The sequence below is a fragment of the Corynebacterium gallinarum genome, from assembly GCF_014837045.1.
Taxonomy (GTDB): Bacteria; Actinomycetota; Actinomycetes; order Mycobacteriales; family Mycobacteriaceae; genus Corynebacterium; species Corynebacterium gallinarum.
Genome location: NZ_JACSPR010000013.1, coordinates 1 through 57,671 on the forward strand (window position 1 = coordinate 1; position 57,671 = coordinate 57,671).

The window sequence follows — 57,671 nt, forward strand, 5'->3', positions numbered from 1 at the left end:
CTAAGCCTGGTTACGCTGATGGTACTGCACTCGGGAGGGTGTGGGAGAGTAGGTGACCGCCGACCAACAACTTAAAAGAGATAAAGAGAGAGTGTGGTTCAATGGTTGAGGAGAATTAAATCCTCCCATTGAACCACACTCTCTTTTTCGTTATACAATAGAGTTTTTTGAATCGTTCTCAGATGAAGGAACAGCATGGCAGACAACTACGATCGCAACCGTGATAATGACCGCACCGGCAATGGTGACCGTGCGCCCAGGGGTGGGCGTGACGGATACCGTGGCGATCGTAACGGCGACCGTAACAATGACCGGGGCGGATACCGGGGTGGATCTTCCGACTCACGGCAGGGCGGTCGAGACGGTGGTCGTGACAGCCGGGGTTCCTACGGACAGCGTCACAGTGACGGTACTCGTGGGGGTCAGAGTAGGGATGATCGCGGTGGCCGAAGTTTCGATCGGGGCGAGCGGAACGACCGCGGCGGTTACCGCAGTGATCGTGGTGACCGCACCGAGGATCGTCGTGGCGGTGACCGTTCCTATGGTCGCAGTGGGGGAACCGCCGGCGGCCGCGGTGGCGAAGGCGGGGAGCGTCGTTACGCAAAGCGTGATGACCGCGGCCGCGACGACCGTGGTGGCCGCCCCGGTGCCCCCTCACGTTCGCACGCCAACCGTGCCGGCGCTGGCCGGGATCAGGAGCGCGACAACCTCAACCCGCAGCGCGCTGGTTTCCGTGAGGAACGCCTGAACACCCGTCTCAATGAGCCGGATCTGCCGGGTGATCTTGACATCAAGGATCTCGACCCGATGGTGCTGCAGGACCTGCGGGTGCTGTCGAAGGACAATGCAGACGCCGTCGCAAAGCACATGATCATGGCTGCCACCTGGTTGGCCGATGATCCCAAACTCGCCCTGCGCCACGCACGGGCCGCGAAGGATCGTGCCGGTCGCATCTCCGTTGTCCGCGAGACCTGTGGCATCGCCGCCTACCATGCCGGTGAATGGAAGGAAGCTCTCTCCGAGCTGCGCGCTGCTCGTCGTATGTCCGGAGGTCCGGGACTCATCGCCGTCATGGCCGACTGTGAACGCGGTCTCGGGCGCCCGGAGAAGGCCATTGACCTGGCACGCACCGAGAATCTCAGTGATCTGGATGAGGATTCCCGGATCGAGCTCGCCATCGTTGTCGCCGGTGCCCGTCATGACCTCGGCCAGCATGAGTCCGCTGTCATTGAGCTCCAGCGCGTGAACCCGGATCAGAAGTCCACCGGTCTGACCGCCTCCCGTCTGTCCTACGCGTATGCGGACGCCCTCGTTCTCGCAGGTCGCGCGGATGAGGCCCGGGAATGGTTCCAGCATGCGGCCAGCATCGATGAGGACGGGTTCCTCGACGCTGAGGAGCGCCTCGCCCAGCTGGATGAGGGAACCAACTAGACTCATATTCCATGAGCATGATCACGGAGTACGACAGCCTCCTACTTGACCTGGACGGAACCATCTGGGAAGGGGGACGTGCCATTGATGATGCCGTGGATGCCATCATCGGCGCCGGCCTTCCCGTAGTGTATGTGACCAACAATGCGTCACGCGCACCCGGGGCGGTGGCTGAGCAACTCCGGGGAATAGGACTGGACTCCGCCACCTCGGGTGATGTGATGACCTCCGCCCAGGCTGCGGTCATCATGGCCTCGGAGAAGATCCCGGCCGGATCCCCGGTTTACATCCTCGGCACCGACTCCTTCCGTGATCTGGCCCGCGACGCGGGTTTCCAGGTCGCGGACTCCGCTGACGACCGTCCCGTTGCCGTCCTGCACGGTCACAACCCGGCCACCGGATGGGCTCAGCTGAGTGAGGCTGCGCTCTCCATCCACAATGGTGCCCTGTACTTCGCCTCCAATCTGGATACCACCCTGCCGATGGAACGCGGCCTGCATGTGGGTAACGGATCAATGGTGGCCGCCGTGGTCAGTGCCACCGGTGTCACACCCGAGGCCGCGGGTAAACCCGGCCCGGCCATGTTCTTCAAAGCTGCCGAGCAGCTCGCATCCGCCCGGCCCCTGGTGGTGGGGGATCGCCTCGACACCGATATCGCCGGTGGCAATGCCGCCGGGATGGACACCTTCCAGGTGCTCACCGGGGTCAGCGGACACTACGCCCTGCTCACAGCCGTCGCCGGCCAGCGCCCGGACTTCATCGCCGATACCCTGGCTGATCTCACCGCCGACCCTGATGCGCTCCGACCGGGACCACAGGGTGGGTTCACCGCCCAGGTGGAGGGTGAAGAGGTGGTTCTCGAGGGGGGAGATGATTCCTCAACCCCCACCCAGGCACTGCGCACCGTGTTGGCTGCCGCCTGGGCGGTGGAGGAAAGCGCGGTAACCGTCACACGCGTCCGGGCAGCATCCATGGCCGCAACCACCGCTCTGGAGGCCTGGTGGTGACCGACGGTTCCGCACCGATACCCCGTGACCCGCGGAATCCCCGGCCAGGAGAGACCGCACCTCCCGTCCCCGAGGCCATTGAGGCCCGCCTGCAGGAGATCCTCTCCCGCCACCCGGTAACCCTGGCGGAGGAGGCGGGCATCCTGGAGGAGGCCCACCGCCTGCTCCACGACGCACTGGCCTGAGTAGGCTTATCCTTTCTAGCTTCGTTTACATACCCCGTTTTACTCCCAGGACAACAGGAAAGAAGATCTCCATCCGATGGTCGCTCGCAGAAGGCTGGACGCGGAACTCGTTCGTCGTAAAATCGCCCGTTCACGTGAACACGCCGTGGAGATGATTCGTGACAGGCGGGTGTTCGTCCAGGGCATGCTCGCCCTCAAGCCTGCCACCGTTGTCGAACCGGAGGTGTCCATCCGGGTGGAGGATTCCGTCACCGAGGACTGGGCATCGCGTGGTGCGCACAAACTCATCGGCGCGCTGGAGGCCTTCGAACCCCGGGGGCTGGATGTCACGGGGCGTCGTGCACTGGATGCCGGTGCCTCCACGGGTGGTTTCACCGATGTGCTGCTGCGTCGTGGCGCTGCCGAAGTGGTGGCGGTCGACGTCGGTTACGGCCAGTTGATCTGGCGACTGCAAAACGATGACCGCGTGCGTGTGGTGGACCGCACCAATATCCGGTACATGACCCTGGAGGATACCGGTGGGCCATGCGATCTCATGGTCGGTGATCTGTCCTTCATCTCCCTGAAGCTGACCCTGCCCGCCATCGTGGCGTGTCTGAGCGAGGGGGCTGATCTGTTGCCGATGGTGAAACCCCAGTTCGAGGTGGGCAAGGACCGTCTGGGCAGTGGAGGTGTGGTTCGCTCGCCGGAGCTGCGGGCCGAGGTTACCCGGGAGGTCGCGGAATTCGCCCACACCCTGGGGCTGAGCCTGAAGGGTGTGGTCGCATCCCCGCTCCCGGGCCCATCCGGCAACGTAGAATATTTCTTATGGCTGGTCAAGGATCAGGGCGCATCAATGCCCGATCATGATGAGCTGGTGGCCATGGTCAACAAGGCAGTGGAGGAAGGTCCGCAACAATGACGGAGACAACCGAACGTATCGTCCTGCTGGTGCCGCACACGGGGCGTTCCTCCAATGTTGAATCAGCCGTCCTGGCGGCGGAACACCTCGACCAGGCCGGTATCACCGTGCGGGTTCTGGTCAATGAAGAGGATGATCCGATCAAGACCCACCCCGTGCTGGGCAGGTTTGAGCACGTCATCCACTCCCGGACCGCCGCCGAGGGGGCGGAGCTGGTGCTCGTGCTCGGTGGTGACGGCACGTTCCTGCGGGCTGCGGACCTGGCCCACGCCGTTGATCTTCCCGTGCTGGGCATCAACCTCGGCCATGTCGGTTTCCTCGCGGAGTGGGAGTCGGATTCCCTGGAGGACGCCGTCAAACGCGTCATCGACTGTGACTACCGGGTCGAGGACCGCATGACCCTCGATGTCATCGTCCGCGACAGCGACCTGGAGGTCATCGGCCGCGGATGGGCCCTCAACGAGGTCAGTGTGGAAAACCTCAACCGCCGTGGTGTGCTGGATGCCACCCTCGAGGTGGATTTCCGACCCGTCGCCTCCTTCGGGTGTGACGGGGTGCTGATCTCCACGCCGACGGGGTCCACCGCCTACGCCTTCTCGGCCGGCGGTCCGGTGTTGTGGCCTGAGCTCGACGCCATCCTCGTGGTACCCAATAACGCCCATGCATTGTTCACCAAACCCCTGGTGGTCAGCCCCAGATCCACGGTGGCCGTGGAATCCATGTCTGGTACCTCGCCGGCGATGGCCGTGATGGATGGTTTCCGGCCAATCCCGATGCCGCCGGGCTCCCGCGTGGAGATCGTCCGTGGTGAGCGCCCCGTGCGCTGGGTGCGCCTGGATTCCCTGCCGTTCACCGACCGGCTCGTGCACAAGCTGCGCCTGCCGGTGGTGGGATGGCGCGGGCCGGACAAGCAGAAAGAGCTTCTCGACGCCGAAACCCCCGACCAGCCCTGACACCCCCCGGTATAAGGTGTTTTCGAACAGACACGCCGCTTCGGATGTGTGTGCGAAACGCAAAGTTGCCTGGTCAGCAAAATGATTCGAAAATGTAGTAGAGAATTAGCAAAACTGTTCGCATGAAAACGGGGTTCCTGATGTAGAGTGACTGTCATGCTCGCAGACATCACCATCGAGAACCTCGGAGTCATCCCTACCGCCTCCGCGGAATTCAGTTCCGGTCTCACCGTCCTCACGGGTGAGACGGGTGCCGGAAAAACCATGGTCGTGACCGGTTTACGTCTTCTCTCCGGCGGTCGCGCCGACGCCTCCCGTGTGCGCAGCGGTGCACGCCAGGCTGTCGTGGAGGGCCGGTTCGTCACCGAGACCGCCCCATGCGACATCGTCGAACGTGCAACCGGAATCGTATCGAACGCCGGTGGGTGTGCCGATGAGAACGGGGAGTTCCTCGCTGTTCGATCGGTCAGTGCCAACGGGCGTTCGAAGGCCCACCTGGGGGGTCGCTCGGTCCCCGCGGCCACCCTCTCGGAATTCTCCGGGGAGCTCCTGACCATCCACGGTCAGAACGACCAGCTGCGTCTACTCTCCCCGGAACGCCAGCTCGATGCCCTCGACCGGTTCCTGCCCACCCTGTCCGGGTTGCGGAAGACCTACGGGGAGAAGTACACCACCTGGAAGGAGCTGTCCCGCGACCTGAAACAGCGGGTCTCCTCGCGCCGTGAGCTCGCCCAGGAGGTCGACCGACTCCAGTTCGCCATCAATGAGATCGATGCCGTGGATCCCACCCCGGGTGAGGATGTGGAGCTGCTCGCCCAAATCCGCCGTCTGCAGGATGTGGACACCCTGCGGGAGCAGGCCGCAACCGCCCTGGCCGCCATCGACGGGGCCGGTGCCCTCAACGAATCCATGGGAGGTGCGGCGGGTTTCGATGAGGAGCAGCATTCAGCCTCCGACCAGCTGGGCCAGGCGGAATCCGCCCTCAGTGGCAGCGAGGACCCCAAACTGCGTGAGGTCTCCGGCCTGCTCTCCGAGATCACCTCACTGCTCGGGGAGGTCTCCGCGGAACTGGGGGGTTTCCTCGCCGACCTGCCCGCCGATCCCCAGGCGCTCGATGAGATGCTCACCCGCCAGCAGCAACTGAAACTGCTGACCCGCAAATACGCCGGTGATATCAACGGTGTGCTGGACTGGCGTCGGAAGGCGCAGATCCGCCTGGAGAGCATCGACATCTCCTCCGAGGCGATCAACAAGCTCAAGGAGCAGGTACGCAAGGCCGAGGCCGGCATGATGCGTGCGGCCCGGAAACTGTCCAGCGCCCGCGCGGAGGCCGCCAAGGCCCTCTCTGCCACGGTTACCGAGGAGCTGCAGGGGTTGGCCATGCAGAAGGCCCGTTTCGTCGTGTCGCTCACCACCGTCGAGCCCGGCCCTGCCGGCATTGACGCGGTGGAGTTCCAGCTCGCGGCCAACGCGCTTGCGCAGCCGCGCCCACTGGCGTCCTCGGCCTCCGGTGGTGAACTCTCCCGCGTCATGCTCGCCCTGGAGGTCATCCTCGCGGCCGGCACCACCGGCACCACCCTGGTCTTCGACGAGGTCGATGCCGGTGTCGGTGGCCGCGCCGCCGTCGAGATCGGGCGTCGCCTGGCACGCCTGGCCAATGACAACCAGGTCATCGTGGTCACCCACCTGCCACAGGTCGCGGCCTATGCCGACACCCACCTGCACGTGGCCAAGGACGTCGGGGAGGGGGCGGTGACCTCGGGCGTGGAGAACCTCAGCCACGACCGTCGCATCGAGGAGCTGTCCCGGATGCTCGCCGGACTGGACGATACCGAGACCGGCCGCGCCCACGCCACGGAACTACTCGAGCGCGCCCAGCGCGAATGTGAGGATATCCGGATGGAACGTTCAGGTGAGCGCCTCGCGGTCAGCGCCTGACTGGGCCCTGCTCTCAACCTTACGAACGGTTTTTTGGCGCGTCTCCACCAAAGGTTGAGACTTTTGTTTCACAATAGGCCTCATGACTCTGTTCAACCGCAAAACTGACCTCCCTGGTCTGGTTGGGGCAACCCGGGCCTGCACGCCCCAGGGTAAGGGCATGAAGCGACTGTCCCAGGGGGATCTGGCCATCATCGATGCGCCGGATCTCGACCGGGCCTTCGCGCAACGCCTCCTCACCGCCCGCCCCGCCGCGGTCCTCAACGTGGCCCGGTTCACCACCGGTTCTGTGCCCAACTTCGGCCCCCAGCTGCTTCTCGACGCTGGTGTCACCCTCGTGGAGGGTTTCGACTCCGAGCTTCTGACCTCCATCAAAGAGGGCAAGAAGGGTCGTCTCACCGACGATGGCAAGCTGTTCTACGGGGAGCGTCTCATCGGTTCCGGAACGCCGGTGGCTGCCCAGGAGGCGGAACAGGCCTTCACCGAGGCGCAGCAGTCCCTGGTGGATCACATGGAGGCGTATTTCGGCAACACCATCCAGTTCATCCACTCCGAGGCCCCACTGCTCATCGACGGCATCGGTATCCCCAACCCGGGGACAGACCTCCAGGGCCGCAAGGTGCTTGTGGCCAGTCCCAGCAACAATCACCGCACCAAGCTGAAGGAACTGCGCAATTTCATCCGGGAGTACGATCCGGTTCTCATCGGTGTCGATGGGGCGGCCGACACGCTGGTGGAGCTGGGGTATAAACCCGCGCTCATCGTGGGGAATCCCACCGGCATCGGGGCTGATGCCCTGCGCAGTGGTGCCCATGTCATCCTGCCGGCCGAACCGGATGGGCATGCCGAGGGCCTGGAACGCATCCAGGATCTGGGCATCGGGGCCATGACCTTCCCGGCTGCGATCTCCTCGGCGACGGATCTCGCCCTGCTGCTCGCGGATTACCACCGCGCGGAGATGATCATCAATGTCGGTGCACCACTGGATCTCGATGCCGTGTTCGCCCGCGCGGACAACTCCGGTCCCGCCTCGCTGCTCACCCGCATGAAGGCGGGCACCAGGCTTGTCGACGCCGAGGTCATCACCAACCTCTACACCGTGCGGACCACCGGGGGACTCGCCTGGTTGTGGGCACTGCTGGGCATCCTGGTGGCGGCAGCCGTTGTCATCCTCATCGCCGGTACCTCGGGTGATGGTTCCTTCACCGATAATCTCATCGACACCTGGAACAGCTTCGCGCTGACGGTCCAGGGTTGGTTCAACTAGGAAGGGCGATCGCTCACCATGGCTCAATCACGTGGCAGAGGTGCCCTGTTCATCGCCGGCATCGCATTCGGTGTGGCGGCGGGTACCGCCTTCGGCACCTACGTCCTGGCCCCGAACCTCCCGGAGAACTCCGATCCCAATGCTCCGAGTTCAGCTGATCTCGCGGCCGCTGAGGAGACCGCTGCCGTCAACGGGGTCCAGGCGGAACAGGCGGATAGTATCATCGGGCACATCGTCGAGGATCTGGTGGCCGGACAGCTGCAGGACCGGCCCGTCCTGCTCATGCACACCACTGACGCGGAGCAGACCGACATCGACGATGTGGCCTGGCTGTTGCAACGTGCCGGTGCGGTCAATGCCGGCCGTATCCAGCTGGAAGAGGAGTTCTTCAACCAGGACAACGCGGATCAGCTCAAATCCATTGTGACCAACACGCTGCCCGCCGGTGCGCAGCTCTCGGAGACCCAGCTGGACCCGGGTACCCACGCGGGTGAGGCGCTGGGGTCCGGTCTCATGCTCAATCCGGAGTCCGGGGAGCCGCAGGCCTCCACGGCGGAGCGGGCGCTGCTGCTCGGTGCTCTGCGCGATACCGGGTACATCAGCTATGAGGACGGCACGATCCTGCCCGGTCAGGTGGTTGTCCTGGTCACCGGTGACAGTGATGGCACGGGGGAGTCCTCCTACGCTGCCGAGAGTCAGTCCCTGTTCGCCCGTGCACTTGACTCCCGTGGCTCCGGTGTGGTGGTGGCCGGCCGTATCCACGCCGCGGCTGACACCGGTGTGATCGGTCGCCTGCGTGCCAATCCGGATGCGGCGGCCAATGTCTCGACCGTGGATTCGGTGGGGCGCACGTGGGGCAAGATGGCCACGGTGCTGTCTGTCCGCGATGAGCTGGCGGGGCAGTCGGGTGCCTATGGTTCTGCGGCGTCCGCGGAGGCCGCCTCCCCGAAGCTCGACGGGGTCACCCCACCGCGGGTGGAGGACGAGGCCCCGGCCGAATAGGGCACGGCCCCCACCAACAGGCACACCGCCCATCCCCACCTTCGGGGGATGGGCGGTTTTCCTGCCTTGACATAGAATCTGTCAATCAATAGGCAGAAACCCGCGAAAACAACCTCTGAGCTGCGTATATATGAGTTTTTTGTTCCTGTGTTATGCTGTAAATCCGTAGGTTTGAAAAGCCGGAAACAGCGATACCGCCCTCCCCGTGACCTCCCTGCGGTACCCGTCCGCGCGCCGGCGATTTGAACATCCACACCCCGTTCAAGTTCACCAACCGGAAGGTCCACAGACCATGTCCACCTCGCGCACCACCAGCAACCAGCGGCACACCAAACACGTGTTTGTCACCGGGGGAGTCGTCTCCTCCCTGGGCAAGGGCCTGACCGCGGCCAGTCTCGGGCAGCTGCTCATCGCCCGCGGGCTCAACGTCACCATGCAGAAGCTGGATCCGTATCTCAATGTGGATCCCGGCACCATGAACCCCTTCGAACACGGAGAAGTGTTCGTCACCGAGGACGGCGCGGAAACCGACCTGGATCTGGGTCACTATGAACGCTTCCTCAACCGCAACCTCACCGCCAATGCCAATGTGACCACGGGCAAGGTTTACTCCACGGTCATCGCCCGGGAACGCCGGGGCGAGTACCTGGGGCGCACCGTGCAGGTCATCCCGCACATCACTGATGAGATTAAGGCGCGCATCCTCGCGATGGGCGAACCCGATCAGCACGGGGTGATTCCCGATGTGGTGATATCCGAGGTCGGTGGCACCGTGGGTGACATCGAATCCCAGCCGTTTCTCGAGGCCGCCCGCCAGGTCCGCCAGGAGATCGGACGGGAGAACTGCTTCTTCATCCACTGCTCGCTGGTGCCGTACCTGGCCACCTCGGGTGAGTTGAAGACAAAACCCACCCAGCACTCGGTTGCCGAGCTGCGTTCCATCGGCATCCTTCCCGATGCGCTCGTGCTGCGCTGTGACCGCGAGGTGCCGGAGGCCCTCAAGACCAAGATCGCCCTGATGTGTGATGTGGACACCGACGGCGTGGTGTCCTGCCCGGATTCCGAATCCATCTACACCATCCCCGAGACGCTCTACAACGAACACCTGGACACCTTCCTCATCCGTCGCCTCGACCTGCCGTTTAGGGATGTGGACTGGACCGGGTGGCGCGATCTGCTGGACCGCGTCCACCACCCGGAGGGGGAGATCACCGTCGGCATCGTCGGCAAGTACGTCGACCTGCCGGATGCCTACCTGTCGGTGGTGGAGGCCATCCGGGCGGCGGGGTATGCCCACCGCACCCGCACCAGGATCACGTGGATCACCTCGGATGACTGCACCACAACCAAGGGCGCGGCCACGGCACTGGGCGGGCTGGATGCCATCGTCATCCCCGGCGGGTTCGGCGCCCGCGGCATCGAGGGCAAGATCGCGGCGGTGACCTACGCACGTGAACACCGCATCCCGCTGCTGGGCCTGTGCCTGGGGCTACAGTGCGTGGTCATCGAGGCTGCCCGCCAGGCCGGGCTGGAGCAGGCCACCTCCACCGAGTTTGATCCCGGCGCGGCTCAGCCGGTCATCTCCACGATGGCTGAACAGCAGGCGGCGGTGTCCGGGCAGGCGGATCTGGGTGGCACCATGCGTCTGGGGGCCTACCCGGCGACCCTGGAGCAGGGGTCACTGGTCGCGGAGCTCTACGGCACCACGGACGTCTCCGAGCGCCACCGTCACCGCTATGAGGTCAACAATGCCTACCGCGCGCAGATCGGGGAGCGCTCCCCGTTGATCTTCTCCGGAACCTCACCGGACGGGCACCTGGTGGAGTTCGTCGAATATGACCGCGCGGTCCACCCGTTCCTGGTGGCCACCCAGGCGCACCCCGAGTACAAATCCCGGCCGACCCAGGCGCACCCGCTGTTCTCCGGACTGGTGGCCGCCGCCATCGCCGCCACCATCAACGCCGCCTGACCCCCTCGTGTCCACCCCTGCCTCTACAATGTGGGAACTATGACTACCGCAGGTACCCACGAGTTCACCGTCACCGATTCCGAGTTGCTCATCGAGTCCCCGATCCTGGCGGTCCGCAAGGACACGCTCATCATGCCGGGGGGCACCTCCTCCACCCGGGAGATCGTCGAGCATTTCGGCGCGGTGGCGGTCGTCGCCTTCGACGGTGAGAGGATTGCCCTGGTGCGTCAGTACCGCCACTGCGTGCAGGAGCGCCTGTGGGAACTGCCCGCGGGTCTGCTCGACATCGCCGATGAGGACGCACTCGTCGGTGCCCAACGTGAACTGCTCGAGGAGGCCGGCCTGGAGGCGGGGCAGTGGTCGGTGCTCACCGACCTGATCACCTCACCCGGGTTCTGTGATGAGGCGGTGCGCGTCTACCTCGCCCGTGACCTGACGCAGAGCGAGCGCCCGGAGGCCCAGGGCAATGAGGAGGCGGACATGACCATGGAATGGTTCCCGCTGACCCAGGCACGGGACATGATCTTTAACGGCGAGATCGCCAACTCGATCGCCATCGCCGGGATCCTGGCCGCCGATGCCGTCATCGCCGGACGCGTTGAGGCGCGGGGGACTAACGCACCGTTCCGGTACCGGCCGACGGCGCTGGCGGAGCGTCGCAAAGCAGACGGGATCGTGCCGGACATGAAGAAGCTGTGAGGGTCCGGGACCTCGCGCGCACCTGGTTGACGCATCTGGCGGTGGAACGCGGTCTGTCCAGCAACACGCTGAGCAGTTACCGCCGTGACATCGAGCGTTACTGCGACTGGCTGGAGGCCGCGCGCATCGGGGATATCTCCGAGATCGCCACCGCCACCGTCGAGGCGTATGTGATGGACCTGCGCCGTGGTGTCGATGGCCGCGCCCCGCTGTCGGCCTCCTCCGCCGGGCGCGCGCTCATCGTCGTGCGCGGACTGCACAAATTCGCCCTCGCCGAGGGGCTGGTGCGTGTCGACGTCGCCGCCGACGTCTCCCCACCGTCGACCGGCCGCCACCTGCCGGACACCCTCAGCGTCCACGAGGTGGAAACGCTTATCGACGCCATCCCCACCTCCGACATCGCCACGCCCGTCGACATCCGTGACCGCGCACTGCTCGAGGTCCTCTACGGCACCGGCGCGCGCATCTCGGAGGCGGTCGGCCTCATGGTCGATGATGTCACCCACACCCCGGAGGTCCTGCGGATCACGGGTAAGGGCTCGAAACAACGGATGGTGCCTTACGGGTCCATGGCGCGCGCCGCGGTGGATGACTACCTCGTGCGGGCACGACCTGCCCTGAGCAAGGGCAGAACCCCCGCGCTGTTTCTCAACCAACGCGGTGGACCGCTGTCGCGGCAGTCCGCCTGGGCAGCGCTGAAGAAGGCCGCCGGGCGCGCCGGGATAGCCAAGGACATCTCGCCACACACCCTGCGGCATTCCTTCGCCACCCATCTGCTGGAGGGCGGTGCCGATGTGCGGGTGGTGCAGGAGCTGCTGGGGCATTCCTCGGTGACCACCACACAGATCTACACCCATGTCACCGCGGAGAACCTCCGTCAGGTGTGGAGGTCGGCGCACCCCAGGGCCTGAGGTGTCGGTCAAGGGTGGGGTGCTGACTGCAGTGGCGCCACAAACAAGGAAACCGACAGCGCTCCCGGGTGGAGGGCTCGGACGGGCAGCCACTAGACATGAAGGGTCAAGTCTTAACTCTTGACATCTCCCCGATGTGTGACGGCTTCGGCGTGTGGGGTGCGGGGATCACGAAAGGGGCGATATCGTGCATGTAAGGTGGTCACCATGGTTAATGACAGGGTGGTGATTCGCCACCTGTCAGCACTGGAGAGGCCGGATATGATGCGGCGTGGGCCAGAGGTAGGGCACAGTAGTCAAGGAAGAAGGTTTGACTGTGAGTGATTCGGGGATGAATGGTGCTTCTGAGGGTGCAGTGGGCCTGACCGGTCGGCCCATACGTGAACTGCCCGAGCCCGCCCCCCTGGACAGGCACGGCCCGGCGACGATCATCGCCATGGCCAATCAGAAGGGTGGGGTGGGCAAGACCACCTCCACCATCAACCTGGGCGCCTGCCTCGCCGAGGCCGGCCGCAAGGTGCTGCTGGTCGACCTCGACCCCCAGGGTGCGCTCACCGCCGGCATTGGCGTGCACTATGAGGACGTGGATCTGACCATCTACGACGTGATGATAGACAACAACATCACCGTCCACCAGGCCATCCACCACACCGGTGTGCCGGGCCTGGATGTCATCCCCGCGAACATTGATCTCTCCGCCGCCGAGATCCAGCTGGTCAACGAGGTCGGTCGCGAACAGGTGCTCGCCCGTGCGCTGCGTCCGGTGATGAAGGACTATGACTTCATCATCCTCGACTGCCAGCCCTCCCTCGGACTGCTCACCGTCAATGCGCTCGCCTGCGCCCACGGCGTGCTCATCCCCATGGAATGCGAATACTTCTCCCTGCGTGGTCTGGCCCTGCTCAACGACACCGTGGAGAAGGTCGCCGACCGGCTCAACTTCGACCTGGAGATCCTCGGGATCCTGGTCACCATGTTCGACCGGCGCACCTCACATGCCCGCGAGGTGATGTCGCGCGTAGTGGAGGTCTTCGATGACAAGGTCTTCGACACCGTGATCACCCGCACCGTCCGCTTCCCGGAAACCTCCGTGGCCGGCGAGCCGATCATCACCTGGGCACCGTCCTCCCAGGGCGCTCAGCAGTACCGCAACCTGGCCAAGGAAGTCATTGCCCGCACCGCCAACCGATAACACTGAGGACGGTGGGGAAGGCAGTGGTTTCCGCGTCCGACTGTCCAACTTCGAGGGACCCTTCGATCTGCTGCTGCAGCTGATCACCAGGAAGAAACTCGATGTCACCGAGGTAGCACTGTCCGAGGTGACCGATGAGTTCATCGCCTACACCCGCACACTCGACCACGGCAGGGACCTGGATGAGGTCACCGAGTTCCTGGTGGTGGCCGCGACCCTGTTGGATCTCAAGACCGCGCGACTGCTGCCCCGGGGCCAGGTCACCGATGACGAGGACCTCGACCTGCTGGAGGTCCGCGACCTGCTGTTCGCGCGCCTGCTGCAGTACCGCGCCTACAAACAGGTCGCGGAGTTGTTCGCCCGGTGGCAGCGCGAGGCACGGAGGCGGTACCCACGGGCGGTGGCCCTGGAACCGCAGTTCGCCGACCTGCTGCCACCGGTCACCCTCGGTCACACCGCGGAGAGTTTCGGGGACCTGGCCGCGGTGGTGTTCAGGCCCCGGCCACCGAAGACGGTGTCCACCGACCACATCCACCAGGTGGCGGTCTCCGTCCCGGAGCAGGCGGGCCGGATCCTGGACACCCTCAGGCTCGCCGGTGTGGACCAGTTCCTGTCCTTCCACCGACTCACCCGTGACTGCACCGACTCCATGGAGGTCATCGGCCGGTTCCTCGCCCTGCTCGAGCTGTACAAGGCCCGCGCCGTGGAGACCGAACAGGCCGAACCGCTCGGTGACCTGCGCGTGGCCTGGACCGGTGTGGAGGTTGACCCCGCGGTGGTGGCCGCCCGCAACTGGGAATAACCCCGCGCGCGGCCCGGTCGGGGGCCACATGCGGGGTTGATGATGGTGGGGGCTAGGGGCGGTGGATGAGGAAGTTGAGGGTGTCCTCGTCCAGGTCCCGGTCGGCGTAGATACGCACATCGGGCTCCTCGGGGGCGTGCTCCGTGCCGACACGCCTGCCCTCCCACACCGGCTTCAGTCCGAGCTTCTCCAGAATGCGGAAGGATGCCGGGTGGTTGGTGGTCACGCGGGCGGTGAGGGGGAGTGTCGGGTCAATGCGCTTGATCGCAGTCAGTGCGGCGGTGGAGATCTCCGAGGCGTACCCGTTGCCCCAGAGATCAGGGCGCAGGCGGTATTTGAGGTCCCACACCTTCCCGTCGACAAGCTCGACCCCGCCGACCCCGACGAACTCGGAGGGGCGCTCGCGCAGGTAGACGCCCCACGGTCCGATGTCCTTCTGCTGCCAGCTGCTGTAGGTGCGCTTGATCAGCTCCCGGGTCTCCTTGGGATCGGTGTGGCGGGCCTGGGGACGGTGGCCCCACACCCGGTTGTCCGAGTAGATCTGGTGGGTTTCATCCTCAAGCTCCACGGTGAGGGGAACGAGGATCAGTCGGTCTGTGCGTGTGATGGTAGCCATGGAGGAATGGTAGACCATGAAACCACCCCAATGTGAAGCAAGTCACGAAATATATGAATCTGTGACCTGCATTGCCGGTGAAATCCCAGGTCGCTGGGTACTGTGCACCGCGGAAGGTGTCACTCGGGTACAGGGCGCGGGTGTGCCTGTCATCTCCCTGATCACCCCCACCGGCGGTGTCCGGGCCTCCAATAGCCAAGGTTGCAAACCCGAACTTGGCCGGATGGTCGCCGGGTAGTGGCGCCATGGACACCCGTCCACCCCCGGGAACCACACTCCCCGGTCCACATTCTCCCGGGTTCAACCGGTATGATCACTGGTTATGACTTCTGTTCAGGAATCCTCGAGTGAAACCGCCTACCCGGCCTTTCCCGCCGGTCCTGTCGTCTCCGTAGACTGGCTGGCCACACACCTCAGTGATGACAACCTGGTGGTGCTGTGCGCATCGATGGGGGACCCGGAGTTCTCCCGCGCCGCCGGCATCCCGGGTGCCTTCCTCGCCGATCTCGATGCGGACTTCTCCGATCAGAGCTCCCCGCTGCCCCACACCGTGCCCGCAGATGTGCAGAAGCTGCTCGAAGGGTACGGCATCAGCGATGACACCACCGTGGTGGTCTATGACCGACACGGCCTGATGGTCGCCCCGCGCGTGTGGTGGCTGCTGCGCATCGCGGGCCTGGACAACATCGGGGTGCTCAACGGCGGTCTGCTGGCCTGGACTGCGGCGGGACACCCCACCGGGCCACTGTCCACCCCGACCGGTGGTGGACGCATCACCGCAACGCCCAACCATGATCTCCTCGTCGGCATCGAGGGTGTGGAGAAGGCCCTGGCGCGGTCCAACAGGGTGGTCGTTGATGCCCGCAGCGCCAAGCGTTTCGCCGGTGTGGACCCCGAACCGCGTAAGGGACTGCAGCGCGGCCACATCCCGGGCAGCGTGAGCCTGCCGTTCACCGAGGTCGCCGATGAACAGGGTTTCCTGCGTCCCGTTGAGGAGCTGCAGGAGGTGTTCCGGGAGGTGACCGAGGGGGCCTCCTCACTGGTGTTCAGCTGCGGTTCGGGTGTCACCGCATGCGTGGATGCCTTCGCCGCGGTGGTTGCCGGGTGTGAGGATGTGGTGGTCTACGACGGTTCCTGGAGCCAGTGGGGCGATCCGGAGAACCAGCAGCCGATCGCCTGATCGGCCATCTCGACCATGACACACACCCCCGAGTTGCCCCTCATCTCCCAGGCACGCTCACGCATCGAATCAATCCTGCTGGTGGTGGACACCCCCGTCCCCGCGGCCACCCTGGCTGCGGTGGTCGGCATGGACACCGCCGGTGTGGAGGCGATCCTCACCGAGATCGCCGGGGAGTTCACCCGGCGGGGCAGCGGGTTTGATCTCCGGGAGGCCGACGGCGGGTGGCGCCTGTACACCCGCCCCGACAACGCCCCGGTCGTTGAGGCGCTACTTCTCGACGGCGCCCAGTCCCGCCTCTCCCGCGCCGCGCTGGAGACCCTGGCCGTGGTGGCCTACCGCCAGCCGGTGACCCGTTCGCAGATCTCGGCGGTGCGCGGTGTCAATGTCGACGGTGTCATGCGCACCCTGCAGATGCGCGGCCTGGTTGCGGAGGTGGATACCGAGCCCTCCACCGGCGCGCACCGGTATGTCACCACGGACCTGTTCCTGGAGCTCCTGGGCATCGACTCCCTTGACCGCCTGCCGGAACTGGCGCCACTGCTGCCAGACGTCGAGAGCATCGACGAGGCATTCTAGGCACGCGTCGTACCAGGGTAAGTGGCGTTCACCCCTGTTGATCCGGTAGGATGCCAGGGATTCAACTTCATACGCTTTACCTAGATTAAGGACACGTAACGTGACCCCACCCGCTCGCCGTGATGGCACACCGGACAAGAAGCAGCAGAGCAACCGCTCTACTGGCGGCTTCAGGTCCAAGTCCCGTGGTTACAAGCCCGGCTCTGTCAAACCGACCACCCGCCAGAACCAGCAGGCGCAGAAAAAGGATGAGATCCTCCTCTCCAACGCGAAACCTGCCAGAAAACAACACGTACAGAAAAACACCCAGAACGCAGGCGACGACTGGTCGCAGGGTTTCCTCAACCGCAATTCCGGTGAGGGCGTCCGTCTGCAGAAGGTGCTCGCACAGGCCGGTGTGGCTTCGCGTCGACACGCGGAGATCCTCATCGATAACGGCCGCGTCGAGGTCAACGGTGCGATCGTGACCACCCAGGGCACCCGCGTCAACCCCGACAGCGATGTCATCCGCGTCGATGGTGTGCGCATCAACATCAACGAGGATCTTGAGTACTTCGTGCTCAACAAGCCCCGTGGCATGCACTCGACCATGAGCGATGACCTCGGTCGTCCGTGTGTGGGCGACCTGGTCAGCGAGAAGACCGCCTCCGGTCAGCGCCTGTTCCACGTCGGCCGACTCGATGCCGACACCGAGGGCCTGCTCCTGCTCACCAATGACGGTGAGCTGGCCAACCGCCTCATGCACCCCAAGTACGAGGTCCGCAAGACCTACCTGGCCACCGTGCGCGGCGAGGCCGGCCCCACCCTGGTCACCACCCTGCGCAAGGGCATCGAGCTGGAGGACGGCCCGGCCAAGGCCGACTTCGTCCAGGTCATCGACACCTTCCAGGGCAAGTCCCTGATCCGTCTGGAGATCCACGAGGGCCGCAAGCACATCGTGCGCCGCATGCTCGATGAGGCCGGTTTCCCCGTCGAGCGTCTGGTGCGCACCAAGCTGCACACCGTCCAGCTCGGCGAGCAGAAGCCGGGTTCCCTGCGCGCCCTCAACTCCTCCGAGCTGGCCAGCCTGTACAAGGTGGTCGAGCTGTGACAGAGATTTCCAACATGCCTGACGGCGGTCTGATCATCGCCATCGACGGCCCCTCCGGCACGGGTAAATCCACCACCTCGCGTGCGCTGGCCACCCGACTCAACGCCAAGTACCTGGACACCGGTGCGATGTACCGCGTGGCCACCCTGCATGTGCTCAACCAGGGCATCGACCCGGACGACACCGAGGCCGTCATCACCGCCACCGCGACGCTGCCACTGGCTATCTCCGATGATCCGTCCTCCACCGAGGTGCTGCTCGCCGGGGTGGATGTGCAGACCGAGATCCGTGGTCCCGAGGTCACCTCACACGTGTCCGCGGTCTCCGCGATCCCCGAGGTGCGCGACAATCTGGTGAACCTGCAGCGCGCCCTGGCCGACCGTGCCCACCGCTGCGTGGTCGAGGGCCGTGACATCGGAACCGTCGTGCTTGTCGACGCCCCCGTCAAGGCCTACCTGACCGCCTCCCCGGAGGTACGCGCGCAGCGCCGTTACAACCAGGACACGGCAGCCGGCCGTGCCGCCGACTTCGACGAGGTGCTCGCGGCCGTCGTCAAGCGCGATGAGCTGGACTCCACCCGGGCAGCATCACCGCTGAAGCCGGCGGAGGACGCCCACATCATCGACACCTCCGCAATGACCATGGATGAGGTTTTGACCCATCTGATCCAGTTGACTGAAGCCTCCGCTGAAAGGAGCAACCAGTGATCGACAAGAAGAACATGCCGGGCGAAGAGGACGACACCGTCTTCGTCTACCACACCCCCAAGGGTGAAATGGATGTCGAGGGCGCCTTCGCCGACGAGGAGGAGCTCGCCCCCCACGGTGGCTGGGCCTCCAAGGACTTCGACCCCTCCGAATTCGGCTATGAGGAGTCCGATGACTCCGATGTCGCTGTCGATGATGACGACGACTACGACTTCGACGAGGACGATTTCGCCGCCCCCGACTTCGGTGAGGACTACACCGACGAGGAATGGGAGGAGATCGAACGCTCCCTGGGCATCGAACGCAGGGAACACCTCGAGGAGTCCCTATGCACCGTCGCCATCGTGGGCCGCCCCAACGTGGGCAAGTCCACGCTGGTCAACCGGTTCATCGGGCGCCGCGAGGCCGTCGTGGAGGATTTCCCCGGCGTCACCCGCGACCGCATCTCCTACATCTCCGACTGGGGTGGCCAGCGCTTCTGGGTGCAGGACACCGGCGGCTGGGATCCCAACGTCAAGGGCATCCACGCCTCCATCGCACACCAGGCTGAACTGGCCATGGCCAGCGCCGATGTCATCGTCTTCGTGGTCGACACCAAGGTCGGTGTCACCGAGACCGACGCCGTGATGGCCCACAAACTCAAGCGCGCCGACGTGCCGGTCATCCTGGTGGCCAACAAGTTCGACTCCGACTCCCAGTGGGCCGACATGGCCGAGTTCTACGCACTCGGCCTGGGCGATCCGTTCCCGGTCTCAGCACAGCACGGCCGTGGCGGCGCCGACGTCCTGGACAAGATCCTCGCGTCCTTCCCCGAGGAACCCCGCGCGAAGTCCATCGTCGAGGGACCACGCCGCGTGGCCCTGGTGGGCAAGCCGAACGTGGGCAAGTCCTCACTGCTGAACAAGTTCGCCGGTGAGGAACGCTCCGTGGTGGACAATGTCGCCGGAACCACCGTCGACCCGGTTGACACCATCATCCAGCTGGACCAGAAGATGTGGAAGTTCATCGACACCGCCGGTCTGCGCAAGAAGGTCAAAACGGCCACCGGGCATGAGTTCTACGCCTCCCTGCGCACCCGCAGCGTCATCGACTCCGCCGAGGTCTGCGTCCTGCTCATCGACTCCTCCGAGCCGATCACCGAACAGGACCAGCGCGTGCTGGCCATGATCACCGACGCCGGCAAGGCCCTGGTCGTCGCGTTCAACAAGTGGGACCTCATGGATGAGGACCGCCGCTGGGAACTCGACCGCGAACTGGATCTCCAGCTCGCCCACATCCCCTGGGCCAAGCGCATCAACATCTCCGCCAAGACCGGCCGCGCCCTGCAGCGCCTGGAACCGGCCATGATCGAGGCCCTGGAGAACTGGGACCGACGTGTCTCCACCGGCCAGCTCAACAACTGGCTGCGTGAGGCCATCGCCGCGAACCCACCACCCATGCGCGGCGGACGTCTGCCGCGTGTGCTGTTCGCCACCCAGGCATCCACCCGCCCACCGGTGATCGTGCTGTTCACCACCGGCTTCCTCGAGGCCGGTTACCGCCGCTACCTGGAGCGTAAGTTCCGTGAGCGCTTCGGTTTCAACGGCACCCCGGTCCGCATCGCGGTCCGCGTGCGTGAGCGCCGCGGCAAGGGTGCCAAGGGCAGCAAGAAGCAGTAGGCTGACCCGCCGGTGGTGATGAGACCCCGGGGGCTTCCATGAACCGGCGCGTTGATGAGCGCGCCGGGGATGGTGGTCTCCGGGGTCTTGTCATTGGTGCCCACCCCATAACTCTGACATCGGTACTCATGTCGTGGATGCGATGTCGGGGTTGTCGGGGGAGTGGGCGCTGGATCAGCCCAGCAGGGTGTACAGATCGGTGCGCATCACGGCCGGTTCAATGGCCTGGGAGGGGTCGGTGACGTAGACCTCCCAGAAGGGGAAGGCCAGCTGCTCGCCGGACTCACCGAGCCCCTGCAGGAAGGTGTTCCATGCTGGCCCCAGGCCGTGGTATTCGCCCAGGTAGGACACCCGTGCCAGTTTTCCCGCCGGCAGGATGGATGGTCCCACCACCAGACCGTTGTCGGCGGTGATCTCCTCCTTCAGGGGCGCATCAATCGGGATGCCCAGCTCGAAGGTCACGGTGTCGGTGGGCAGGCGGTGGTGCAGGGAGAAGGGGGCACCGATGGGATTGACTCCCGCCTGCACCAGGGCCGGGAACAATGCCGCGAAAGTCGTGTCGAAGGCGGTGGTCATATCGGCCATGGGGAAGTCCTCGAAGGACACCACGGCTGTGGGCACCGCTGTGACCTCCAGGGTCTCCGGGGCGGTGATCGGGGGGCAGTTCATGTAGAAGGTGTCCTCGGTCGTCATGGGAACCACACTACTGGGTCACTGCATCCCATCGTCACCGTTCCAGCAGGAAACCGTCACAGCGGTAGGGAAGTGCGACCTGCGCGCCGGGTTCATGCCCGAGGTGTTCGTGGAGATACCAGGTGAGGTTGGCATCCACCTTGGCGCGGGTCGTTGCACTGGAACGCAGCCAGTAGGAGCGTGTGTGGGCCAGCTGGATGATCTGCTCGGGGATCAGGTGCTGCTCCCAGGTGGTGCGCACCTTCCGGGTGATCCGCCACGGTGCACCCACCGAGGGGAGGAATCCCGGTTTGAGCACATCACCGGCATGCATGATCCGGCTGAGGCGGTGCACCCACGGGATCCGGGTGTCCAGGTTGTTCCACACCAGCAACACCGCACCGCCGTTAGCCACCACCCGGTCGAATTCCGCGGAGGCCGCCGGGACATCCACCCAGTGCCAGGTCTGGGCGCAGGTGATCAGATCCACCGCCCCGGAAACCAGAGCGGTGTGTTCCGCCGTGGCCTGCCAGCAGGGAATGTGGGGATGGTTGCGCCGCAGCACGCGGAGCATGTCCATGCTGGGGTCCAGGGCGGCGACATCGTGACCGGCGCGGTCGAGCTGGCCGGTGAGTTTACCGGTGCCCGCCCCGACATCCAGGACCCGGCCGTACCCTGCGGCAAGGTCCAGGATCTCTGTCGGGTAACCGGGGCGGACATCCTCGTAGGTGTCGGAGCCCTCGGTGAAGGCCAGGCCCGCGGTGGCGCGGTGTGCGGCTCCGGAGAAGACCGGCGCGTCTCGCCGGGAGACCGGGGGGATCGGTGGATGCAGGGGATGCAGGGGGGAGCGTGGTTCAGTCATGTCTGAGAGTTATCTTATCCGCACCGGCGCACAGGGTTTAACGATATATCGACACACCCACCCATGGGTTAGGATCAGATCTTGTGTCTGTACCAATGAAAACGCCCGGTAACGGCAGCATCGTCGATTATTCGGCGCTGCCCGGGCCCGGCGCGCAACCGTCCCGGATGCCACCACTTGATGCCCGGATGTGGACGCTGAAGGTGGCGCTGTCCCAACGCCCGTGGAGCTATATCGCCTCGGTGGGCATGGCCATCACCTTTGTCTGTAATGGTCTCACCCCGGTGGTGGTCGGCCGGGCGGTTGATGAGGCGATCGCCGTGGGGGATCTGCGGCGCCTGGGGTTCTGGATCCTCATGCTCCTGCTGTTGTTTGCCACCTCCATCTCGGTGAACTGGGTGGCGCGCTACATGATGGTGCGCAGCCAGCAGCTGGTCAGCCATGATCTGCGCACCATGGTCACCGACCGCATCCAGGATCCCCGGGGGTTCAGGGGGCGGGGTCGCACGGCCGGTGGCCTGCTGTCGGTGGCCTCCAGTGATACCCAGCGGGTCGGTGATGTGGTGATGATGACGGTGTTCCCCGTCGCGGAGGTGGCCTCCATCATCTACGGTGCCACCCTCACCTTCCTCATCAGTCCGTGGCTGGGGTTGGCGGTGCTCCTGGGCGGGCCTGTGCTGGTGATCATCGCCCTGCGCACGGCCCGCCCCCTGCAGGCCAGGTCCGTGGAGCGGCAGAAGGCGATCGCCCAGGCCTCGGCCACCGCCACGGATGTGGTGCAGGGCCTGCGGATCCTCAAAGGACTTGGGGCGATCGTGACGGTGAGACGCCGCTATGAGGAGGTCTCCACCAACGCCTACCGCAAGACCGTCTATGCCAGTGCCGCCGAGGCACGCCTCAACGGTGTCACCGAGGCCAGCGGGGCGATCTTCGTGGCGGGCATCGGCATCGCCGCCGGTTTCCTCGCCCTCAATGGGCAGATGAGTATCGGTGAGCTCATCACCGTCGTCGGCCTGACGCAGTTCCTCATCATGCCGATGACCATGCTGGGTAAGAATGTCGCCTCGCGCTGGGCATCCGCGGAGGCCTCGGCGAAACGCATCCGCGAGGTGCTGGGGGCGGAGTTCGAGCGCACCTCCGAGTTGGAGGCCGACACCGCGCAGCGGATCATCTCACGTCTGCCCCGCGGTGTGACCGTGGTGGGTGCCAACTCGCAGGTGGATCCCGACCCGATCATCTCCGCACTGGAATCCCTGCCGCGTACCCGGGTGATTGTCGCCCCGCATGCAGCCGACCTCTTCGACGGCACCGTCGCCGACAATGTCCACCCGGACCGGGCCATCGCCGATGAGGCCATCCGGGTGGCCTCCTGTGATGACATCCCCGGAGGTGCGGACAAGGTGGTCGGGGAGGGCGGACGGATGCTCTCCGGTGGCCAGCGACAGCGCGTGGCACTGGCCCGGGCGATCGCCGCCGATGCCGAAGTGCTCATCCTCCAGGACCCCACCACCGCGGTGGACTCCGTGACCGAGCAGAACATCGCCGGGCAGGTCGCCGCCTTCCGCGGGAACCGGGTCACCGTGGTGTTCAGCGAGGCACCCGCCTGGAAGGCCGTGGCCGACCAGCAGCTGGACCCGGCGGAGCTGGCCACACTCCTCGCAGAGGTTCCAGCGGGAGAGGACAGAGCCGATGGATAAGGCGTCGTTAAGCTTCCCCCTGGCCACCCTGCCGCAGGTCAGGCACGAGGTGGGCAGGCAACTGGCGCGCATCCCGCGCGCCGGCCGCTGGTTCGCCCTGGCCATCGTGCTGCTCAGCGCGGGGTCATTCGCCACCGTCAACGTGCCGAGGCTGCTCGGCCGCATCGTCGACCTGGTCGCCCAGGACCAACCCGCGGAGCAGCTGTGGCAGACCGGCGGGCTGCTGCTGGGCATCGCCGTAGCCGGCGGGGTCTTGAGCGCCAGTGGCTTCTACCTCGTGGTGCGCATGGCAGAACGGGTCATCGCCAACCTGCGCGAGGATATGGTCGGCACCGCGCTTGGGCTTCCCACCCACCGCGTGGAGGACGCCGGCACCGGCGACCTGGTCAGCCGCTCCACCGATGACGTCGCGGAACTCTCCTCCGCGGTCACCGAGACCATCCCGATCCTCACCTCCTCGATGTTCACCATCCTGGCCACCACCATCACCCTGTTCACCATGGACTGGCGGTTCATCATCATCCCGGTGCTGGTCGGGCCGGTCTACTATCTCGCCTCACGCCACTACCTGGGCCGCGCGCCGGGTCGCTACGCCCGTGAACGCGCCGCCATGGCAGAGCGGGCCCGGCGCGTGCTGGAGGCCATCCGGGGCCGGGCCACCGTGCGTGCGTTTTCCATGGAGGAGGAGATGCACACCCGCATCGAGAACGCCTCCTGGACGGTGGTCACCCGTGGTATCCGCGCGCGGACCACCATGCTCATCCTCACCACGTGGATGCTGTGCGCGGAGTTTCTCATGCTCGCCCTCGGGCTGTTCATCGGCTACCGGCTGGTGGCCGGCGGGGACATGACCGTGGGGGCGGTCACCGGTGCGCTGCTGATGCTCATCCGTCTGCGCGGCCCGATGAACATGTTCATGCGCGTGCTCGACACCGTCCAGTCCGGGTACGCCTCGCTGGCGCGCATCGTCGGTGTGGTGGCCGACCCGCCGGTGCCGGTCCCCGACAGCGGGGCATCCGCGCCGGAGGGCCGCGTGGAGCTGCGCAACGTGAGTTTCAGCTACGGCGGCAACTGGGCGGTGCGCGATGTCAACCTGCACATCCACCCCGGGGAGACGGTCGCGGTGGTGGGCGCCTCGGGCGCCGGTAAGACCACGGTGGCAGCCCTGGTGGCCGGCCTGCGCGTGCCCGACGAGGGCGAGGTGCTTGTCGACGGGTTCCCCGTCGCCACCCTCTCCGACCGCGAGCGCATCGCCCGTCTGGCGATGGTCAGCCAGGAGGTCCATGTCTTCTCCGGGACCCTGCGCCAGGATCTCACCCTGGCCAGACCCGGGGCCACCGACGCCGAACTCCTCGCTGTGCTGGAGCGTGTGCAGGCCGGGGACTGGTTCGACAAACTCCCCGATGGCCTGGACACCGTGGTGGGTGCACGTGGCATCCAGCTGGAACCGGTGGCGGCCCAACAGCTGGCACTGGCGCGGGTGCTGCTGCTGGACCCGGCGATCGTCATCATGGATGAGGCCACCGCCGAGGCGGGATCCGCCGGTGCCGGGGCCCTGGAGGCCGCAGCCGAGGAGGTCACCCGCGACCGCTCCGCCCTGGTGGTGGCACACCGCCTCGACCAGGCATCCCGGGCCGATCAGATCCTGGTGATGGATAGGGGACGGATCGTGGAGCAGGGCACCCACGGGGACCTGATCGCCCGGGGTGGGATCTACCACCGGCTGTGGGCGGCGTGGAGTGTGGGCAGGTAACACGGGAGGCGGAGGCGTGGCGGGTTGAATGTTCATGCCGTTGAACATTAGGATTCAGAGGCATGGATTGGCCCAATATTATTTTCGCGTTCAGCCTGACGCTGTTCGCAGGACTGGCGACCGGTGTGGGTGGCGTCATCGCCATCTCCCGGAAAGCCCCGGGGGAGAGGTTCCTCGCCGGTTCACTCGGGTTTTCCGTGGGCGTGATGCTCTACATCTCCTTCGTGGAGATACTGCCCAAGGCTGTGGAGGAACTTACCAGCGTCTGGGGTGCGCGGGGCGGCAATTTGGCGGCAGTGGGGGCCTTCTTCGCCGGCATTGCTCTCATCGCCGTCATCGACCGTCTGGTGCCCACCGCCATCAACCCCCACGAACCGTCCACCGTGGGCGGCGCGGTGGGTGGTTATGAACGCCGCAGCCGGATGATGAGGGCCGGAGTACTCACCGCGATCGCGATCTCCATCCACAACTTCCCCGAGGGTTTCGCCACCTTCGTCGCCGGCCTGACCGACCCCAAGATCGCCATCCCGGTCGCCGTCGCGATTGCCATCCACAACATCCCGGAGGGCATCGCCGTGGCTGTCCCCATCCGCGAGGCCACCGGCTCCCGCGGGAAGGCCCTGAAATGGGCCACCCTCTCCGGCCTGGCCGAACCCGCCGGCGCGGCCGTGGGTTTCATCCTGCTCATGCCGTTCCTCGGCCCGGAGGCCATGGGCCTGTCCTTTGCCGCCGTCGCCGGCATCATGGTGTTCATCAGCCTCGATGAGCTGCTGCCCACCGCGATCAGCTCCGGCCGCCACCACACCGCCATCTACGGCCTGGTCGCTGGCATGGCCGTCATGGCTATCAGTCTGCTGCTGTTTATCTAGGGATCCGAATCTTGCTCTCGTCCCACAGTTAGTGTGGTCGGAATGCTCGGCTATTACCTCACCCACGCGGCCCGTAGATACACCCTGATATACACCCCTGGGGGATAGGGGCGCTGCCCATCAGGGGTGGCTGAATGCGCAGTTGAAACACTGTGTTCGGGATGTGAACTGCTTGTATTTGCTCCCCAGGCCGGGCGCATGACGAACAAGCAAGGATTGTGACTTCAAACTCTTTGAATTGTCTAATGTGATTTGAAACTCCATGTGGTTGCCCCTGAGGCACCCGCCTTGGTCCTGAAGAAAGAGCATTGACATGGCCTATACCCCCTCTACACGCCCCTACCGATTCGCCCTAGCTGGACTGGGCTTGGCTACAGCTGTAGCACTCACCGCCTGCGGAAGCACCGCCGCCACCGATACGGCTGCAATCACCCCCGTAGCTGAAAACCAGGATCAACCCAATATCATGATGATCCTCCTTGATGACCTCGGCTACTCAGATCTGGGGGCCTACGGTGGAGAAGCGGAAACCCCCAACATCGACGCCTTGGCGCAGGAGGGGGTCCAGTTCACCAACTTCCACGCCACCCCACTATGTGCTCCCACCCGGGCAGCGCTCATGACCGGGCAGGACCCACACCGCGTTGGGTTGGGATCAATGGAGGGGATGGCACCCCCCGGCGTGGATCAGGACACCCCGGGGTACAAGGGAAGCCTCGAAGGTGAATTCACCGGGATTGCAGAAGTGTTGTCCGATACTGGTTACGACACCTATCAGGTGGGCAAGTGGCACTTGGGGCGGGAAGAGGAACAGCGTCCCTCCGCGCTGGGATTCGACCAGAACTTCACCATGTATGATGCCGGTGCCTCCTATTACCCGGATGCCCTCCGCCTGTTCAACCGTCCTGTGGAACCGGTGAATACGGTTGTCTATGAGCGCAATGGCGAGACCCTCGATACGCTGCCCGATGACTTCTTCGCCACCCGTAGTTACACCGACGAGGTCCTCCAGCAGGTTGACCAGAGCGTGAAAGCGGACCAGCCGTTCTTCACCTACCTCGGATACACCGCCCCACACGATCCTCTGCATGTGGAGAACAAGGAACTCATCGACAAGTACCTCGATGCCTACCTCGACGGATACAACTACGAGGAGCTCCGGACCCAGCGTATTGAGCGTATGGCAGAGATCGGTCTGATTGATGCTGATGTCGCCACCCGGTGGCCGGACCAGGTCCCCAGCTGGGATACCCTCACCGCGGAACAGCAAACCGACATGGCTTACCGCATGGCGGTCTACGCGGCTGTCCTCGAGGAAACCGACGATCAGATCGGACGTGTCATCGACCATCTGAAGGACACAGGCGAATACGACAACACACTCATCGCCGTGGTCAGTGACAATGGCGCCTCGGCCAGTACTCAATTGATGTATGAACCCCACGCATCAATTGACGGGTGGCACGACCAGGTTTACCCGTTGACCGGGGACGTCTCAACCTACGGAGAACAGGGTTCCTTCCCTTCCATGGGGTTGCCCAATGCCCAGGTATCCTCGGGGCCGTATTTCCAGGCCAAGAACACCCTCTTTGAAGGTGGCACACGTGTGCCCGCCATCATCAAGGCCCCGGGTGGGGCCGAGGAACGTCGTATCGTGAACACCTTCGCCCACATCACCGACCTTTATCCCACCTTCGCTGACTATGCCGGTGGCGACCTCAACGCGATCAACAACCTCCTGGGCGACTCTGTCCGACCGGTGTTGGAAGGCACCTCGGAGATCATCGGCGATGATGACTTTGGGACAGAACACTTCGGTCATCGGGCCTACCGTTCCGGAGACTGGAAACTCATCTTCACCCCGATCCCCATGGGCGGGACGGGCGACTGGGCCCTTTACAACCTTGCCGATGATCCAGGAGAGACCACCGATGTCATCGCCGAACATCCAGAGATTGCTGAGGAGCTCGCTGCAAAGTGGGATGACTATGCCCGGGATAACGGCGTGGTACCCGTAGATTTCACTGCAGTCAATGAGGTTGCCCCTGCCGCTGCCGAAGGGTGGTTCGCCATCGACTGGGCCACCGGCCCTGCAAACTGAGGATGATGCCCGTGAGTAACTGCTGTTCCCCGTCAGGCGCACAATGGCGTACCACCACCCGGGATTTATCAGATCCTGTCAATCCCACAACTCCATGCAACCCGGAACACTCCCGCGATGCTGTGACACTGCCGGGTGGAGCTTTCCGCATGGGCGATCATCACGGGGAGGGGTACCCGGCGGACGGGGAGGGGCCAGTGCATGAGGTTCATCTCACCCCCTTCAGCATTAATGTCACCACGGTCACGAATGCCGAGTTCGGACGATTTATCGAGGCCACAGGATATACCACGACAGCGGAACGCTATGGTGTCTCGGCTGTATTTTACGCAGCGTTCCAGGGGCGTCGCGATGATGTTCTCCGCCAGGTTCCCGGCGTGCCCTGGTGGCTGGCGGTCAAAGGTGCGAACTGGCAGCACCCCAACGGCCCCGGGTCCACCCTGGACGGGCTTGAAGACCACCCCGTCGTTCACGTTTCCTGGGATGATGCCGTTGCCTACTGCACCTGGGCTGGTGGTCGCCTGCCTACCGAAGCCGAGTGGGAATACGCTGCCCGGGGTGGGCTGCAGGGCGCACGATATGCCTGGGGTGATGAACTAGCCCTGGATGGAAGGTGGAACTGCAATATCTGGCAGGGAAGCTTTCCCATGGAGAACATTGCCGCGGATGGTCACCTCACCACTGCACCGGTGAAGACCTACACGCCCAATGGGTACGGTCTGTGGCAGATGGCAGGGAATGTATGGGAATGGTGCCAGGACTGGTTTGATGCGGAGTACTACTCCCGTACTTCCTCCATCAACCCGCAGGGACCGGATACCGGTGCGCGCCGGGTGATGCGCGGCGGCTCATATCTCTGCCATGATTCCTACTGCAACAGATACCGGGTGGCAGCCCGCAATTCGAATACCCCGGATTCCACCTCGGGGAACACCGGTTTCCGGTGCGTTTTCGACAATCCCTGAGCGTCCCTGCCCTGCGAGGATGCACAAAGAAAAAGGCCAGAAAGTGAACTTCACTTTCTGGCCTGCTATTTGTCGGACTGACAGGATTTGAACCTGCGACCCCTACACCCCCAGTGTAGTGCGCTACCAAGCTGCGCCACAGTCCGCCGTTTCCACATGATACTGACACAATACAGGCTGGGAACCATCCTGTTTGCTCTGCGGCAACGTGATCAGGTTACACCAGTGTGATCATGAAATGAAAATCGGCAGGTGGAAGGGCTCATTGCACGGCCGGAAAGACCGACCCGCCCCACGCCTTATTCGGCGACATCCCCGAGGGAGTAGACCCAGCGTCCGTCCATCTTGCGGAAGGTGGAGTCCTCCTCCTGTACGCCGTCGGCAAGCCCGCGGTAGAAGGCCTGGAATTTCACGCGTCCGGTGGCATCGAAGGGGCCACCGCCCTCGGTCTCGAGGATCTCCAGGCGGTAGAACTCTAACCGGTCGTCGAGGGTCAGTTCCGCAGGGCGGGTGGCCGGGTCCCAGGTGTCCAGCAGGTAGTCGGTCTCACCGGCGGCGAAGGCGGTGAACCGGGAGCGCATGAGGGCCTCGGCGGTGGGGGCGTGGTGGTTGCCGGCGTGGTAGCGGTGGCAGCACTGTCCGTAGGTGAGGCCGGTGCCGCAGGGACAGCGCAGGTCGTAGTCGTAGGGCATGGTGTGTTCTTCTACTCCTTGTTGACTAATCTTCGTCGTCGATGATGACCCCGTGGCTGAGCATCTGTTCAACCTCGGAGGTGCCGGCAGCGGCCAGGAGCTCCCGGCGCTGGTCTGGGCTCAGGGCACCGACCAGGGCGATGCTGCGGCGCAGGGTGGTCGGGGCACCATTGCCGGAGACGACGCGGGAGATGGTGACCTGGACGTCGTCAAGCTCGGTGATGCGCGCCTCGCGCGCGGCGTGGCGGATCTGCTGGGACGTCGCGGCAGCGAGCGCGGCGACCAGCAGGGAGACGGGCGTGTAGCCGAGGTCGCGCCCACCGGCCTGCTTCTCCCGGTCGGTGATGAAGCTGTGGCGCCCGGTACGGACCTCGTCGGCGTAGCGGGTGGTCCCGATTGAGGTGGCGGTGGCCACGTCCGCGGGCAGGGGGCCGCGGTCGGCGATCTCATTCTCCGGCACGAGGAACGGATCGATCCAGTTGCGGATGATCCGTGCTGCCCGCTGGGCGGTCCCGTCGCGGGTGAGCAGGTGATCGGCCTTGTCCAGGGACACCAGCGACTTCGGGTAGCGGGTGACCTGGAAGATCTTCTGGGCGTTGTCCACGCCGACGGTCTGGTCGATCGGGGAGTGCACCAGCAGCAGTGGTGCGCGCAGTCGACGCAGGTGGTCGACCGGGTTGGTGTCAGCCAGATCCTCGAGGAACTCACGGGAAATGGTCACCTCGCGCCCACCCAGGGTCAGGGCCACCGCGCCCTGCTCATCCACGTCACCGATGCGGTCGGCGAAGTGCAGGACCGCATGCGCCGGGTCGAAGGGCGCACCGATGGTGGCCACACCACGCAGGGAACTGATCGAGGACGCCGCATTGAGCGCCGCCGCACCACCCAGGGAATGCCCGATGAGCAGCTGCGGTGCCGAGTAGTTGTCCTCCAGCCAGGTGGCCGCGGCGATGATGTCACGGACATTGGAGCTGAAGGTCGTCTCCGAGAAATCACCCTCCGACTGGCCGAGGCCGGGGAAATCAAAACGCAGACACGCGATACCGGATTCCGCCAGCGCCTTGCTCACCCGCGCCGCACCCGGCGTGAACCTGGATCCGGTGAAACAATGGGCGAACATCGCATACGCAACCGGTGTGGTCGCGGGTAGATCCAGGGTGGCCGCCATCATCAGACCCTCTGATGACGGAACCTTCACACTCACCGAATGCACGGCATGCACCTTCCAATGGTTATTTGAGACCAGACGTCTCCACCCTAGGTGGATCCTTCCTGCAGGTCACGGCACAAACGGTGTCTTATTGGACAAGATTGCACTGTCAAGCAACCCAGGTCACTAAAACGGGAGTCGGCCACCCGGAAACCATGTGGTGTGGGTTAAAGTCGGATGGATGTACTCATCGAGCTCACTGGAGGTTTGAGCGTGGCTGGTTTCGACTGGTTCTGGAAGGCACTCGGCGGCAAACAGGGTCGCAATCAGAAACGCAGCCTGGCGATCGTCGACCAGGCCGAGGTGCACACCCGCGACCTGGAGGCGCTTGACGACGCCCACCTCGCCGCCCGTGCCCGGACGTTGGTCGGGGATGGCACGCCCCAGGACCCGGCCGAACTGCTGGCGGTCCTCGGCATCGCCGCGCACCGCACCCTCGGCATGCGTCCCTTCCCGGTGCAATCCCAGGCGGTGCTGCGTCTCATCGAGGGCGATGTGGTGCACATGGCCACCGGCGAGGGCAAGACCCTGGTCGGGGCCATGGCCGCCACCGGACTGGGGCTGCAGGGCAAGACCGTCCACTCCATCACCATCAACGACTACCTCGCGGTGCGCGACGCCGAATGGATGCGCCCCCTGGTCGAATTCTTCGGCCTGAGCGTCGGCGCCATCTCCGAGACCATGACACCGGAGCAGCGCCGCGAGGCCTACCGCTGCGATGTGGTCTACGGGTCCGTCAGCGAGATCGGCTTCGACGTCCTGCGCGACCAGCTGACAACACGCCGGTCCGATGCCGTCCAGCGCCGCGCCGATGTCGCCATCATCGACGAGGCGGACTCCGTGCTTGTCGACGAAGCCCTCGTCCCCCTCGTCCTCGCCGGCAACCAACCCGGCCACGCCCCCCGCGGCAAGATCACCGAGGTGGTGCGCCGCCTGAAGGAAAACGACCACTACACCGTCTCCGAGGACCGCCGCAACGTCTTCCTCACCGACAAAGGCGCCACCGCCCTCGAACAGGCCCTCGGCATCACCAGCCTCTACGACGACGACCATGTGGGCACCACCCTCGTCCAGGTCAACCTCGCCCTGCACGCCCAGGCACTGCTCATCCGCGACATCCACTACATCGTCCGCGACGGCAAGGTCCAACTCATCGACGCCTCCCGCGGACGCGTCGCCGACCTCCAGCGCTGGCCCGACGGCCTCCAGGCCGCCGTCGAAGCCAAGGAGGGCCTCGCCGTCACCGAGGGCGGCCGCATCCTCGACACCATCACCCTCCAGGCACTGGTGGGCAGATACCCCATGGTCTGCGGCATGACCGGCACCGCCGTCGAAGCCACCGACCAGCTGCGCACCTTCTACGACCTGCACGTCTCCGTCATCGAACGCAACAACCCCCTCAAGCGTTTCGACGAAGCTGACCGCATCTACGCCACCATGGCAGAGAAGAACCGCGCCATCGTCGAGGAGATCGCCCACCTGCACCACACCGGCCAACCCGTCCTCGTGGGCACCCACGACGTCGCCGAATCCGAGGAACTCGCCGACGCCCTCCGCGACCTCGACATCAACGTCAGCGTCCTCAACGCCAAGAACGACGCTGAGGAAGCCCGGATCATTGCCGAGGCCGGCGACATAGGACGCGTCACCGTCTCCACCCAGATGGCCGGCCGCGGCACCGACATCCGCCTCGGCGGACCCGATGAATCGAACTACGACCAGGTTGTCGAACTCGGCGGCCTCGCCGTCATCGGCACCGCACGCCACCGCACCTCCCGCCTGGACAACCAGCTGCGCGGACGTGCCGGGCGCCAGGGCGATCCGGGCCTCAGCCTGTTCTTCGTCTCCCTCCAGGATGATGTGGTGGTTACCGGCGGGGCAGGGGAGAGCGTCACCGCCCAACCCGATGCCACCGGCTTGATCGACTCCAACCGCGTCCGCGACTGGGTGGCCCACTGCCAACGCGTCACCGAGGGCCAACTGCTGGAGATCCACTCCCAGACCTGGAAATACAACAAGCTGCTCGCCGATCAGCGCGTCATCATCGACGAGCGTCGTGCACGCCTTCTGGACACCGATCTGGCGTGGCAGGAACTGTCCGAGCGCGCCCCCGAGCGCGCCGGGGAGCTCGCGGCGGTGGACCGGGAGGTGCTCGAGCAGGCCGCCCGCGAGATCATGCTCTACCACCTGGATCTCAACTGGTCCGAGCATCTGGCACTCATGGACGATGTCCGCGAATCCATCCACCTGCGTGCCATTGCCCGTGAGACCCCGCTGGATGAATACCACCGCATCGCCGTGCGGGAGTTCAAGACACTGGCGCAGCAGGCGGTCGATGATGCGGTGGAGACCTTCCGTTCCGTGGTCATCGATGACCGGGGTGCACACCTGGATGATGCGGGCCTGGCCCGTCCGTCCGCGACGTGGACCTACATGGTCTCCGACAACCCGCTGGCGGGCTCCGGCAACTCGGTTATCAGTGGAATCGGAAATATCTTTCGCTGATTCGGTTTTCATTTCAGCAGGTCACACCAAACTTTCAGAAAACCGGAAACCGCTGATGAGGGTTCTTGCGCCCGTCGTCCACGCGCACGGGCTATGATGAATTACGTTAAGAACAATGTCGACACGGAGGAATTTCAATGAGCGACAACACTGGCACACCGGAGCCACAGGTCGAGACCACCTCGGTTTTCCGCGCCGATCTGCTGAAGGAAATGTCGGGTGCCACCAGCGCTCCCGCCGCAACTGGCGCTGACAATCTCCCCGCGGGTTCCGCACTTCTCGTGGTGAAGCGTGGCCCCAACGCCGGCGCTCGTTTCCTGCTGGATCAGCCCACCACCACCGCTGGTCGCCACCCGGAAAGTGACATCTTCCTGGATGATGTCACGGTCTCCCGTCGGCACGCGGAGTTCCGCATCAACGAGGGCGAGTTCGAGGTCGTCGACGTCGGTTCCCTCAACGGCACCTACGTCAACCGCGAACCACGCAACTCGCAGGTGCTCCAGACCGGTGATGAGATCCAGATCGGCAAGTTCCGTCTGGTCTTCCTCGCCGGCCCGGCAGCGTAGGGGAGCTACGCACACACGGTTCAACTCATAGCGGTTGCAGGATCACCCATCTTGCAACCGTTTTGTGTATACCCTGTCGCATTCATGCAGGGTGCCAACCCGTAACATGTATCCCCGTGTCCCCCGTCCACCCCTCTAGTACCAGCAGGTAACAGCACCATCGTGAGCGCACTTCGTAGAACAGCAGCCGACGTGAACAGCGGGGTACCCGCGTCCGAGTCGCCGGGGTCGTCCCGGGTAGCCAAGAAGAACAAGACCATGTCCATCGGTGTGGTTCTTGAACGCCTGCATGCGGAATTCCCCGATGTCACCGTCTCCAAGATCAGGTTCCTGGAATCCGAGGGTCTGATCACCCCGGAGCGCACCGCCTCCGGTTACCGCCGGTTCACCGAATCCGATGTGGAGCGGCTGCGGTATATCCTGGTCACCCAGCGCGACAACTACCTCCCGCTGAAGGTCATCCGCGAACAGCTCGAGGCCATGGACAACGGCTCAGTCACCGCCATCCTCGGTGCCGGTGCCTCCGAACCCCTGGTCAGCCCAGAGAAGTTCCGCGCCCCGGCACTGACCAGGCTCACCGACAGCGATGTCGCTGAGAAGGCCGGTGTCACCGTGGAGACCATCGCTGAGCTGGTATCCGCCAAGCTGATCAAACCGGACGCCGCCGGCTTCTTCACCCATGATGATGTTCTCATCGCCAACACCGCCGCCGCCCTGCGGGAGATGGGTTTCGACCTACACCAGCTACGCTCCCTCGGCAACACCGCCACCCGTCAGGCCGACCTGATCACCCAGGTCGCCGACCCGGTCGCCCGCGGTAAGAGCGATGTGGCCCGCCAGCGCGCGGAGGAATTGGCGCAGCAGATGTGTTCCCTCGTGGTTTCCCTGCATGCCTCACTGGTGAAAAACGCAACCCGCGAACAGCTGGGGTACTGATATGGAAACCAACTTCGTCGAACTGCAGTTCCACGGCATCCACACCATGGAGCCGGACGGTTTCACCTGCGCGGTTTTCCGCTGGGAGGACGGCAACAAGGTCCTCCCGATCTGGATGGACCAGGACGATGCCCTGCGGATCCAGGCGTACCACTCCGGTTACCGCCCGCGCCGCCCCGGTGTGCATGAACTCCTCGCGGATGCCTTCACCCGCAACGGCCCCTGGGTGAGCAACCTGCGCATCGTCAGCCATTTCGAGGGTGTCTTCATGGCCTCGGTCATCACCTCCGAGGGGGAGGAGCTCGATGCCCGTCCCAGTGACATCCTCATGCTCTCCGAACTGCTGGAACTTCCCATCGCCGCAGATGAGGAGATCCTCCAGCAGTGTGCGGTGTTTGTGAACCAGGAGGACATGGAGGCCTACTTCGGGATCATGATCGAGACCACCGTCGATGATGAGGTATTCCCCGGTGAATCCGCCTCCGGTGATGCCCAGGCCGATGCTGATTTCCAGAAGCTCATGCAGAGCCTCGGGGTGACCGAGGATGACCTGTTCATCGACACGGATCCAGGCCAGGACGTGGACGAAGACGGGGAAGGTAAAAGCTAGAAACTTTACTTTCGATGTTTTTTACGGGGTGGTGTGTGGCGTGTCGCGCGCCTAAAGCTTGACGTTGGTCTAGGCTTTCTACCAGAATGAGTATAAGTTTCACGCTTATAATTCACATCTGTGAATGATCACAGCCCCAACACTGAAGCATCGGAGACATCAGTGCAAGAAGAAAAAGGCTTTCAGGGTGACCTCTTTGCGTCACCCCAGCTTCCCGTGCAGGAATCCCTCTTTGACGTAGGACCCGACGAGGAGGTGGGCTACCGCGTACCCACCGCCTGCCAGGTGGCCGGCATCACCTACCGCCAGCTCGACTACTGGGCACGCACCAAACTGGTCGTCCCCACCATCCGTGGTGCCCGGGGTTCCGGGTCCCAGCGTCTGTACTCCTTCAAGGACATCCTCGTCCTGAAGATCGTCAAGCGACTGCTTGACACCGGTATCTCCCTGCAGAACATCCGACTGGCGGTGGACAAGCTGCGTGACCGTGGGGTGGATGACCTCGCCGGCATCACGCTGGTCTCCGACGGGACCACCGTCTACGAGTGTCGCTCCAACGAGGAGGTCATTGATCTGCTCGGTGGTGGCCAGGGTGTGTTCGGCATTGCTGTTCCCGGCATCATGAAGGAACTGACCGGGGACATCTCCGCCTTCCCGTCTGAGCGTATCGACGACAACTTCGACGCCGAGACCATCAACTTCCAGGATGAGCTGGCTGCGCGGCGCAAGCGCAGAACCTCCTAACTGACACACCCCGCTCAACCACGTATCCCGTGCCATCCCAGGTATTCTCCGAACCTTGGGATGACACGGGATACGTGCTGTCGGCACTGTTACCCGGAGGGTAACATGCCACGGATCTTCATCGCGGCCAGCACCCGCTCCTGGGATAGTTGGCGCGCGGCATCATGACTGGTCTGTGAATGCTCCGTCGCCCGACCCAGGACAGTGGTGGCGTTGAGACGCAGCTTCGAGGACACCGAGGTGTAGATCTGCTCCGGATCAGTCCTGAAGGGGGAGAAGCGGTTGTCCATGGCGAAGGCGGCAGCGACAACGCCACCGGCATTGGCGACGAAGTCGGGAACCACGGTGATACCGCGCTGGTGCAGGATCTGCTGGGCCTGTGGGGAGGTAGGCAGGTTGGCACCTTCAACGATGATTTGGGCAGTCACCCGCTCGGCACCACGGGCATCGATGACATCCTGGAGGGCGGCGGGGATGAGAATCTCCGCGTCCGTGAACAGTTCCTCACCCGGGTCAATCCGGAGCCACGGGTAGTAGGCCACCAGATCATCCCCGACCTCGTCCCGCAGACGCACCAGTTCCGGGATGTTCAATCCGTTGGGGTCGGCAATCGCTCCGTGTGCCGTGGAGATGGCCACCACGCGGTAACCCAGCGTGTGGAGCCGTTCCGCGGCGGCGTGACCGACGGCCCCGAAACCCTGGATCGCCACCGATGCGCCCGCCAGGTTCTGTGACCGGGCTACCTCATCAGCCACCTCAGCGATGCCGTACCCGGTGATCCCGAGTTGATCATAGGGCACACCACCGAGTTCGTAGGGTGTGCCCATGGAGGTGCCGCGTCCGAGTTCATCGGTGATGATGGCCGCATCATGCTCAGTCAGACCCATGTCGAGGCCGAAGATATACTCCTCGGGCACCTCATTGGAGAGTTTCCGCACGAAGGAGCGCAGCACAGCCTCCTTATCGGGGGAGCCGGGATCCGCCTGGATCCCCGCTTTCGCGCCCCCGTAGAACAGATCCACCCCGGCCCACTTCCAGGTCATCACCCGGGCCAGGCGGGCAATCTCACCCACCGATACCGTGGGTTGCATGCGGGTCCCGCCCTTGCCCATTCCCCGGGCGGTGTTGTCAATGACCAGCACCCCGCGCATTCTGGTGCGGTGGTCATGCACCACAACGATCTTCTCAGGGCCCCAGTCGTCGATCAGATCGAACGTGTCAGTCATGGGTGGTGTCCTCCGGTGGTAGACAAGCGTTAAACAGTCAGAATCGTGGTGTTGAGGGTCTTCTCCAACCTGGCCAGGGAGTCATCGACCTGGGACTGGTAGAGATCATAGGCATCGAAGATGGGCCTGCCGATGATGGTGGAGAGAACCTCCTGGTTGTAGTCGACCCCTTCCTGTGCGGTGTCCTTTGATCCCTCACCGGTGAGGTTCGACTGGAAGATGCCCGCGGCAGAGCGTGGCAGGAAGTCCTCGTAGACAATCGGCGTGGCCGTGACGGTACCGTCGGCCAACAGATCCCGCAGATGGACCGTGTCACCGATATTTGCAGGCTGGTCCGCCAGCTCGAAGGTGAAGTAGCCGAGGCCCCGTTCGAGCATCCCTGCCTCGGTGGCCGGGAGATTCTCCTCCCATACCGCGCGGGCGACGGCCATGCGGGTGTCCCCGGTCTCGGCCTTTCTCCGGTCTACCTCGGCGAGCATCTGGTCATAGAGTTCCCGCCCCGCGGGGGTCAGCGCGATGCCACGCTGTTCCACCTCGCCGAAACGGACCCGCAGGGAACCCGGCCCGATGGTGCCGTCCTCGAAACGGAAGGTCCGTTCCTCGGAGAGTGCGCGGAACGATGTCTGGCGCAGCAGAACATCCGGGCCCTCCCAGGAGGGCGGTCCCTGGATCTCATCGATCATGGTGATCCCACGGGCTTCCATCCGCTGATACAGCTCATCGATGTCCAGGACCCTGGGGGTGAGGTGGTTGATATGGGTGGTTGCCACACCGCCGATGTCCGCTGCCACGGCTGAGACCGCCTCCAGTTCGCGGTACCAGGCGTGATCAACCGGTTCGTCGGAAAGCTCAAACGCGGCGGTGGCCAGCGTGAGCAGCTGCTCCGCATCCCCGTCCTCCAGACCCCCATCCTGGGTGGCCTGATCCGCGAGCTCCACGAGGGCGTCGGGGAACAGCGTGCGCGACGCCAGGAAATCCTGGAGTCGTTGTTGCTGGTCCGGGGTGAAAAAGCGCGGATCATCAGCGGTGAGCATGGAGGTGAACACCCGGAAGGGATTCTGGGCCAGCTCAGGGGCCGTGATCGGGCGGAACGCCGTGGACACCACGGGGACCGACGCAGCCGAGGCATCACGCAGATCGTAGAAACCGACCGGGTGCATGCCGAAGGCCGCGAAAATCCGGGCCACCTGCGCCAGTTCGGTGGGGGAGCCGACGCGGATTGCGCCGTGGCGTTCAGCGGTCACCCGGTCGATGGACCCCAGTCGTTCCGCATCCTCGCCTCTGTGGGACAGGAAATCCCGGTTCACCTCCTCGGAGACCTCGACGAGCGTGGTGTAGGCGGGAACCTCTGTTCCGTACATGATGGACAGGCGTCGGGAGAACTCAGCACGGAGCTGGGAGGGCATGTGAAAACCCATGATCATTCCTTAAGTGGGGTGGTGGTGTTTACTCGATACCGGTGAAGTCGCCGGGGGTGCCGTATTCGATAACCTCGGGATTCTCTCCGAAGTTGGCTTCCAGGAGGCGATCGAAGGTGCCGTCGTCATACATCTTCTGCAACGCGGTGTTGATGGCCTCGGTGCCCTCGTCATCCCCCTTCGCCAGTCCGATCCCATAGTATTCATCGGTGAACTGCTCGCCGTCCTTGATCATCTCCACGATGCGGAAATCACCGGGGTAGTACTGGGCGTAGCCGTACAGGATGGTCGCGTCGGTGGTGATGGCATCGACGCTGCCCTGGTCCAGGGCCTCGATGCAGGACGACGGGGTGTCGTATTCCTGGAGCTGCAGGCCGGGGATCGCCTCCTTCGCACGCTGGGATGGGACTGATCCGGCGGTGGAGCAGAGGATGAGATCATTGTTCAGATCGTCCATGTCCTGGATGCGGTCATCGTCCTCGCGCACCATCAGTGCCTGGTGGGTGACCAGGAAGGGACCACCGAAATTCACCGTCTCCAGTCGCGCCTGATTGATGGAGTAGGTGGCGGCGATCATCGCGACCTCACCGTTCTGGATGAAGGTTTCACGTTGGGCGGCAGGGGTCTCCCGCCAGGTGATCTCAGGGTGCTCCCAGCCGTTGTCATCGGCGATGGAGTTGACCACATACGTGGAGATGTCCACCTCCAGACCGCTCATCGCCCCGTCCGGACTGCGCAACCCCAGGCCGGGCTGATCGTATTTGGCGCCCAGGGTGACCGCGCCACTTTCAATCTGTCCGAGTAGATCAGTACTTTCAGAGCTCGAACAGGAGGCCAGTGTGGCGGCGAGCGCGGCTGCGCCGATGGCTGTGAGCAGGCGGACAGGTGCTGTTTTCTTCATCGGGTGCTCCCTGGAATGTCGAGGTAGTGGGTCTCTTTTGTGGGTTGTTGCCTGCCCTGTGAGGAGCGGGGTGGGGATCCTCGCTCGCACACTATGATGCAGGTCATAGTCAGAGCCTACCTCTTAACATGTTACATGGCAGTAGAAATTACCTATGTTTTCCCACATCATCTATTTGCGCAGGTGATACCGGGTAACTTGCTCAAAGAAAAAGCCATGCCCGGGAATAATCCCGGGCATGGCTTGGGTGTTTTCCTGCGTTAGAAACCGAACGCTGCCCGCAGCGTGGCATCGATGTCCTGCGGGGTGGTGGCGGCGACGGCGGTGCCACCGGTGGAGATGGCGTAGTCGGTCAGCACCTGGTCCACAGGGTTGGAGCCGACATGGACGACGTGGAAGGTGACGTTGTCCCCACCTGCAGCACGGATATCAGCCAGGAATGCCTCATCGCTGTAGTCACTGGCAGAACCTGAGGTGACCAGCACAACCCGGACCTCACGGCCGGAGGTGGCGGCGTGCTCGGAGGCGATATCGGCGGCGGCCACCGCTGCGGCGCGGGTCAGCGGCACTCCACCGGTACCGAAACGGGCGATGGCGTTGGCGGCGTTGGTGCCGTTGGACGCATCCGGGAAGGAGATATTCGGACGCCACCCGCGGGTGACCCCGGGGTTGATGGGGGAGGAGTAGTTGTTCAGCGCCACCTGGTTGCCCAGCCCACCGGTCTCTCGGGCCAGATCGGACAGGACCCGGCTGACGACGGTGTGGTAGGACTCCTGCGTGCCATCAACCACCCTGTCCATGTTCCCGGAGGTGTCCTGGACGATCAGGGTGTCGGAGGGTGCCCCGGTGGTGGCCTCGACGGCCGGAGCGTCGGGCTCCTCGGCGAGCGCCCGCGCCCGGTCCACGACAGTGGCATATGCGGCCGTATCGGTGGCTTCACCCGCGTCACCCGTGTCAGTGGTGAAGGAGGCGAATTCGGCACCCGCACGGGCCTGATCCTCCGAGAGCCCTGTTCCCGCATTGACCGGGATGACCCACACGGGAAGCTCCGCGCCGTCGACAGGGCTGAAGGTGTAACCACCGGGCAGCTCATCGGATTCGAGGGCGGCGAAGACCGGGGTGGTGGTGGCTGCATCGGTGGTGGTGTCAAGATCATCAGCCAGGGCGGTGGCCGCGGTGTCCTCATCACCGGCGAGCGCCAGGGCGACCGCGGCGGACAGGGTCGGGGCGTCGGCGACCGGGAAGGTCACGTTCTCCAGATCGGTGTCAGCACCGTCGGTCGTGGCCACGCCGGCCTGGACGGTATCGGCCTGGGACCAGGAGTCCTGAGAGGACGCGGCCACGGCACCGGTCTGCGTCAGGGCACCGGCGGCTTCCCCACGGGTCCCTGCGAAAACATACGTCGCCGCGGCCTCACCCGGACCGGCCACCTCGGCGGTCACGCAGTAATCCCGCACCACCGGGTCGGTGGCGTTGTATTCCTCCACCATTCCCTCGACCAGGGTGGGGTCACCGCCGACGGGGAGGGACAACTCCCCCTGGAGACACCCGGACTCACCGGTGGTGGTCTCCGTGGTGTCGTCCGCCAGCTCGGTGGTGTCATCCGAGCGGTTGGAAAAGACCCACCAGATGATCAGGGCAAGGATCGCCACAATGGTGATCAAGGCGATGGTCAAGGATTTGGACAGTCGGTAATTATTCTGTCCGCTGTAGTGTCGTGCCACGGGCGCTCCCTCGAAGTGATGGTGAACTACTGGGAAAGTGTAGCCGTTAGGGCCTGCTCCGTGATGGAGACAAGCCGGTCACGGATGGGTTTCGCCCGGGCGGCCAGTGCCCGTTGACGTGCCACGTACTCCGCCTTACCCTCCGGGGTCTCAATGGCCACGACGCCGAAACCGTGTCCGCGACAGTCGTAGGGGGAGGCCTCCATGTCGAGTACCCGGGTGTCACGGGCGAGCTCGAAGGCGTCGAGAAGCACCTCCCCGGGGATCAGGGGGCCGAGTTTCGCCGCCCACTTGTACAGATCCATGGTGGCGTGCAGGCACCCGCACTGGTCATTGATCGGTTGTTCCTCCCGGGTGAGCACCGTGAGGTTCAGCGGGATGGCGGGTTCGGTGAAGAAGCGGAAGGCGTCGAAATGCGTGCATTTGAGCTGGTGGGCCTCCACGACGGCGTCGGTGGCGGCATGGCCCAGGCGCAGCGGCAGATCATGCCGGATCTCCCCGGGGCCGGCCTTGTAGACCATCGCCCACTCATGCAGTCCGAAACAGTCGAAGTGGGCCGGGTTGTCGGCCACCGACCGCAGCAGATCGTGGATATAGCGCACGGCAGCACCCCGGCGCGACAGGAAGGATGCCAGGTCGACGGTGACCGAGGACCCGTCGACAAGCGTGTAGTCCCGCCACCCGGCGTGGGGTGCGTCGGCGGGGACGCCGACCCCGAGCCCCGGGTGCCAGGTCCGCAGGGTTGCGGGGCGGACCGGGTAGTACTCGAAGAGGAAGTCATAGACCGGGTGCTTGATGTGGGCCTGCCGACGCCGCAGGTGGTCGTCGGTGAAGGTGGCAGCGCGCGTCTCGTGGGCACGGGCACGGTCCGTCCACTCCTCGTGGCTCAGCACAGTGGGTGTCAACACGTCATCCATCTCTACTAGCTGGCGTCCTCGTGGGTCCAGTCGTTGACGGTGCCCACGTATTCCTCGATGAGGTCCTCCAGGGTGATCACGCCGAGCAGCTCACCACGCTGACGCACCTGCGCCATGTGCGCGGAACGGCGGTGCATGGTGTGCAGCACGTCATCCATGAGTCCGTCGGCGTCCACATTGGTTAAGGGACGCAGCTCGGAACGGGCGATGTGCTCGCTGGGGTTCATCTCCGGGTCGGCCAGGCGGGGCAGCACATCCTTGATGTGGATATAACCGAGGTAGGAGCCGTCGACACCGGTGACCGGGAAGCGGGAGAAACCGGTCTCGCGGACCGCGGTCTCCAGCTCCTCCAGTGTGGGGCCCTGGCGGCCGAACGCCAGGGAGCGGACATCCTCATCGCGGATGACCAGTTCCTTGATGGAACGGTGTTCGGTGCGCAGCGCCTTGGACAGGCGGGCGTGCTCCTCCTCGTCGAGTAAACCCTCCAGCCGGGACTCGGAGATCATGCTTGCCAGCTGTTCCTGGTCCACGGTGGAATCCAGCTCGTCCTTCTGCTCCACGCCGAAGGCACGCAGGGTGATGCGCGCAATCCAGTTCATGAACCGGATCAGCGGGCTGGTGATCTTCACCCACAGGATCAGCGTGGGGGAGAGCCACATGGCCAGGGTCTCCGGTCCGGCGATGGCGATGTTCTTCGGGACCATCTCGCCGAACAGGATATGCAGCCAGGTGATGACACCGAGGGCGATGACAAAGGAGAACGGGTGCAGGAGATTCTCCGGCACACCCAGCGCCTCGAACGGCACCTCGAGGAAATGCGCGATGGCCGGTTCGGCGATCTTACCCAGCAGCAGTGAACACAGCGTGATGCCGAACTGGGCGCCGGCCAGCATGATCGAGAGATGCTCGGAGGCGTAGAGGGCTCGCTCCGCGGATTTCTTGCCCTGGGCGATATGGGCCTCCAGGCGGTCGCGGCGTGAGGAGATCAGGGCGAACTCGGCGGCCACGAAGAAGGCGTTGAAGGCCAGCAGGACAATGATGAACAGGATGGTGACCCAGATGTTCACTTGGTGTACTCCTCTGCTTCCTCGTGGGTGATGGGGGTGAGCACGGCCTTGTCGACGCGTCGGTCCTCCATCACGGTGACCCGGGCGATCCACCGGCCGGTGAAGCTGGATTCGAACTCATCCATGCCGGGTGTCTCGGTCTGCGGCAGCAGTGCGACATCACCGACCTTGGGGATCTTGCCCAGGGAGTACATGATCAGACCACCGAGGGTCTCAAACGGGCCGTCGGGGGAGGAATACCCCACATGCTGTTGGAGCTGGTCGGTGCGGACCAGTCCGGAGACCTCCCAGCTGGCCCCGAACTGCTGGAAATCACGCTCCGCCTCGGAATCATCATGTTCGTCGTAGACCTCGCCGAGGATCTCCTCGACGACATCCTCGATGGTGACCAGGCCGGCGGTGCCGCCGTATTCATCGGCAATGAGCACCACCTGTGAGCCTGCGGAACGCACCGCATTGAGCACGGCGTCACCGTCCAGGCTGGCCGGGACCACGGGGATACGCCGGGCCAGGGACCGCAGGGTGGTGGTGGAGCGCTGCTGACGGGGGATGGCGAAGGCGTCCTTGATGTGAACCATGCCGATGGTGTCATCGAGATCACCCTCGGTGACCGGGAAGCGGGAGTGACCCGTCTCCAGGGCGAGGCTGATCAGATCATCGACGGTGTCATCGGCGCGCAGGGCCTCAATGGTGGACCGTGGGGTCATGAACTTGTCCGCGGTGGACTCACCGAACTGCAGGGACCGGTTGATCACCGCGGCGGTGGTCTTGTCCAGCTCCCCGCTCTCGGCGGAGTTGCGCACCAGGGCGGTGAGCTCCTGGGCGGACCGGGCGGACGCCAACTCCTCGGCGGGCTCGATGCCGAGCTTGCGCACGATGAAGTTGGCGGAGTTGTTCATGGCCTTGATGAAGTACTTCAGGGCCACGTTGAACATGTGCACCGGGTGCACCACGAAACGGGCCACACCCAGGGGGTTGGTGATCGCCCAGTTCTTCGGGATGAGTTCACCGAAGACCATGGACAGGAATGTGGCCACGATCAGGGCCAGCACCAGGGCCACGGCGGAGGCCGCGGAATCAGGCAGGCCCACCAGTTCCAACAGCGGGGTGAAGTACTGGGAGAGGACAGGTTCAGCGAGGTAGCCCGTGGCGAGTGTGGTGACCGTGATACCCAGCTGGGCGCCGGAGAGCACGAACGACAGGTTCTGGTAATCCCTCTTCACTGCGTGGGCGCTCGCGTCGCCCTTCGTCTTGACGTGATTGTCCACGGTGGAGCGTTCCAGGCCGGTGAGTGCGAACTCGATGGCCACGAACAGACCGGTACTTGCCGTGAGAAGCACGAAGCCTAGCAGTGAGAGGATGCTTATGAGTATGTCCATTAGCGTGCGGTGGCAACCTGCCCCCTGTTCCTGTCAGGTGGTCCTGTCAGGAGATAGGGACTGTTAACCCTTTTGACCATCTTTCCTTGTGGTCTGACGCCTGGGGTTGGTGCTGCGGCCACCGGAGTTACGGGGGGTGGCAATGCCGTCCCCCTTGCCTCTGCGGGCGCCGCTGCGTGACCTCCGGCGGGGATTGCCGGTGGCATCCCTGCTGTCAGAACGATTGTTGGCGGATTTCTGTTCCCGCCTCGGCTGCTGACCGGGTAGGGCCAGCGGCGTGCCGGACGGGCGTCGGGCACCGGTGATCCGAACCAGTTCAGGGGAGTTCTCATGGACCTCGACCTCAGCGGCCTCAACGCCCGCCTTCTTGAAGAGATCCCTGACTTCCTTGACCTGTTCGTCCATCACCAATGTGACTACTGTACCGGTTGTTCCGGCGCGTGCGGTACGACCTGCCCGGTGGAGGTAGGCCTTGTGCTCAGCCGGGGGATCCACGTGCACCACCAGCGAGATGTCATCGACGTCGATGCCGCGGGCGGCGATGTCGGTGGCCACCAGGACCGGGATGGATCCGTCGGTGAAACCGGCCAGGGCATTGGTGCGGGTGTTCTGACCCTTGTCACCGTGGATACCCACGGCGTTGATGCCCACGCGGCGCAGTTTCTTCACCTGGCGGTCCACGCCGTGCTTGGTGCGCATAAACATGATGGTCTTGCCTTCACGTGCTGCGATGCGTTCGACCACCAGGGCCCGGGAATCACGACCGCCCACCAGCAGGCGGTAGTGCGTCATGGTGTTGACGGAGGCGGCCACCGGTGCGGTGGAGTGGGTGACCGGGTTGTGCATGTAGCGGTCGACCAGCTTGGTCACGTCACCATCGAGGGTGGCGGAGAACAACAGACGTTGCCCCTTTGCCGGGGTGAGGTCCATGAGGCGACGCACCTGGGGCAGGAAGCCCATGTCCGCCATGTGGTCGGCCTCATCGAGGGCGGTGATCTCCACCTGGGCCAGGGACAGCTTCTTCTGGTTCACCAGGTCCTGGGCGCGGCCGGGTGTGGCCACCAGGACATCCACCGGCCGCGCCAGTGCGGTGATGTTGCGGTTGATGTTGACGCCACCGACGACCTCGAGGGTGCGCAGCCCCATGGCTGCGGCCGGGCCCTCCAGGCGCTCGCGCACCTGGGCTGCGAGTTCACGGGTGGGCACCAGGATCAGGCCCCTGGGCTGGCCGGGGCGGGAGGCACCGGACTTGGCCAGGCGTGCCAGCATGGGCAGGCCGAAGGTGAAGGTCTTTCCCGAGCCGGTGGGGCCACGGCCGAGGACATCGCGTCCTGCGAGGGCATCCGGGATGGCTGCCGCCTGGATGGGGAAGGCATCCGTGATGCCCTCTTTGCGCAGTTCCTTGACAATAGGATCCGGCAGATTAAGTTCTGAAAATGTAGTCATCGTCTTATCAGAGTAGTCCTCGCAGGTTAAATGTGGTTAAAGACGCGCTCGGGCACACCGGTTGGAGGGGAGACTCAGTGATCCGCGTAGGGGTCGCGGATGCCGATGTACTGCAGCTGGGTGTACTCCTCGATGCCCTCGGTACCACCCTCCCGGCCGATACCGGACTGCTTGACACCACCGAACGGGGCCGCAGCATTGGAGATCACCCCCGAGTTGAAACCGAGCAGACCGAACTCCAGCTGGTCGGAGATCCGGAACATCCGGGCATAATCCTGCGTGAACAGGTAGGAGGCCAGTCCGTACTCGGTGTCATTGGCCAGCCGGATCGCCTCCTCCTCGGTGGTAAACGTGACAATCGGTGCGACCGGCCCGAAGATCTCCTCGGTGAGGATCCGCGCGCCGGGCGCGACATCGACCAGCACGGTGGGCTGGTAGAAGTAGCCCTCCCCCTCGCCGGCGGTGCCCCCGGTGAGCACGGTCGCACCCTCGGCGACGGCGTCGTCGACAAGCTTTGCGACGTTATCGCGTGCCTTCGCCTCGACCAGGGGGCCGACGGTGACACCGTCATCGAGACCGTTGCCGAGGGTGAGCTGGTTGAAACGTTCGGCCAGTCGGCGGCTGAAGTCCCCGGCGATGGATTCGTGGACCAGGAAGCGGTTGGCGGCGGTGCAGGCCTCGCCGATGTTGCGCATTTTCGCCCCCATCGCACCCTCGACGGCCAGGTCCAGGTCGACGTCCTCGAAGATGAGGAACGGGGCGTTGCCGCCGAGTTCCATGGAGGTGCGCAGGACCTTGTCCGCGGCCTTCTTCAGCAGTTGTTTGCCCACCGGGGTGGACCCGGTGAAGGAGACCTTGCGCAGGCGGTCATCGGCCATGATGGGATCGGAGATCGCGCTGGCGGACGCCCCGGACACCACATTGAGCACACCTGCAGGAAGACCCGCATCGAGCATGGTCTGTGCGAAGTACTGGGCGGTCAATGGGGTCAGGCGGGCAGGCTTGAGCACCATGGTGCAGCCGGCGGCGATCGCGGGGGCGACCTTGCGGGTGGCCATGGCCAGGGGGAAGTTCCACGGGGTGATCAGCAGGCAGGGACCGACCGGTTTGCGCACGGTCAGCATGCGGTGGGTGCCCTCGGGTGTCTGACCGTGACGGCCGTAGTTGCGCACAGCCTCCTCGGAGAACCAGCGCAGGAATTCATTGCCGTAGGTGACCTCACCGCGGGCCTCAGCAATCGGTTTGCCCATCTCAAGGGTCATGAGCGTGGCGAACTCCTCGGCGCGCTCATTGATCAGCTCGAAGGCGCAGCGCAGGATGTCGGAGCGTTCCCGCGCGGGGGTCCTGGCCCAGCTTCCCTGGACTGTGCAGGCAGCATCCAGGGCGGCCAGCGCGTCGTCGCTGGTGGCTGACGCGAGGGTGGCAATGGTCTCCCCGGTAGCGGGGTTGTCCACGGTGTAGGTGGACCCATCGGAGGAGTCTCGCCAGGTATCACCGATGAGCAGCCCGGTGGGGACCTTGGTCAGGAGTGCAGAGACATCAAGCGGATCAGTCATGGGTGTGTCCTTCCGGGAGAGGTGAGATTGCCCCCACCAGGCTACGGGGAGCTGCGGGCTGGTGTCCGGCATGGGCGTGACCATCTTGACCTTGGATGCGTGTCCTGCCTGCCAGGCTCAGCCCTGGAACTGCGATCACACGTGCGAGGCGGAAGGGTAGAGAACCGGGGTGATTCCTAGACGACGGAGGCAGATTGAGGGGAACTGGTGCAGGTGGCATTCGTTGCCCGACCTTCCCATCATCGAGGGCCCCAACGACGGGAAAATCTGCAGGCTCCTAGACGGTCAGGCGGGCTGCCTTCTCCATGTGTTCCAGCAGTTCGAGAGCTAAATCCCTACGGAGCTCATTGTGGTATCGCTGGTTGCTATAGGAGCGCAAACATGCATAGCAGGAGGTATCGAGGCCACAGGAACAGGTCGCAACTCTGTGCATGGCGGAATGAAGAACCACCCGAAAATTCTCCCGCACCTTCCTGGTGATACCCGCACCTCCCGGAACCGTATCGAAGAACACCATGGTCGGGGTTCCGTCATGCCAGGACATTGTCCCGTTGAGGTCGTCGCGGTTGATTTCCAGCTTCTCCGAAGCGGCCTCAATCAACGCATACAGTGCAGGGCGCCACTCCCTGAAGTCAGTAGACCGGAAGGAGGGAACAGCAACAGTTGCGATGTCAGTCTGGTAGGTATGGCCGAATGAGCGAAGCACCAGGGAGCCTGAACAGTCCTTCTGGTTGTAGGGATTTGAGTGCGTTCTCGGACGGTTTTCCATGGCCGTGGAAAAGCCGCATGATTCGCAGTAAGCGTATCCGCGGTTGTTGGGGCCGGTCTCGATGATGCCCATCTCGGTTCTGGCCCAGGCGTTTGTGAGAACCTGCACCTGCTCGACACCCTCAGAATTACGGTATTCCTCGGACGCGAGGTTTTCCCCGAAGCTACTGACGAATTCCCGACGGTTCCAGCGACGGGCGGGTGGAGTCATGCCGACCTGGCCCGGGGTTTGCTTCGCCACAAACCCATACACGGGTTGGATGAATTTCTTGGAGTAGCCGGTTGCCGGAAGGGCGGTGGAGCATTGAGAACATTGATGACCATCTTCAAACTCCTGAAGTGATGTTTCTATGTGATCACACGTGTCACATACAACCCAGTTGTACGTTAACAGCTTCTTTCCGGGAAGGTGCCGAACTCCTGCCGACTCCCAGGTTTTTCCGCCTGCCACAACTTCTGCTCCCGGTGCGTAGTCACTGATCGCGAGTTGAAGGTCACGCGAGAGGCTGATTTTGTTTCCTGATTCGCTGAAGTTGGTGTGGAGATCCACCGTGTCTACGGGGAAACTGTACTTGGGAAGCAGATTCTTTTTCGCCATGAAGCCCAGGAGGTTCTGATCCGTCAGGGTTCGGAGGGTGTATTTATACGCATCAGCTCTTCGCCCTTCTCCTTGGCTGAGCAGGATGCGGCGCATGCCCGCCAAGGTGTCAAAATCCTGCGTTACCCCGATTTGTACCGCTTCGAGAATCTCGAAATATTTCTGGGTCCAAGTTCCGTCGTCGATGCCCAGTTCGTCCTGAACTCCTGATGGCAGCGTGCGCTTGAGGGCATCTGTGATCTCAGGGGGAACGGGTGTAAGGAATGACTCAAGCAGTGGGGGCCCCATGACCGAACCATCCAGCTTGGGATTGATGCTGGCAATCTTTTCCGCCAGGAAGAAATCCCCCACGGTTGACCAGGTCACCCCTCGAGCCGCCTGGTCGCGGAGAAAGGCGGAAAAAGCGATGGAGAACGCATGACGCCGTGCAATGCTCGGGTTGTCCAGATGGAGAAACGGGGCCGTCATCTCCCCGTCAATCATGGCAATCGGATCCCTGAAAACGGTCATATCGTGTGCTGCGCGGCGTGCAAAGGTTAAAACAAATGCAGCGGAGCCAGATCGTCGACCTGCGCGACCTGCCCGTTGCACATAGTTGGCGGTTCGCGGTGGGACGTTGCGCAGCATCACGGACTGCAGATCACCGACGTCTACGCCGAGCTCAAAAGTGGTTGAACAACTCAGTACGTTCACGTCACCATTAATGAACTGTCTCTGGACTTCGGCGGCCTCAGTGGGTGTCCACTGAGCTGTATGTTCTTTCGCGGAAAGCGGAAGAATCTGCATTTCTTCCGCCAGCCTCCGATAGTGATCCTCTGCGACTGCAGGGGTGTCAACGTCGATGGGAGACAGCGTGCCTGGGCAGAAACCGTTCGGGCACAGATCCAGCACATTGAAGGCTGTTATCGTCCGGCAGGTAGTGCATTGGAACCAGTCATGATCGCGTCCCGGGCTTACCTGTAGGGCCTTGTAATTGAGTGCCTGACCCTGGGATTTCGAGCTCGGTAAGAGGACGATCTCAGATTTTTCGAGATCATCCCACGTTATTTTGAACAGTTGATACACTATGGTTTCAATCTGATCCTCGTAACCGAGACGCCCCAAAACTTTGGTGAAAAGATCCTTACGATTATTAGTTCCGCGTTTGGGAATCCATGAGTAAAGACGTCGCTTGGGATCACGGCCACCGTCGAACCTGAAGAAGTGATTTCCTGTTCGTGGCTCAAAACGGGCACTATCCATGGAGACGAAGTCGGGCGTAGTGATAGCACCTTTGTGTCGGATGTCCTGAGCAAGAATGTTCAGGAAGTCAAGAGCTGTTTTCTGATCGCCGAAAAGTGTGGTCAGGCCGTGAACCGTTTTCAAACGCTTCGCTGCATTCGGGGCCAGCTCGATCCTGGAGAGTCCTAGGCCTTCTGTTGAGATTCGACGGGTAGTCGAGGCGATATCGGAGAAAACCCATGGTCCCACTTCTTCAAGGGTCTCCTGAGTTGACAGTGCTTCTTTTACGACTCGCTCCCGTTTCGCAATCTGCGATGCCCGTGTGATCCATCTATCTATGGGCGCACCATTGCGGAATTCCTCCTCTTGCAGAGTTTCCACCAGGATGCGGCGCTCCAGTAATCGCCCGTAGGAGTTCTCGAGATAGGGTGCTGCGTAGGCTGCCGCCTGACGAGAATCAGAAAAAGACAACAGCTTCCTACCAGCACCGACTTTCCGGGCAACCGTTTCATCATCTGCTTCAGGAAGCAATTGGAATAGCGAGGTAGCAAGTACCGAAGGGGCTGCGTTAACGTCTGTCTGAAGTCTGCGGATCAGCGTCTTGGCTTGGCCACCACAGACGATGCACGACTCTAGTTTTCCCATCTTCCGTGGCAGAAGCCGCACTGAGAGAAGCTCTATGCCCCTGCAAGAAGCGGTGGGGCATGAACGAAACTGCGTGTCCATCAACCGGCCACAACACGCGCAGAGCTTGATGAGTTGCGACTCTTGCTCATCAGTAGTGTCGGACACTACCTCCTGATCATCCTCATCGACAGGGGCTTCCTCTGATAGCTCCGATAGCACCACCCATCGGAGATATCTGTCGTCGCCTGCTGCTTCAGGTGAACGGAACGTGCCGCGTTCTTCAACACCGGCTAGATGAACGGCGCCACACTTCGTGCACGTTCCCATCTCATAGGCCGGCCGATCTGAATCCGGGAGCGTGATATGGCGATCTAGGGTGATCTCAGGAGTCATCCCTTCCCGAAAACCCAGATACGCGCCCTCGGCTGAACGGACGAACATGTGATAGCGGGCAGAAAGAGCAGGAATGCCCGTGGCGGACAGAACTTTACTGCCTAGCAATACCAGCATATGAGCCCGATGCATTGCCTCTTCTGCCGTGGCATCGGGCCATAGAGCCTGTCCCACTTCTGATAGCGGGAAACTGTGGTGGGCTAACAGTGCACGCAGTTTTACGATGTGATGTTCCCGGGAGAGAAGTTCGTATGTATCTGTGCCTTCTGTCGCCGAAGCCTGTCGATTCAGCTCCGCTGACAATGCGGCGGCTGATTCAGGGGCATCGAAGTGTTCTTCCTGGAACGCCCACGTTGAAGACTCGGGTAACTGCAGCTTTTCGGCTAGAACAAGATCCTGTCGGGCGGGATCGTCCCTGTGATATTCAAAAGGTTCCCCGAAAATGTCAGAACCGAATCGGACGATATTTTCTGGTAATCCTTCAAGTGAAGCGCTGGTAGCGATACACCTCAGGGGGGTGCTTCGCGTCACACGGTCTTTAAGTCTGCGGAGCAACATGCCGACTTCGGTTCCCTGTGCACCAGCATAAACATGAGCCTCATCGATGACTATGAACTTCCAGTCATTCGAATACTGATCATCAAAGAAGGCATTGTCTTCCGGACGGAGGAGAAGATACTCCAACATCGCGTAGTTCGTCAGCAGGATATGCGGAGGTGTTTTCTGCATCTCCTCTCGACTCAACAGTTCGTTGGGGATGGGGACAGAATCCTGACCGTTGATTTGGCGATACAGGATCTCTGCTTCAGCTCGGGATGGTTTGGTTTCCCCGGTGTAGCGTCCAAACGTTACCTGAGGCACATCAGCCAAAAGATCGCGCAGGCGTTTCACCTGGTCGTTGGCCAGAGCGTTCATGGGATAGAGGAGAAGCGCTCGAACACCGGGGCCTAGTGTCCCCGCTGAATGCTGTCTCAACAGCTCATCGATGATCGGAATGAGGAAACTCTCGGTTTTTCCTGAACCCGTGCCGGTGGAAACGATCAGGTTGCGACCGTCTTTAATCTTCCGCAGAGCTTTTTCCTGGTGTCGATACAGTGGTCGGTCGAGTTTGAGGGCGTGATCTAAAGTTGCGAATTCTGGCGAGAGGATTCCTTCGGCAATGAGGTCTCGAGCTGCCTTACCAGGTGCGTACGGTGGTGTCAGCTGAAGAATCGGCCCCTTGGTCAGATTCGGGGCTGTATCGACGGCGCGGTTGAACTCGCGTGCGATTGCCTCATTGCTCGGTCTTAGCATTGTCTTTAAGTAGCGGCGGTAATCCGCACTGATACTTTTCGCAGCAGCAACCGGGTCGATATTCCTGGCACTTGCTAGTTCCGCGGTGTGGAGGGAGGAGTCCTCCCCAGGGTTGGATTGTTCTGTGTCCTGAGAGAGCAGATCGGAGAACAGATGGTTGAAATCTGGGAGATCGGGAGTGGTCATAGTCGTTCCTTCAGTAGATCGGAGTTTACTCTCAACGGGTAGACGCAGACAGTACTGTCGCTTCTGCGCATACAAGATCGAACCCGGTTAGTAGAGGAATCCGGCGGGCAAGTGTCGCCCAGGCATGATTCAAATGCTTTAACTCTTGAATGGGGAAGATCACTTCGTGCGCCATCATTCGTGCCAGAAGACTCTGAACGAAAGATATATAGGGCGCGTACAACCAGTTTTCCTTCTCGCTCCGGCGTTGCTCCTCGGCGATACTGCAGAGATCTCGAGCAATGAGTTTGAGCTCGGGATCGTCGAGACGATCAATGAGGTGTTCCTTATCTTTGGTCACAGCGTAGAGATTCCAGAGGTGCATATTGGCAGTAATATCCCGGCGGTTGTCTAACCATTCCAACTGAGCGATCAGACGAGATTCCTCTGAAATCAGAGGAGCCCCTGCTCCTGTAACGTCGAGCATCTCGCGGATGAGCTCTGTGCCACTTTCCCGCACGATCTTAAGTTCTGCTTCCCTGGGCAGTGGGCCCCTGATGATGCTGCTGTCTAGATCGTGTCCCTTGAAGATCTTCCATAGGTTAATTCCACCGACCTGTTTGACATAGCGTTCCGATTCCAATCGTTCTTCGCGCGTGGCATCAGTTAGTGAATTTGATTGTGCGATTGCATGAAGGTCATTCAATTCTTGAATCAGACCGATCCAGGGTACCGGGTGGATGTCACCGGAGGTTTCCTCAGTTTCAAAAGACCGGGTATGCAGACCGGATCTGATGAACGCCTCGAATTGACGCTCATGGGGAATAGGACTTCGATCGAGTTCATTCAGCGAAACGCGCGGATCCCTCAGAAGGTGAGAAGAAGTGGCTTCATCGAAGGCCAGAAGGCTGGGGATGCTCCGGGATTCCTTCCGCCCCAGGACATAGTGCATTTTATCCCGGGCTTCCCATACCACCTGGATTTCCTGCGGAAGCAACTCCTGAGCGGTTTGATAGTAAAACAGCCAGCGGTGGTCATTCGTAACGTCTAAACGGAGTTCGAGCAGAGACGGTTGATCTGCGATCACAGCCTGCGCGGACGGAGATTCCGGTTCCCAGAAGGTGAGGAACTCCTCCTCCCTAGTTTCGACGATCAGTGGTCCCTCATCCACCAACTCTGGCGGAACCGTTCCTGTCCGGCCATTCATGGGGATGTGAACAGGCGGGTCTAGGGGCCGGTGAATCTGCCATGCCCAGGTCTTAAGTGGCAGAGATGACTCACGTCCCAGTTCAACTGTTAACTGATTTCCCTCGAGTGTCGTGGCGCGAACCAGTGGATTCTTCGTCACCTGGAAAAGGGTAACGACCGACGGTTTGCGGGGATCCTCTCTCATGTCGGCAGAAGTTCTTCTCCATCTTTTCTGATCTCTCTCCCTGAATTTTCTCTCTACCCATTCCTCGGCGGTTAGAGCATTCCAGGAGGCAACAATGGAGAATTCTGCGTCAGAATCCATTGCCATGAGCAGTCGGGTGACTGGGACGCTCCAGGTGTTTGACCTCGTTCTGGACAAGGAAATTTCATGGACTTTGCTGACATCTTTACGGCTGTGTGCGTGAGCCAGGGTAATGCGGACATCATGGACGGCCGTGGGGAAGCGCAGTTGGAAGTCCTCGCCTTCAGCTATTTCACTGAAATCGAACGTTTTGAATCCCGTTGACCATACAGAGATCTCCTGTCGGAGGGGTAGCCTATAGGTCATCTTCGGGGGCTCGACCGAAACCTGGAGTGAGTAGGTCTCGGGATCCTCCGTGCTGGCGACTGTGAAGGGCTGATTTTCATCCGGGTTTCGTAGAGCCTGCGTTTCAGTGGGATGTAGGAGTCCGGAATCAGGGGCGGAAGAGAAATCGATGAGGACTTTTCGTAGGGTAGGAGACCCTTGGGGGGTTTTCATCGGAATTTGAAATGGACCGAATTCATGGGGTTGCTCGTAGTCCAGTTTCAGTTTCAGTCCTTCCGCCAGATTGAAAACCTTTTGGTCCAACAGCCGTCCGTCACGGAGGATACTGACACGGAACTGTCCTACCCACGGGTCGTTAACCGATTCGAACAACGGGAAATGTACCCGGCGCAGGGAATCCTCGACGCCATAGGGATCCATGGGAAGGGTTGTTCCGTCGGGGAGTAATTGAGCGTAGTGGAGGGTCCAGGTGTGAGAATCGCGCGGTATCCAGACTGTCGGCGACGCATCGAAAACCGGCAAGCGGTCGGGACCTTTCAGATGTGGAATGGTCGAGTCTTGACTCCACACAGGACCAGAGAACTTCTTGATATCAACCGTAGTGCGATGCCCCCGATGGGACATGGTGAGTGTCGAAACATGATCCAGGTGCATCTGCTTCAAGACCCATTTGCTCCACCCGTAGGGACTCCCCAGGTCTTGTGGGGCGAAGGATCTATTGTTGACTGTCGTCGCCCGGATAAACATCTCCGATGGGGCAAGCGCCAGTACCTTCTGGTTGCGGAGCTGATGTTGGTTCTTCAACTGCCTGCCTGCCTGGTTGAGAAACAGAGCGGGTTGCTGCCCACCGAGGTTTTCCACCAGAGAAAGACGTTCCCCACCCGGTTTGATCACTGAAAGGTTTGCGAAGGGTTTGGCGAGATTGACCCGGAGTTCGTCAAACCCGCCACTACTCCAGTCCTCAGAGGGTTCCACCTTCCGGGAGGACTCATCGGTGTTGACCGTCCACACCGGGGCATCATGACCCGCTCGCTGCTCTCTGGTGACTTTAGGGAAGACCAGAAAGACTTCCAATGTCTCCAGGTCTATCTCAACCCGTGGATCTGGGAAGTCTGAGGGAGGCTGGATCATCGTGTCAGCCTGGCTGCTTACCTGCTGGCCTGACAGAACTTTTAAAAGAAAGGAAAATGCGGGTTCCGGAAGGCCGTGGGTGCCTGAGAAGTTGTCGATATCCTGCTTGTCATCCAGGCTGCGGTACCACCCGTGAATCTCGTAGAGACGGGCGAAAATATCCTGAGCTCGTTCGGGAAGGTGCAGGGCAAGACGACGCAGAGACACCGAGGAGTTAAGGCTAGGCTCATTGTTGCTCAGAGACGACGAGACGAATTGGGCGAAAACTCCAGAATCCTTGAAGGTTTGCCCTTGGACTTCCAATTCTTCGATAGCTTGGGCGATGAGTTCGACATCACGGCTGATAATCCCCGCGTGGAGTTGTATTGTTCCCACATGGTCCCCTCCGATCAGAGATGCGCCATCGAAGGTGGCTAACTTCTTTTTCCGTAGCTCAGCGACGAGTTGCTTACGGATGATGTCGTAAAAAACTGACGATTCCCGGACCTGCAGTCGGTTCCACAGGCGATCCCAGTAGCTTTCGCCACGATCGAGTAGAGTAGCGCCCACCAAAGCACTGAGAACCACCATGGGGTAGTCGTTGAAGAGTTTCGAGAAGCGTTGGGGATAGTTGATGATACCCTGGAGGGCTTCCCCCAGCAGGTCAACCGTCCAGTGGTACTCATCAGTGCTCAGCTGTAAATCCGCGATGAGCAGCGGGTCGGGTAGTACCTGCGCCCGCCCCTTATTGTCAATGGGTGAAATCGCTTCATGCAGCACCGCATTAGCAGCGAAAAGTCGTTCCCCAAGGGTCCCGGTTCCCGCGTCGGTTAGGTGCCGGACTTCTTTTTGACGCTTTCCGATAGTCAAATTCTAAACTTTCATCTAAGAAAATCTGATACTAAACCTGATGAAGAGTATATATACCTACCGGATGTAAGTTGCAGGAGGTAGAACATGTGTACTTCTACAGGGCCTACGCTGAGTACCTTTCGTCCTATTTCAGACACGACATAGCTAGAAAGGCGTTACCCCAGAATCATCTGAGGTAACGCCTCTTTAGGGGTCGGAGCAGGGTGCCTAGACCTCAAGCTCGCTGCGGTCACCGGACCACAGGGTGTGGAAGGAACCGGGCTTGTCGATGCGGTGGTAGGTGTGTGCACCGAAGAAGTCACGCTGGCCCTGGATGATGGCGGCCGGCAGACGCTCGGCACGCAGGGAGTCGTAGTAGGCCAGGGAGGAGGTGAACACCGGTGCCGGCAGACCCAGCTGGGTGACGTAGATGACGATCCGTCGCCAGGAGTCCATCAGGTCCTCGAGCTCACCCTTGAAGTAGGGGTCGAGCAACAGGGAGGGCAGCTCCGGGTCATTGTCGTAGGCCTCAACGATGCGGTTGAGGAACTTCGCCCGGATGATGCAGCCGCCGCGCCAGATGGTGGCGAGGTCGCGGGGGTCAACACCCCAGTTGTGCTCATCGGAACCGGCCTTGATCTCGTCGAAGCCCTGGGAGTAGGCCACCAGCTTGGAGGCGTACAGTGCGCGACGGACATCCTCGACGAATTCCGCCTTGTCCAGCCCCAGCTTGTCGAAGGTGGTCAGGGCACCGGTCGGCAGGTTGCCCTGTGCGGCCTTGCGCTGATCGAGGGAGGAGGACAGGGCACGGGCAAAGACGGCCTCGCCGATGCCGGTGACGGGAACACCGAGGTCGAGGGCTTCCTTGACGGTCCAGCGACCGGTGCCCTTCTGGCCTGCGGCGTCGAGGATGACGTCGACAAGCGGCTTGCCGGTCTCGGCGTCGACCTGGCGCAGGACCTCAGCGGTGATCTCGATGAGGTAGGAGTCCAGATCGCCCTTG

At 62.9% G+C, this 57,671-nt stretch carries 45 protein-coding genes and 1 tRNA gene (1 of these 46 running past the window's edge); 28 read left to right on the forward strand and 18 right to left on the reverse strand.

Annotated elements, in window-relative coordinates; all coding sequences use genetic code 11:
* Positions 1-195: 195 nt before the first annotated feature.
* From H9627_RS13095 to H9627_RS13155, 13 genes are all read left to right on the forward strand, one after another.
* Positions 196-1,431 carry a tetratricopeptide repeat protein gene (locus tag H9627_RS13095; RefSeq protein WP_191734477.1) on the forward strand — a complete coding sequence of 412 codons (1,236 nt, stop codon included), beginning with the start codon at positions 196-198 and terminating at the stop codon, positions 1,429-1,431.
* Positions 1,432-1,442: 11 nt separating this feature from the next.
* The gene (locus H9627_RS13100; RefSeq protein WP_191734478.1) at positions 1,443-2,438 is read left to right on the forward strand and encodes an HAD-IA family hydrolase; all 996 of its coding nucleotides are present in this window, start codon (positions 1,443-1,445) and stop codon (positions 2,436-2,438) included.
* Positions 2,435-2,623, forward strand: a complete 189-nt coding sequence (locus H9627_RS13105) for a hypothetical protein (RefSeq protein ID WP_191734479.1) — start codon at positions 2,435-2,437, stop codon at positions 2,621-2,623. The genes H9627_RS13100 and H9627_RS13105 overlap by 4 nt, the downstream gene beginning before the upstream one ends.
* Before the next feature lie 76 nt (positions 2,624-2,699).
* The gene (locus H9627_RS13110; RefSeq protein WP_191734480.1) at positions 2,700-3,524 is read left to right on the forward strand and encodes a TlyA family RNA methyltransferase; all 825 of its coding nucleotides are present in this window, start codon (positions 2,700-2,702) and stop codon (positions 3,522-3,524) included.
* Positions 3,521-4,477 (forward strand): NAD kinase, encoded by a 957-nt coding sequence (locus H9627_RS13115; RefSeq protein ID WP_191734481.1) that lies wholly within the window; start codon positions 3,521-3,523, stop codon positions 4,475-4,477. The genes H9627_RS13110 and H9627_RS13115 overlap by 4 nt, the downstream gene beginning before the upstream one ends.
* Positions 4,478-4,633: 156 nt before the next feature.
* The gene (gene recN, locus H9627_RS13120) at positions 4,634-6,415 is read left to right on the forward strand and encodes a DNA repair protein RecN (protein WP_191734482.1); all 1,782 of its coding nucleotides are present in this window, start codon (positions 4,634-4,636) and stop codon (positions 6,413-6,415) included.
* A 73-nt stretch (positions 6,416-6,488) separates the two neighbouring features.
* The gene (gene steA, locus H9627_RS13125) at positions 6,489-7,682 is read left to right on the forward strand and encodes a putative cytokinetic ring protein SteA (protein ID WP_191734528.1); all 1,194 of its coding nucleotides are present in this window, start codon (positions 6,489-6,491) and stop codon (positions 7,680-7,682) included.
* A gap of 18 nt (positions 7,683-7,700) precedes the next feature.
* The gene (locus H9627_RS13130; protein ID WP_191734483.1) at positions 7,701-8,684 is read left to right on the forward strand and encodes a copper transporter; all 984 of its coding nucleotides are present in this window, start codon (positions 7,701-7,703) and stop codon (positions 8,682-8,684) included.
* Between the two features lie 292 nt (positions 8,685-8,976).
* Positions 8,977-10,653, forward strand: a complete 1,677-nt coding sequence (locus H9627_RS13135) for a CTP synthase (RefSeq protein WP_191734484.1) — start codon at positions 8,977-8,979, stop codon at positions 10,651-10,653.
* A 39-nt stretch (positions 10,654-10,692) separates the two neighbouring features.
* Positions 10,693-11,352, forward strand: coding sequence for an NUDIX domain-containing protein (locus H9627_RS13140; protein ID WP_191734485.1), 660 nt, complete (start codon positions 10,693-10,695; stop codon positions 11,350-11,352).
* A complete protein-coding gene (gene xerD, locus H9627_RS13145) occupies positions 11,349-12,263 on the forward strand; it encodes a site-specific tyrosine recombinase XerD (protein ID WP_191734486.1) in 915 nt (304 codons plus the stop codon). The genes H9627_RS13140 and xerD overlap by 4 nt, the downstream gene beginning before the upstream one ends.
* A 331-nt stretch (positions 12,264-12,594) precedes the next feature.
* On the forward strand, positions 12,595-13,455 hold the full coding sequence (locus tag H9627_RS13150) for a ParA family protein (protein ID WP_191734529.1): 861 nt from the start codon (positions 12,595-12,597) through the stop codon (positions 13,453-13,455).
* On the forward strand, positions 13,433-14,257 hold the full coding sequence (locus H9627_RS13155) for a segregation and condensation protein A (RefSeq protein WP_191734487.1): 825 nt from the start codon (positions 13,433-13,435) through the stop codon (positions 14,255-14,257). Before H9627_RS13150 ends, H9627_RS13155 begins: the two co-directional genes overlap by 23 nt.
* A gap of 52 nt (positions 14,258-14,309) precedes the next feature.
* Here H9627_RS13155 and H9627_RS13160 read toward each other — a convergent pair whose 3' ends face one another.
* A complete protein-coding gene (locus H9627_RS13160; protein WP_191734488.1) occupies positions 14,310-14,873 on the reverse strand; it encodes a GNAT family N-acetyltransferase in 564 nt (187 codons plus the stop codon).
* Positions 14,874-15,195: 322 nt separating this feature from the next.
* On the opposite strand from H9627_RS13160, the gene H9627_RS13165 reads away from it, so the two are divergent.
* The 5 genes from H9627_RS13165 (at position 15,196) to der (ending at position 20,087) form a co-directional block, all read left to right on the forward strand.
* Complete coding sequence (locus tag H9627_RS13165) at positions 15,196-16,053, forward strand: sulfurtransferase (protein WP_191734489.1); 858 nt, start codon at positions 15,196-15,198, stop codon at positions 16,051-16,053.
* Positions 16,054-16,068: 15 nt separating this feature from the next.
* Complete coding sequence (scpB, locus tag H9627_RS13170) at positions 16,069-16,632, forward strand: SMC-Scp complex subunit ScpB (protein WP_191734490.1); 564 nt, start codon at positions 16,069-16,071, stop codon at positions 16,630-16,632.
* A 100-nt stretch (positions 16,633-16,732) separates the two neighbouring features.
* Positions 16,733-17,722, forward strand: a complete 990-nt coding sequence (locus H9627_RS13175) for a pseudouridine synthase (protein ID WP_191734491.1) — start codon at positions 16,733-16,735, stop codon at positions 17,720-17,722.
* The gene (gene cmk / locus H9627_RS13180; RefSeq protein WP_191734492.1) at positions 17,719-18,429 is read left to right on the forward strand and encodes a (d)CMP kinase; all 711 of its coding nucleotides are present in this window, start codon (positions 17,719-17,721) and stop codon (positions 18,427-18,429) included. Before H9627_RS13175 ends, cmk begins: the two co-directional genes overlap by 4 nt.
* A gap of 14 nt (positions 18,430-18,443) precedes the next feature.
* The gene (gene der / locus H9627_RS13185; RefSeq protein ID WP_191734530.1) at positions 18,444-20,087 is read left to right on the forward strand and encodes a ribosome biogenesis GTPase Der; all 1,644 of its coding nucleotides are present in this window, start codon (positions 18,444-18,446) and stop codon (positions 20,085-20,087) included.
* A 174-nt stretch (positions 20,088-20,261) separates the two neighbouring features.
* Here der and H9627_RS13190 read toward each other — a convergent pair whose 3' ends face one another.
* Both H9627_RS13190 and H9627_RS13195 read right to left on the reverse strand, forming a co-directional pair.
* Positions 20,262-20,780, reverse strand: a complete 519-nt coding sequence (locus H9627_RS13190) for a GyrI-like domain-containing protein (protein ID WP_191734493.1) — start codon at positions 20,778-20,780, stop codon at positions 20,262-20,264.
* Positions 20,781-20,814: 34 nt separating this feature from the next.
* Positions 20,815-21,621 (reverse strand): class I SAM-dependent methyltransferase, encoded by an 807-nt coding sequence (locus tag H9627_RS13195; RefSeq protein WP_191734494.1) that lies wholly within the window; start codon positions 21,619-21,621, stop codon positions 20,815-20,817.
* 95 nt (positions 21,622-21,716) lie between these two features.
* Here H9627_RS13195 and H9627_RS13200 point away from each other — a divergent pair, with 95 nt between their 5' ends.
* The 5 genes from H9627_RS13200 (at position 21,717) to H9627_RS13220 (ending at position 29,006) form a co-directional block, all read left to right on the forward strand.
* Positions 21,717-23,318 (forward strand): ABC transporter transmembrane domain-containing protein, encoded by a 1,602-nt coding sequence (locus H9627_RS13200; protein WP_404826218.1) that lies wholly within the window; start codon positions 21,717-21,719, stop codon positions 23,316-23,318.
* Positions 23,311-25,071 carry an ABC transporter ATP-binding protein gene (locus tag H9627_RS13205; RefSeq protein ID WP_191734495.1) on the forward strand — a complete coding sequence of 587 codons (1,761 nt, stop codon included), beginning with the start codon at positions 23,311-23,313 and terminating at the stop codon, positions 25,069-25,071. Before H9627_RS13200 ends, H9627_RS13205 begins: the two co-directional genes overlap by 8 nt.
* Before the next feature lie 62 nt (positions 25,072-25,133).
* A complete protein-coding gene (gene zupT, locus H9627_RS13210) occupies positions 25,134-25,940 on the forward strand; it encodes a zinc transporter ZupT (protein ID WP_191734496.1) in 807 nt (268 codons plus the stop codon).
* Between the two features lie 367 nt (positions 25,941-26,307).
* The gene (locus H9627_RS13215; RefSeq protein ID WP_225213867.1) at positions 26,308-28,041 is read left to right on the forward strand and encodes an arylsulfatase; all 1,734 of its coding nucleotides are present in this window, start codon (positions 26,308-26,310) and stop codon (positions 28,039-28,041) included.
* 2 nt (positions 28,042-28,043) lie between these two features.
* Positions 28,044-29,006 carry a formylglycine-generating enzyme family protein gene (locus H9627_RS13220; RefSeq protein WP_225213868.1) on the forward strand — a complete coding sequence of 321 codons (963 nt, stop codon included), beginning with the start codon at positions 28,044-28,046 and terminating at the stop codon, positions 29,004-29,006.
* 72 nt (positions 29,007-29,078) lie between these two features.
* Here the strand turns inward: H9627_RS13220 and H9627_RS13225 are convergent.
* The 3 genes from H9627_RS13225 to H9627_RS13235 all read right to left on the reverse strand — a co-directional run bounded on the left by H9627_RS13225 (position 29,079) and on the right by H9627_RS13235 (position 30,911).
* Positions 29,079-29,152, reverse strand: a tRNA-Pro gene (locus H9627_RS13225).
* Positions 29,153-29,305: 153 nt separating this feature from the next.
* The gene (locus H9627_RS13230) at positions 29,306-29,698 is read right to left on the reverse strand and encodes a YchJ family protein (RefSeq protein WP_191734499.1); all 393 of its coding nucleotides are present in this window, start codon (positions 29,696-29,698) and stop codon (positions 29,306-29,308) included.
* Positions 29,699-29,723: 25 nt separating this feature from the next.
* Positions 29,724-30,911 (reverse strand): bifunctional alpha/beta hydrolase/OsmC family protein, encoded by a 1,188-nt coding sequence (locus H9627_RS13235; RefSeq protein ID WP_191734500.1) that lies wholly within the window; start codon positions 30,909-30,911, stop codon positions 29,724-29,726.
* 210 nt (positions 30,912-31,121) lie between these two features.
* Between H9627_RS13235 and secA2 the strand changes: the two genes are divergently transcribed.
* The 5 genes from secA2 (at position 31,122) to H9627_RS13260 (ending at position 36,269) form a co-directional block, all read left to right on the forward strand.
* Positions 31,122-33,413 carry an accessory Sec system translocase SecA2 gene (gene secA2 / locus H9627_RS13240; RefSeq protein ID WP_191734532.1) on the forward strand — a complete coding sequence of 764 codons (2,292 nt, stop codon included), beginning with the start codon at positions 31,122-31,124 and terminating at the stop codon, positions 33,411-33,413.
* A 137-nt stretch (positions 33,414-33,550) separates the two neighbouring features.
* Positions 33,551-33,979: an oxoglutarate dehydrogenase inhibitor Odhl gene (odhI, locus tag H9627_RS13245; RefSeq protein WP_191734501.1), complete on the forward strand. Its 429-nt coding sequence runs from the start codon at positions 33,551-33,553 to the stop codon at positions 33,977-33,979.
* A gap of 162 nt (positions 33,980-34,141) precedes the next feature.
* Positions 34,142-34,915, forward strand: a complete 774-nt coding sequence (gene ftsR, locus H9627_RS13250) for a transcriptional regulator FtsR (RefSeq protein ID WP_191734502.1) — start codon at positions 34,142-34,144, stop codon at positions 34,913-34,915.
* A gap of 1 nt (position 34,916) precedes the next feature.
* Positions 34,917-35,525: a bifunctional nuclease family protein gene (locus tag H9627_RS13255; RefSeq protein ID WP_191734503.1), complete on the forward strand. Its 609-nt coding sequence runs from the start codon at positions 34,917-34,919 to the stop codon at positions 35,523-35,525.
* A gap of 162 nt (positions 35,526-35,687) precedes the next feature.
* A complete protein-coding gene (locus H9627_RS13260; RefSeq protein ID WP_006767575.1) occupies positions 35,688-36,269 on the forward strand; it encodes a MerR family transcriptional regulator in 582 nt (193 codons plus the stop codon).
* Between the two features lie 89 nt (positions 36,270-36,358).
* On the opposite strand, the gene H9627_RS13265 is transcribed toward H9627_RS13260, so the two are convergent.
* From H9627_RS13265 to gndA, 12 genes are all read right to left on the reverse strand, one after another.
* The gene (locus H9627_RS13265; RefSeq protein WP_191734504.1) at positions 36,359-37,495 is read right to left on the reverse strand and encodes a Glu/Leu/Phe/Val family dehydrogenase; all 1,137 of its coding nucleotides are present in this window, start codon (positions 37,493-37,495) and stop codon (positions 36,359-36,361) included.
* A gap of 29 nt (positions 37,496-37,524) precedes the next feature.
* The gene (gene hglS, locus H9627_RS13270; protein WP_191734505.1) at positions 37,525-38,913 is read right to left on the reverse strand and encodes a 2-oxoadipate dioxygenase/decarboxylase; all 1,389 of its coding nucleotides are present in this window, start codon (positions 38,911-38,913) and stop codon (positions 37,525-37,527) included.
* Positions 38,914-38,941: 28 nt separating this feature from the next.
* Positions 38,942-39,814, reverse strand: coding sequence for a glutamate ABC transporter substrate-binding protein (locus H9627_RS13275; protein WP_191734506.1), 873 nt, complete (start codon positions 39,812-39,814; stop codon positions 38,942-38,944).
* A 260-nt stretch (positions 39,815-40,074) separates the two neighbouring features.
* The gene (locus H9627_RS13280; protein WP_191734507.1) at positions 40,075-41,538 is read right to left on the reverse strand and encodes a vWA domain-containing protein; all 1,464 of its coding nucleotides are present in this window, start codon (positions 41,536-41,538) and stop codon (positions 40,075-40,077) included.
* A gap of 26 nt (positions 41,539-41,564) precedes the next feature.
* Positions 41,565-42,455 carry a 3-methyladenine DNA glycosylase gene (locus H9627_RS13285; RefSeq protein WP_191734508.1) on the reverse strand — a complete coding sequence of 297 codons (891 nt, stop codon included), beginning with the start codon at positions 42,453-42,455 and terminating at the stop codon, positions 41,565-41,567.
* Positions 42,456-42,460: 5 nt separating this feature from the next.
* The gene (locus H9627_RS13290) at positions 42,461-43,522 is read right to left on the reverse strand and encodes a hemolysin family protein (protein WP_191734509.1); all 1,062 of its coding nucleotides are present in this window, start codon (positions 43,520-43,522) and stop codon (positions 42,461-42,463) included.
* Positions 43,519-44,901 (reverse strand): hemolysin family protein, encoded by a 1,383-nt coding sequence (locus H9627_RS13295; RefSeq protein WP_191734510.1) that lies wholly within the window; start codon positions 44,899-44,901, stop codon positions 43,519-43,521. Before H9627_RS13295 ends, H9627_RS13290 begins: the two co-directional genes overlap by 4 nt.
* A gap of 63 nt (positions 44,902-44,964) precedes the next feature.
* Positions 44,965-46,347 carry a DEAD/DEAH box helicase gene (locus tag H9627_RS13300; RefSeq protein ID WP_191734511.1) on the reverse strand — a complete coding sequence of 461 codons (1,383 nt, stop codon included), beginning with the start codon at positions 46,345-46,347 and terminating at the stop codon, positions 44,965-44,967.
* 74 nt (positions 46,348-46,421) lie between these two features.
* Positions 46,422-47,903, reverse strand: a complete 1,482-nt coding sequence (locus H9627_RS13305) for an NAD-dependent succinate-semialdehyde dehydrogenase (protein ID WP_191734512.1) — start codon at positions 47,901-47,903, stop codon at positions 46,422-46,424.
* 277 nt (positions 47,904-48,180) lie between these two features.
* Positions 48,181-52,989: a DEAD/DEAH box helicase gene (locus H9627_RS13310; protein WP_191734513.1), complete on the reverse strand. Its 4,809-nt coding sequence runs from the start codon at positions 52,987-52,989 to the stop codon at positions 48,181-48,183.
* Between the two features lie 31 nt (positions 52,990-53,020).
* Complete coding sequence (locus tag H9627_RS13315; RefSeq protein ID WP_191734514.1) at positions 53,021-56,686, reverse strand: hypothetical protein; 3,666 nt, start codon at positions 56,684-56,686, stop codon at positions 53,021-53,023.
* A gap of 210 nt (positions 56,687-56,896) precedes the next feature.
* Positions 56,897-57,671, reverse strand: the 3' portion of a protein-coding gene (gndA, locus tag H9627_RS13320) for an NADP-dependent phosphogluconate dehydrogenase (protein WP_191734515.1). Its footprint extends 680 nt past the window's final position; only the last 775 of its 1,455 coding nucleotides appear in the window; the start codon falls outside the window, past its right edge; it ends in the stop codon at positions 56,897-56,899.

Excerpts from the sequence above, each read along its gene's own strand:
- H9627_RS13095 (WP_191734477.1), top strand. The coding sequence starts at position 196 with ATGGCAGACAACTACGATCGCAACCGTGATAATGACCGCACCGGCAAT.
- H9627_RS13100 (WP_191734478.1), top strand. The coding sequence starts at position 1,443 with ATGAGCATGATCACGGAGTACGACAGCCTCCTACTTGACCTGGACGGA.
- H9627_RS13110 (WP_191734480.1), top strand. The coding sequence starts at position 2,700 with ATGGTCGCTCGCAGAAGGCTGGACGCGGAACTCGTTCGTCGTAAAATC.
- H9627_RS13115 (WP_191734481.1), top strand. The coding sequence starts at position 3,521 with ATGACGGAGACAACCGAACGTATCGTCCTGCTGGTGCCGCACACGGGG.
- recN (WP_191734482.1), top strand. The coding sequence starts at position 4,634 with ATGCTCGCAGACATCACCATCGAGAACCTCGGAGTCATCCCTACCGCC.
- H9627_RS13130 (WP_191734483.1), top strand. The coding sequence starts at position 7,701 with ATGGCTCAATCACGTGGCAGAGGTGCCCTGTTCATCGCCGGCATCGCA.
- H9627_RS13135 (WP_191734484.1), top strand. The coding sequence starts at position 8,977 with ATGTCCACCTCGCGCACCACCAGCAACCAGCGGCACACCAAACACGTG.
- H9627_RS13140 (WP_191734485.1), top strand. The coding sequence starts at position 10,693 with ATGACTACCGCAGGTACCCACGAGTTCACCGTCACCGATTCCGAGTTG.
- H9627_RS13150 (WP_191734529.1), top strand. The coding sequence starts at position 12,595 with ATGAATGGTGCTTCTGAGGGTGCAGTGGGCCTGACCGGTCGGCCCATA.
- H9627_RS13160 (WP_191734488.1), bottom strand. The coding sequence starts at position 14,873 with ATGGCTACCATCACACGCACAGACCGACTGATCCTCGTTCCCCTCACC.
- H9627_RS13165 (WP_191734489.1), top strand. The coding sequence starts at position 15,196 with ATGACTTCTGTTCAGGAATCCTCGAGTGAAACCGCCTACCCGGCCTTT.
- scpB (WP_191734490.1), top strand. The coding sequence starts at position 16,069 with ATGACACACACCCCCGAGTTGCCCCTCATCTCCCAGGCACGCTCACGC.
- der (WP_191734530.1), top strand. The coding sequence starts at position 18,444 with ATGCCGGGCGAAGAGGACGACACCGTCTTCGTCTACCACACCCCCAAG.
- H9627_RS13190 (WP_191734493.1), bottom strand. The coding sequence starts at position 20,780 with ATGACGACCGAGGACACCTTCTACATGAACTGCCCCCCGATCACCGCC.
- H9627_RS13195 (WP_191734494.1), bottom strand. The coding sequence starts at position 21,621 with ATGACTGAACCACGCTCCCCCCTGCATCCCCTGCATCCACCGATCCCC.
- H9627_RS13200 (WP_404826218.1), top strand. The coding sequence starts at position 21,717 with ATGAAAACGCCCGGTAACGGCAGCATCGTCGATTATTCGGCGCTGCCC.
- H9627_RS13205 (WP_191734495.1), top strand. The coding sequence starts at position 23,311 with ATGGATAAGGCGTCGTTAAGCTTCCCCCTGGCCACCCTGCCGCAGGTC.
- zupT (WP_191734496.1), top strand. The coding sequence starts at position 25,134 with ATGGATTGGCCCAATATTATTTTCGCGTTCAGCCTGACGCTGTTCGCA.
- H9627_RS13220 (WP_225213868.1), top strand. The coding sequence starts at position 28,044 with ATGATGCCCGTGAGTAACTGCTGTTCCCCGTCAGGCGCACAATGGCGT.
- H9627_RS13230 (WP_191734499.1), bottom strand. The coding sequence starts at position 29,698 with ATGCCCTACGACTACGACCTGCGCTGTCCCTGCGGCACCGGCCTCACC.
- odhI (WP_191734501.1), top strand. The coding sequence starts at position 33,551 with ATGAGCGACAACACTGGCACACCGGAGCCACAGGTCGAGACCACCTCG.
- H9627_RS13255 (WP_191734503.1), top strand. The coding sequence starts at position 34,917 with ATGGAAACCAACTTCGTCGAACTGCAGTTCCACGGCATCCACACCATG.
- H9627_RS13265 (WP_191734504.1), bottom strand. The coding sequence starts at position 37,495 with ATGACTGACACGTTCGATCTGATCGACGACTGGGGCCCTGAGAAGATC.
- hglS (WP_191734505.1), bottom strand. The coding sequence starts at position 38,913 with ATGGGTTTTCACATGCCCTCCCAGCTCCGTGCTGAGTTCTCCCGACGC.
- H9627_RS13275 (WP_191734506.1), bottom strand. The coding sequence starts at position 39,814 with ATGAAGAAAACAGCACCTGTCCGCCTGCTCACAGCCATCGGCGCAGCC.
- H9627_RS13285 (WP_191734508.1), bottom strand. The coding sequence starts at position 42,455 with ATGGATGACGTGTTGACACCCACTGTGCTGAGCCACGAGGAGTGGACG.
- H9627_RS13295 (WP_191734510.1), bottom strand. The coding sequence starts at position 44,901 with ATGGACATACTCATAAGCATCCTCTCACTGCTAGGCTTCGTGCTTCTC.
- H9627_RS13300 (WP_191734511.1), bottom strand. The coding sequence starts at position 46,347 with ATGACTACATTTTCAGAACTTAATCTGCCGGATCCTATTGTCAAGGAA.
- H9627_RS13305 (WP_191734512.1), bottom strand. The coding sequence starts at position 47,903 with ATGACTGATCCGCTTGATGTCTCTGCACTCCTGACCAAGGTCCCCACC.
- H9627_RS13310 (WP_191734513.1), bottom strand. The coding sequence starts at position 52,989 with ATGACCACTCCCGATCTCCCAGATTTCAACCATCTGTTCTCCGATCTG.